The following is a 57219-nucleotide window of genomic DNA, read 5'->3' as shown; positions in this document are numbered from 1 at the left end:
CTCCAGAAGCGGACAGGGAATCGCCGCCGAACGCGGACCCGGGCGACTGCGGTATCCGCAGCGCCACCGTCTCCTCGTCGATGGGAGCCTCATACGGCGTGCCGCCGTACAGGTGATCCTCACGCTCGGGGCGCACTGCGGTCACGCCGTGGCCCTGCCCACCACCGGGGCGAGCCCCGCCGACCTCGCCACGGCACCCTGGTCGCCGCACTCCACCAGCCAGTTGGCCAGCATCAGGTGCCCGTGCTCGGTGAGCACCGACTCCGGGTGGAACTGCACTCCTTCGACCGGCAGTTCACGGTGGCGCAGACCCATGACGATGCCGTCCTGGGTGCGGGCCGTGACCTCCAGCTCGGCCGGGACCGTCGCCGGCTCGGCCGCGAGCGAGTGGTAGCGGGTCGCCGTGAAGGGCGAGGGCAGACCGGCGAAGACGCCCTTGCCGCCGTGCTCCACCAGCGAGGTCTTGCCGTGCAGCAGTTCCGGCGCCCGGTCCACCACACCGCCGTACGCCACCTGCATCGACTGCATGCCCAGGCAGACGCCGAAGACGGGCACCCCGGTGCCCGCGCAGTGGCGGACCATGTCCACGCAGACACCGGCCTCCTCCGGGGTGCCGGGGCCCGGCGACAGCAGGACGCCGTCGAAGCCGTCCTGGGCGTGCGCCGTCGACACCTCGTCGTTGCGCAGGACCTCGCACTCGGCACCCAGCTGGTACAGGTACTGGACCAGGTTGAAGACGAAGCTGTCGTAGTTGTCGACGACGAGAATGCGCGCGCTCACTGGTTGTCCACCGTCACATCGTTGAAGGGAAGCAGCGGTTCGGCCCACGGGAAGACGTATTGGAAGAGGGCGTACACCACGGCCAGAACCAGCACGATCGAGATCAGCGCCTTCACCAACGCGTTTCCCGGCAGATGCCGCCAGATCCAGCCGTACATGCCGTCCCTTCCGTCGCACCACGGCACCAGACTCACGCCGTACGTCACCAGACTAGCGGCGCAGGGCCTTCGGTTCGTCTGCCTCCACAGGCTGTGTGGAGGCCGGATGCGCCCGGACGATCAGCCGGCGACCGTGCTCCCCACCGGGGCCGGCACGTGGTCGGCGTCGCATGGCGTCCGGGACGCGTCTACCCCGACTTACGTGGCGCGGGGCCGATCACCTCGACGTCCGGGGGCACTGTTTCAGGGAAACGGTCGCCGTCCCCTCGAACACCGGCATGTTCCACGTGAAACCACGCCGCGGGGTGTGCTACTCCACCGGCTTCGCGTAGTGCAGATCCACTGTGCCCGAGTAGCCGGGCAGCGTCACGGTGCCGTCCTCGGTGACCTTCCAGCCGAGCCCGTAGACGTTGACGTACACCATGTAGTTCTGGATCGCCAGGGAGTCGGCGAGCGCCTGCTGGAGCTTCTCGGGGTCCCCGACCGCCTGGATCTTGTACGGCGGGGAGTAGACGCGGCCCTGGAGGATCAGGGTGTTGCCCACACAGCGCACCGCGCTGGTGGAGATCAGCCGCTGGTCCATGACCTTGATGCCCTCGGCGCCGCCCTGCCACAGGGCGTTCACCACGGCCTGGAGGTCCTGCTGGTGGATGACCAGGTAGTCGGGCTGGGGCTCCGGATAGCCGGGGAGCTTGGCGGTGGCGTTCGGCGGGGCGTCGTTGAGCGTGACCGTGACCGCCCGGCCCTTGACCTTCTGAGTGCCCGCAGCGTCCTCGAGCCGGGCCAGTTTCTCGTCCTCGGCCAGGGTGCTTCCGTCGTCGGCCTCGGCCAGTGACTCGACCTCGTCGCGCAGGGCCGCGTTGGACTCGTCCAGCTCGCCGTTCTTGTGACTGCGCTCCTGGATGAGGTCGGACAGCTTCAGCAGCGAGGCGTCCGTGCGGATGTTGGTGCCCTTGGCGGTGTCGAAGCTGGTGAAGAAGATGAGACCCGCGAGGGCGAAGACACCGGCGGTGAGCACACGGACCGGCCGGAAGCGCGGACGGCGGCCGGGAGCGGAACCCGTTGAACCCGTCCCGGGGAAGTCGGCAGAATTGCTCAACGTACCCTTATCTCCTTCGGCGCCGTAGAAGCACTACGCTAACGGACGCCCGGGGGAGCGGTCAGTGTCCCCTTGTACGCCGCCCCGAACCCGACCCAGTACCCTGCGCGGCCACGCAGCGCATCGACAGGAGAGACCCTCGTGCCGAAGTCACGTATCCGCAAGAAGGCCGACTACACGCCGCCGCCCGCGAAGCAGGCGACCGCCATCAAGCTCAACAGCCGTGCCTGGGTCGCGCCGGTGATGCTGGCCATGTTCCTCATCGGACTCGCCTGGATCGTCGTGTTCTACGTGACCGACGGATCACTGCCCATCGACGCCCTGGGCAACTGGAACATCGTGGTCGGCTTCGGCTTCATCGCCGCCGGCTTCGGTGTCTCCACCCAGTGGAAGTAGCCGGCGGAGCACCTCCGCCCAGGGGTGTCCACCGAGTTATCCACAGCCCTTTTCCACAGTGGGGAAAAAGAATGACCATCTGTGGATAACTCTTCTGGCGTTGACGCCGGTATGACGAACGGCCAGTAATCGAAAACTTGTTCGCCCCCTGCCTGACCTGCGGAAAAGCTGGTCGCTGGCAGGGGGCGCCGTTGTTCCCGCACCGTGTGCACAAGATCGGGCACACGCTGTGGACAACGCGACTTCCGGATTGCGCTCAGGTGAGCTGGGCGGTCCTCAGGAGCGTGACGACCACGATCACGGCCAGCACGAGGGCGCAGGTGCCGTACTGCACGAGGGAACGGCGATCGCGCGGGGCGTGGACCATGGCAATCCCGATGACCACGCCCGCCACCAGGCCGCCGATGTGGGCCTGCCAAGCGATGTTGCTCCACCCGAAGGTGAAGATCAGGTTGATCACCAACAGGGCGATGATCGGCCGCATGTCGTGCCGCATGCGGCGCATCAGCACCGCGGTGGCGCCGAAAAGCCCGAAGACGGCGCCGGAGGCACCGAGCGAACCGCCGCTCGGTGAGGCCAGCAGATAGGTCAGGGCGCTGCCCGCGAGTCCGGAGAGCAGGTAGAGGGCCAGGTAGCGGACACGCCCCAAGGCCTCTTCCAACGGGCCACCGAGCCACCACAGGCTCAGCATGTTGAAGGCGATGTGCCAGATGGCCTCGTGCGTGAACATCGAGGTGAAGAGCCGGTACCACTCGCCCTCGGAGACCCCCTGGGTGGCGCCGAACGGCGCCGGGGGCCACTGGCCGACGAGCACCAGGTCGCCCAGCAACGACGAGCGCACATGGACGGCGAGGAAGACCGCCAGGTTGATCCCGATCAGGATCTTCGTGAGCAGCCGCGGATCGGCCACGACGGTCCCGCCCACGAGGGTGCGGGGCCGGTTCGCATCCGGCGCGTGTCCCGTGCCGGAGCCGTTCCGCACGCACTCCGGACACTGGAAGCCGACGGAGGCGCTCACCATGCACTCGGGGCAGATCGGGCGCTCACAACGCGTGCAGCGCACGCCGGTCTCACGACCCGCATGCCGATAGCAGACCGGCAGACCACTCTGCGCGTCGTCCGGCCGACTGCCTGGCGCCTGATCCATGGGCTCCCCCGATCTCGTCGTGAACAAGGCTGTGCCCCGACCGTCCCTACGGACGAGCGGGGCAAATGGTTCCCACGGGGCACCGGACGCCGACCGGCCCGGTGCCGCACCACGCTGTGCCGTGCCGTGCGCTCAAGCGCGGATCAGGGCTACCGCTTCTCGACGACGACCGACTCGATGACGACGTCCTTCAGCGGGCGGTCGGTGCGCGGGTTGGTCTGGGTGCCCGCGATCGCGTCGATGACCTTCTGGCTCGCCGGGTCGGTGACCTCGCCGAAGATGCTGTGCTTGCGGGTCAGCCAGGCCGTCGGGGAGACGGTGATGAAGAACTGCGAGCCGTTGGTGCCCGGGCCGGCGTTGGCCATCGCCAGCAGATACGGCCGGTCGAAGCGCAGGTCCGGGTGGAACTCGTCCTCGAACTGGTAGCCGGGCCCACCGGTGCCGTTGCCCAGCGGGTCACCGCCCTGGATCATGAATCCGCTGATCACCCGGTGGAAGACCGTGCCGTCGTAGAGCTTGGCCGAGGACTTCTCGCCGGTGGCGGGGTGGACCCACTCCCGGCCCCCGGTGGCGAGGTCGACGAAGTTCTTGACCGTCTTGGGCGCGTGGTCCGGGAAGAGCCGGACCTCGATGTCGCCGTGGTTGGTCTTCAGGGTGGCGTAGAGCTGCTCGGCCACGGTCTGCCTTCCGTTGTCTTCGTGTGACCCACCGATCCTCGCACGCCCGGGGCGGACCGTCGCCCGGCCGCGTCCCGTGCGCAGGAAGCGTCCACTTCATGTGGGGAAAAGTGCCTGTCCCGCCCGGGACGGGGGCAAGCCGGGCCGATCCGTGGCATTGTCGACGACAAGTTCCCGTTGCCCGGTATTCACCCGCTCTTGGATCCGATCAAGACAACTCGGGCGTCCGGCACCCGTATGCCCGTCCGCGCATGCCCCAGAAGCTGTCGGCAGGCATGATCCGTAAAAGGGTGGAAAGTCGAAATACCGTACGCCACCGAGGAGGAGGAACCCGTGACCCGCATCGACAGCGTGCGCGCCGCGACCGGTTCGGCGAAGGACAGCGTGCTGCACGCCGCGGAAGTGGTGGCGCCCTACGCCGACACGGCCAAGGAAAGGGCCGCGCTCTACGCGCACGAGGCCCGCGTACGGCTCGCGCCCAAAGTGTCGCAGGCCGCCGAACAGGCCCGCGTCCAGTACGACGCCCTTGTGGCGCCCCGCTTGGAACAGGCGTTGGCGCATGTCCCGCCGAAGGTCGACCAGGCCGCTCATGAAGCGGCCCTCCGTACGCGCCTGGCCGCCCGGCAGGCCGCCGAGTACTCCCGGCCGAAGATCGAACAGGCGGTGGCCGCGGCCGGGCCCGTGAAGAGCGAGGCCGCCGCCCGCAGCGTCGCCGCGATGGCCGCCCTGCGCGGTCAGGTGACGCCGAGGGAGATCGAGAAGCTGGTGCGCAAGCATCGCCGCCGCGCCAGGGCGGGCAAGCTCGCCAAGGCACTGGCGGTGGCCGGCGTCGTGGCCGGGGGCGCCTTCGCCGCCTGGAAGTGGTGGGACAAGCAGGCCAACCCCGACTGGCTGGTCGAGCCCCCCGCCGCCACCGAGGTACCCGCCGCGAGCGGTCTGACATCGGTCGACGGCAGCGGTGACACCTCGGCTCTCGACCCCGAGGTGCAGGCGAAGGAGGACGAGGAGACATCGAACCGCGAGGACCGCGGCTGAGCCTCTCCGCCCACGTTTCACGTGAAACAGCCCCGAGGATCCCGGGGGCCGTCGCTCCGGGGATCCGCGGGATCGCACGAAGAAGAGCCCCTCCGTCCGGTGGTCACCGGACGGAGGGGCTCTTTCGATGTGGAGCCTAGGGGAGTCGAACCCCTGACATCTGCCATGCAAAGACAGCGCTCTACCAACTGAGCTAAGGCCCCTCATGGGGAAGCGTCCGGCCGGAGGAGACGATCCCGGCGGGCGCCGACGACCAGAGTACCGGGTCACCCCCCGTATCTCGCAAAAAGATTGGGGGTCCCCGCGGATGACCACTCTCCGTAAGATGCTCGGCGTGGTTCGCGACAGCGAACCGCGGTTTCTTGGGGAAGCGATGGGGAGACGCACATGGACGCCGCACAGCAGGAAGCAACCGCGAGAGCGCGGGAACTGCAGCGGAACTGGTACGGGGAGCCGCTGGGGGCGCTCTTCCGTAAGCTCATAGACGACCTCGGTCTCAACCAGGCTCGTCTCGCGGGGGTGCTGGGGCTGTCGGCGCCGATGCTGTCCCAGCTGATGAGCGGGCAGCGGGCGAAGATCGGCAACCCGGCGGTCGTACAGCGGGTGCAGCTGTTGCAGGAACTGGCGGCCCAGGTCGCGGACGGCAGCGTCAGCGCCGCCGAGGCGACCGAGCGCATGGACGAGATCAAGCGGTCGCAAGGGGGATCGGTGCTCAGCAACACCACGCAGACGACGAGCGGTTCGGGGGCGCCCACGGTCAAGCGGGTCGTCCGCGAGATCCAGTCGCTGCTGCGCTCGGTGGCCGCCGCCGGTGACATCATCGACGCGGCCGACACCCTCGCCCCGACCCACCCGGAACTGGCGGAGTTCCTCAAGGTCTACGGCGCCGGCCGCACCTCGGACGCCGTGGCGCACTACCAGTCCCACCAGAACTGAGCACCGGGCCCGGTGACCGAAGGGGGTTCGGCGACCGGGCCGACGGCACAGTGCGGGACCGCGAGGGGCGCGGAAGTGCCGCTCTTCGACGGGGGATGACGCGAGCCGGATAGTGACGGGCCACGGGGGTCGTATCACTCATCACCGGGTAGCGAGGGGACAGCAGGGGGAATCCCGACGGGGAGGAGCGACGCACCACCATGGGTGAGGTCTTCGCCGCACGGTACGAACTCGCCGATCCGATCGGCCGCGGAGGAGTAGGCGCCGTCTGGCGCGCCTGGGACCATCGTCGCCGCCGTTACGTCGCCGCCAAGGTGCTCCAGCAGAGCGACGCCCACGCACTGCTCCGCTTCGTCCGCGAGCAGGCACTGCGCATCGACCATCCCCACGTCCTCGCCCCCGCCAGCTGGGCCGCGGACGACGACAAGGTCCTGTTCACCATGGACCTGGTCACCGGCGGTTCCCTGGTACACCTCGTGGGCGACTACGGCCCACTGCCTCCCCTGTTCGTCTGCACCCTCCTCGACCAGCTGCTGTCCGGACTCTCCGCGGTCCATGCGGAGGGCGTCGTCCACCGTGACATCAAGCCCGCCAACATCCTGCTGGAGGCCACCGGGACGGCCCGCCCACGGCTGCGGCTGTCCGACTTCGGCATCGCGATGCGGCTGGGCGAACCACGCCTGACCGAGACCAACCTCGTGGTGGGAACACCCGGCTACCTCGCCCCCGAACAGATGATGGGTGCCGAACCCGACTTCCCCGCCGATCTCTTCGCCGTCGGCCTCGTCGCCCTGTACCTCCTGGAGGGCGCCAAGCCGGACGCCAAGGCCCTCCTCCAGTACTTCGCGGAGCACGGAACTCCGGGCGCGCCCAGAGGTGTCCCCGATCCGCTGTGGCAGGTCGTGGCGACACTGCTGCAACCGGACCCCGAAGCCCGCTTCCGCACCGCGACGGGGGCGCGCAAGGCACTGGCCGCGGCCGCCGAGCTGCTTCCCGAGCCCGGCCCGGACGACGAGCAGATCGAGATCTTCGACCAACTCGGGCCGCTGCCGGAGGGCTTCGGACCACAGGGCCCCTCGAAACCGGCGCCGGGCGTCGCGGGGACCTCGCCCTTCGGGCGGATGCCGCCGCAGCGGGACACCGCGGGGCCCACTCCCGGCGGACCGGGCCGGGATCCCCTGCCGGCGTGGCCAGGCACGGGTCCCGTGACGCCCGGAACCCCGGCCCCGCCCGTAGCGCCACCCACCGCCCCGCCCCCCGGCCCTCCCGTCGTTCAGCCTCCGGTGCCGCCGCGATGGCCGCCCCTGCCTCAGGCCGGAACGGGGCCGGCTGCGGGCGCCGGACCGCACGGGACCGGCGCCGTACCGCCCGGCTCGCCCCTGTCCGACGGCCCGGGGGCGGGGGGCTTCCCGGCGCCGGACGCTCCACCGCATCTCTCCGACACCGACGATCCACGTCGGCGGCGTGACACCTCGTCCACCGGCCCCGTCCACTCCTTGTCGGACACCGGCAGCTTCCACCTGCCGCCTCCCCCGCACCCGGGCACGGCCTCCGGACAGGCCCCCCTCCGTGGCACCCCGAGCGAGTCCACCTTCGTCCTGCCTTCCCGCCCCTCGCCCGCCCGGCGTGTCGACACCTCCACCGCGTCCTACACCGCTCAGGACCCACAGGCTCCGCCCCCTGCGGACCCTGCTCCGGGACCACCGGTTCCCGTCCGCCGCCGTGGTCACCGCCGAGCGAAAGCGGCCCGGCGGCCCGGGCCGCCCGCCAAGGTCGCGCTGCCCCTCCTGCTGCTGGCCCTGGCCTGCTACGCCGTCGGGTTCTGGGCGTTGGCCCGGATCTGAGCGGCGGTGCGGCGCCTGACTGTCACCGTCCACACGCCGAGCACCAGCAACAGCGCGCTGCCGGTACCGATGCCGCCCACGGCGACCGCCGCCATCGCGCCGTCACCCCCGGCACCGCCACCGCCGTCGGCCGTACCGCCGGCCGAGGCGCCCCGCCCGCTCCGCGCGCCGGTCTCGAAGACACCGCTCGGCACCGACCGGCCCTCGTAGCCCGGCCCGGCCTGTGCGGTCCCGCCGATCCGGACGCGCAGCTTCACGTCGTAGGGCCCCTCACCGAAGCGTTCGGCGACGTGCGCAGAGAGGTACATGGCGAGGTAGTGGAAACCCGCGAACCGCAGGCTCTGGGCCGGGTCCGTGGGGGCGTACCGGTTGACGTAGCGAACCGGTGGCAGCGGGGGCAGAGAGGTCGACTTCTGGGTGCCCCCGTAGCCGACGCTGGTGCCGGCGATCTCGGCGCGCACCGGGTTGTAGACCGTCAGGTCGAGGGCGGGGACCACGAATCCGGAGTCCGTGTCCGCGCTGCCCAGATCGACGGTGGCGTACAGCTGCTGTCCCCAGTCGACGGGCACCTTGTAGTAGAGGGTCTGTCCGGGGACGATCCGGTCCCGCCAGACGCCCTGCCCCACGGCGGTCGCGCCGGAGAAGCCGCCGCCGCCCGGACGGTCGACGGGTTCCGCGCCGAGGGGCGCGGGCGTGGCGGAGTCCCACGCCCCGGGCACGTTCGTCGCACCGTCACCGGCCGCCGGCGGCTCGGACACGGGTGCCAGTTCCAGTTCCCAGGGCTGTTCGGTCGCGGTGCCGGTCTCGGTGCGCTCGACCACGAGGAAGTAGGTGCCGGCCTCCTGGCACAGGCCCTTGCCCGCCAGGATCTCGCGCGCCCCCCAGGCGGTGATCGGATGCGGGTCCGTGGAGGCACCCACGGTCACGGTGTCGTAGGAGCAGCTGCTGCCGTCGGCGTTCTGCACGGCGACCTTGACGCCGTCGCCACTGGTGAGCGTGGTGCCGGGGCGCGGGACGGCCGTGACGGAGACGTACGCGTTCGAGGCGTCGTCGAGTTCCAGCCGGTAGTAGGCCTTCTCGCGGCCCTCGAGGGCACTGCGGTACGTGACGCCCGGCTCCAGGCGCGCGGCGTCGGCGGTGCCGTCGGCGGCGGTGACAGCGCGGGCGCTCCGGTCGAACGCGTAGGCGGGTGCGTCGGCCTCACCCGCGGCCCGGGCCGCGGTCCCCGGCAGCCCGGCCGAGGCCACGCAGAACACCGCCGCCACGGCCACGACCCGCCCGACGGCCGACCGCGCCACGACCTCGCGCAGTGCGGTCCTCCACCCCGTACGCCGGCCCATCACACGCCCCCTCGACCTCGCCGGCAGCGGTCCTGTCCGGACCCGGCCGTGGGCCATCCTGCCCTGCCGTCCCGGGCGCCGCCCCCGCATCCCGCACGAACGTCCGAAACGGCAGCCCCGCCGCCCCTAACCGAGGTCGGCCTCCCCCACAACACAAAACCCCGACCGCACGGAGCGGTCGGGGCCTGATCAGTATTCGGTGTCGATACTCACGAACCCGTGGGCACGGAGTCAGTCGCCTCCGTCCACAGATCCTGCTCGGCGCGATCCGCCTGGATCTGGCGGTACACGAGGAGCCCGCCGATGGCGGCCAGTGCGACCAGGAGAAGCTTCTTCACCGCGCGACCTCGTCTTTCCTTGACGTAGGGGACCTCTGGCGCCCGACTATACACACCGACCGATACCGATCGGTGACCTGCGTCGACCCTCCAACTCCCGCCCTCGACAGCCCTGTAGGCAGGGCCATGGCAGAGGATCACGCCCTCGGACCAGAGGGTGATCACGCCCGCACGGACGGTCACTTCGCCCGCCTTCGATGAGTTATCGACCCTCTTGCACCCATCCGGGTGGTGTTCATCGGAACAACGCCACGCCACGGGCGTCGGTCCACCACTTCGCGCCCCGCATACACATCATGAGGAAAGTACGCAAATCGCCCGACCCGAAAGTGAGGGGCCATGACCGACAACCGGATCACGAAGCTCTGGACCGCCTTCATCACCGCTTTCCTCGCGCTCTGCACGGCGCTCGGACTCATCACTACCACCGCCACGACGGCGGTAGCGCAGAGCGAGCCGACGCGCAACAGCGGCGAAAGCAACAGCGCCGTACACGCGAACGTGCCGGCGGTGTCCCCCTGGGCGTCCTGGCTACTGGCCCGGTCCCTGCCCCCCACGATGAAGCAGCGCATCCACGCCGAGGCCCACGGGAAGTCCCCCCACTGCCGCCAGCGCCCGCTCCCCGAGACGGAACCGGACGACCTCACGGCCCCGTGCGACACCGAGACCGACCTCGCCGCCGAGCCCGTCGCCCCCCTCCAGCGCTGACACCCCGGCACCACGTGCCGCACCCGGCCACGATCACGACGTAACGGCGAACTTGCGTACAGCCGCACGATGCAGGCCCGGCAGCTCCCCAGGAGCAACCGGGCCTTCGCCATGCCCACGCATGGCATCTCCCGCTCCCGCGCCCCCGTGCGGGGTCATGAGTGACGAGTCATGAGCACGAGTTCCACGGCTCAGGGCCCGGGGTTCAGAGGTCTGGGCACAAGGCCCAGGGCCCAGACCGAGCCTCACAGCCCGGCAGCACCCCGCATACCCGGCACCCGACACCCGGCACCCAGTCAGACCGTCAAGCCTCAGCGATCGGTCACCCGGTCTCACCCCTGCACCCACACCCGGCCCGCCCACCCCCCAGACGGCTCGCCGCCCCGACCCCACGCAAACACGCCGAAGGCCCCCAACCTGACCGGTTGGGGGCCTTCGTACTGGTGGGGCTAACAGGATTTGAACCTGTGGCCTCATCCTTATCAGGGATGCGCTCTAACCAACTGAGCTATAGCCCCGCCGCGCTTTGCGGTGTGTGTCCCGCGCGCTGACTCCTGAAGATTAGCGCACGACGCGGGCAGTCCCAAAATCGGTTGTCGCCGGAGGGGCGGCGGAGGTTTGGAACGGCCGGCGCGGCCAAGTCACTCGTCTTCGGCGAGGGTCAGCTCGACGCCGCCCACGAAGCCCGCGGAGAGGTTGTAGATGAACGCGCCGAGCGTCGCGAGAGCCGTCGCGAGGACGACGTCGATGACCGCGATGATCGCCGTGAACAGCAGCACGTTGGGCAGGGAGAGGAAGGACTGGAGGTCGAAGCCGTTCGACTCGTTGGAGCCGGTCGCCTCGGAGATCGTGCCGCCGACCGTCGAGAAGACGCCCATCGCGTCCATGACCATCCACAGCACGGCGGCCGCGATGATCGTGCAGATGCCCAGCGCGATCGAGAGCAGGAAGCTGACCTTCATCACCGACCACGGGTCGGCCTTCGCCACGCGCAGCCGGGCCTTGCGCACCCGGGGCGTGGTCCGGGCGCCGGTGCGCGGCCGGCGGACCGCGCCGGCCGGGGCCGGGGTCGAGTAGGCCTGCGGCGGGTGGTAGGGCCCGCCGGGCTGCTGCCCCTGGCGTTCGCCGGGCAGCGGGGAGGCCTGCTGGGCCTCACCGGCCTGGCCCGCTCCAGCGGCGTACTGCTGGGTCTGCGAGCCTCGGGTGTCCGTCACAGTTCCCCCCTGGGATCCATGCGTGTCGGGCGAGTGCGAGTCCTTCGCGGGCGACTTGATCGCCTGGAGGTTGGTCGTGTGCGGATCCGTCACCTGCGCATCGGCCGTACGCGCGTCCTTCTTCACCGCGGCGGAGCCACGGCCGCCGTCCGTTTCCGTACCGGCAGGGGTGCCGGTCGAAGGGCCGGCAGAGGTGCCGGCCGATGTTCCGACCGAACCGGCGCCCGTGGCTCCGCTCACGATGACTCACTCCTCGTGCTACTCGGTCGAGGGCGCCTCACCCTCGTCCGTGCCGCTGGTCGCGGCGTCCTCGGCGATGTCGTCCACGGCGATGTCGCCGTCGACCTCCTCCGCCTCGCGCCCCGCCTCGGCGTTACGTGCGATGCCGACCACGGCATCGCGCTTGCCCAGGTTGATCAGTTGGACGCCCATGGTGTCACGGCCCGTCTCCCTGACCTCGTTGACTCGCGTACGAATCACACCGCCGGACAGTGAGATGGCGAGGATCTCGTCGGTCTCCTCGACGATCAGCGCGCCCACGAGGGAGCCGCGGTCCTCGACGATCTTGGCGGCCTTGATGCCGAGGCCGCCGCGACCCTGGACGCGGTACTCGTCGACGTTGGTGCGCTTCGCGTACCCACCGTCTGTGGCAGTGAACACGAACGTACCGGGTCGAACAACATTCATCGAGAGCAGCTCGTCGCTCGCACGGAAACTCATGCCCTTGACACCCGAGGTGGCGCGGCCCATCGGGCGCAGAGTGTCGTCCGACGCGGTGAACCTGATCGATTGGGCCTTCTTGCTGATCAACAGCAGATCATCGTCGGCCGAGACGAGTTCGGCTCCGATCAGTTCGTCGTCGGATCCGTCCTCCCGCTCCCGCAGGTTGATCGCGATGACACCGCCCGAACGCGGCGAATCGTAATCCTTCAGAGGCGTCTTCTTGACCAGACCGCCCTTGGTGGCCAGGACCAGGTACGGCGCCGCCTCGTAGTCGCGGATCGCGAGGATCTCGGCGATCGCCTCGTCCGGCTGGAAGGCCAGCAGGTTCGCCACGTGCTGTCCACGCGCGTCACGCCCGGCGTCGGGCAGCTCGTAGGCCTTCGCCCGGTAGACGCGGCCCTTGTTGGTGAAGAACAGCAGCCAGTGGTGCGTGGTGGAGACGAAGAAGTGGTCGACGATGTCGTCCTCCTTCAGCTTCGCGCCCCGCACGCCCTTGCCGCCGCGCTTCTGCGCCCGGTAGTCGTCGGTCTTGGTCCGCTTGACGTAACCGCCGCGCGTGACGGTGACGACGATGTCCTCCTCGGCGATGAGGTCCTCGATGGACATGTCACCGTCATAGGGGATCAGCTGGGTCTTGCGGTCGTCGCCGTACTTCTCGACGATCGCGGCCAGCTCGGCGCTGACGATGCCGCGCTGGCGGACCGGCGAGGAGAGGATCTCGTTGTACTCCGTGATCTTCGCCTGCAGCTCGTCGTGCTCCTGGACGATCTTCTGGCGCTCCAGGGCGGCCAGGCGGCGCAGCTGCATCTCGAGGATGGCGTTCGCCTGGATGTCGTCGATCTCCAGGAGGTCCCTCAGGCCCGTGCGCGCGATGTCGACGGTGTCGCTGCGCCGGATCAGCGCGATGACCTCGTCGATGGCGTCCAGGGCCTTCAGCAGGCCGCGCAGGATGTGCGCCCGCTCCTCCGCCTTGCGCAGCCGGAACTTCGTACGGCGGACGATGACCTCGATCTGGTGCGTCACCCAGTGGCGGATGAACGCGTCCAGGGAGAGGGTGCGCGGAACACCGTCGACCAGGGCCAGCATGTTGGCGCCGAAGTTGGTCTGCAGGTCCGTGTGCTTGTAGAGGTTGTTCAGGACGACCTTGGCGACCGCGTCCCGCTTGAGGACGATCACCAGGCGCTGGCCGGTGCGCGAGGACGTCTCGTCACGGACGTCCGCGATGCCGCCGATCTTGCCGTCCTTCACCAGGTCGGCGATCTTCTGCGCGAGGTTGTCCGGGTTGACCTGGTAGGGCAGCTCCGTGACCACCAGGCACTGGCGGTTCTGGATCTCCTCGACCTCGACGACCGCGCGCATGGTGATGGAGCCGCGGCCCGTGCGGTACGCCTCCTCGATGCCCTTGCGGCCGACCACCAGGGCACCGGTCGGGAAGTCGGGGCCCTTGATGCGCTCGATCAGCGCGTCCAGGAGCTCCTCGTGCGAGGCCTCCGGGTTCTCCAGGTACCACTGGGCGCCGGCCGCGACCTCGCGCAGGTTGTGCGCGGGGATGTTGGTCGCCATGCCGACCGCGATACCGGCCGAACCGTTGATCAGCAGGTTCGGGAAGCGGGCCGGCAGGACGGTCGGCTCCTGGGAGCGGCCGTCGTAGTTGTCCGTGAAGTCGACGGTCTCCTCGTCGATGTCGCGGACCATCTCCATCGACAGCGGCGCCATCTTGCACTCGGTGTAGCGCATGGCCGCCGCCGGGTCGTTGCCGGGCGAGCCGAAGTTGCCGTTGGAGTCCACGAGCGGCATGCGCATCGACCACGGCTGCGCGAGACGGACCAGCGCGTCGTAGATCGAGGAGTCACCGTGCGGGTGGTAGTTGCCCATGACGTCGCCGACGACGCGGGCGCACTTGTAGAAGCCGCGCTCGGGGCGGTAGCCGCCGTCGTACATGGCGTACAGGACGCGGCGGTGGACGGGCTTGAGGCCGTCCCGCACGTCCGGCAGCGCACGCGAGACGATGACGGACATCGCGTAGTCGAGGTAGGAGCGCTGCATCTCCGTCTCGAGCCCGACGGGCTCGATGCGCATGGCGATGTCGCCGCCCTCTTCAGGGGTGACGGGAGTGTTCTCGTCGGTCATTGCTGGTGTTGATCCTTCCTGGTCCGGTCAGCTGAGACCGACTCAGATGTCGAGGAAGCGGACGTCCTTGGCGTTGCGCTGGATGAAGGCGCGGCGCGCCTCGACGTCCTCGCCCATGAGGACCGAGAACAGGTCGTCGGCCTGGGCGGCGTCGTCGAGGGTGACCTGGCCGAGGACGCGGTGCTCCTGGTCCATCGTCGTGACGCGCAGTTCCTCGGCGTTCATCTCGCCGAGCCCCTTGAAGCGCTGGATGGAGTCCTCGCGCACCCGCTTGCCGCGCTGGCGGCCCATCTCGATCAGCGCGTCCCGCTCGCGGTCGGAGTACGCGTACTCCACGTCGTCCCGACCCCACTTGATCTTGTAGAGCGGGGGACGGGAGAGGTACACGTGCCCGGCCTCGACCAACGGCCGCATGAAGCGGAACAGGAAGGTCAGCAGCAGGGTGCTGATGTGCTGGCCGTCGACGTCGGCGTCCGCCATCAGGATGATCTTGTGGTAGCGCAACTTCTCGATGTCGAAGTCCTCGTGCACACCCGTGCCGAAGGCCGAGATCAGCGCCTGGATCTCCTGGTTCTGCAGGATCTTGTCGATCCTGGCCTTCTCGACGTTGAGGATCTTGCCGCGGATCGGGAGGATCGCCTGGTACTGCGGGTTCCGGCCGGACTTGGCCGAGCCGCCGGCGGAGTCACCCTCGACGATGAAGATCTCGCACTTGGTGGGGTCGTTCGACTGGCAGTCGGAGAGCTTGCCCGGCAGCGACGCCGACTCCAGCAGGCCCTTGCGGCGCGTGAGGTCGCGGGCCTTGCGGGCCGCCACGCGCGCGGTGGCCGCCTGGATGCCCTTGCGGATGATGTCCGCCGCCTCGACCGGGTTGCGGTCCAGCCAGTCGTTGAGGTGCTCGTAGACCGCCTTCTGGACGAAGGTCTTCGCCTCCGTGTTGCCCAGCTTGGTCTTCGTCTGGCCCTCGAACTGGGGCTCGCTGAGCTTCACCGAGATGATCGCGGTCAGACCCTCGCGGATGTCGTCGCCCGTGAGGTTGTCGTCCTTCTCGCGCAGCAGCTTCTTGTCGCGCGCGTACTTGTTGATCAGCGAGGTCAGCGCCGCACGGAAGCCCTCCTCGTGCGTACCGCCCTCGTGGGTGTGGATGATGTTGGCGAAGGAGTACACGCCCTCGCTGTAGCCGCTGTTCCACTGCAACGCGACCTCGAGGGACAGGTTCTTGTCCTTGTCCTCGGCCTCGAGGTCGATGATGGTGGGGTGGACCGCCTCCCCCTTGCGGGAGTTGAGGTACTTCACGAAGTCGACGATGCCGCCCTCGTAGTGGTACGTGACGGACTTGACCTCGTCCTTCACGTCCGCGCCCGCCTCGTCCGCACCGGTCACGGCCTTCGCCGACTCGCGCTCGTCAGTGAGTTTGATCGTCAAACCCTTGTTGAGGAACGCCATCTCCTGGAAGCGCCGCGACAGCGTCTCGAAGGAGTACTCGGTGGTCTCGAAGATGTCGCCGTCGGCCCAGAAGGTGACCGAGGTACCGGTCTCCTCCGTGGCCTCGTGCTGGGCCAGCGGGGCCGTCGGGACGCCCATCTTGTAGTCCTGCGTCCAGCGGTGGCCGTCGGTCCGCACCTCGACGGAGACCTTGGACGACAGGGCGTTCACGACGGAGACACCGACACCGTGCAGACCGCCGGAGACCGCGTAGCCTCCGCCGCCGAACTTGCCTCCCGCGTGCAGCACGGTCAGCACGACCTCGACGGCGGGCTTGCCCTCGGAGGGGACGATGCCCACCGGGATGCCGCGGCCGTTGTCGACGACGCGCACGCCGCCGTCGGCCAGGATCGTCACGTCGATGGTGTCCGCGTGCCCGGCCAGCGCCTCGTCGACGGAGTTGTCGACGACCTCCTGCACCAGGTGGTGCAGACCGCGCTCACCGGTCGAGCCGATGTACATGCCGGGTCGCTTGCGGACCGCGTCCAGGCCCTCGAGGACGGTGATGGCGCTGGCGTCGTAGGAGGCCGTGACCTCGCTGGTCGAGGTCACGGCCTCGCTGGTGACGCCGGCGTCGGTGGACGGGATGTTCTCGTTGGGGTTGCCGGAATCGGCCACGAAGCGCCCTTTCTGGCACAGCACGAGCCGGGCTCGTCGGCGGGTTGCCGGAGCGGCTGCGGCATGTTGCGTTGGTAAGCCTTGATCAGCGTTGCTCAGCGTCTCCCGGGCGGTCCCCACGTTCGGGGCGGGATTGGCTTCCAGTCTACCGGTAGCGCCGACAGTGATGGGGGTTTGCCGGTACCTGAGTCCGCATGTGCCGCCCTCAACCGGTCTCCACCGGGTCCCCATATACGGAGCGGGCCCCCAAGAGGCTCACGGAGGCACTCAGCGCTTCCGGGTGTCAACCCTTGGCTACCGGCGAGTCAGTTCCGGTTCCGCCACCTCGTCCGCACCTCGCACGGCCTCTCCGGGAACGGCTTCCGACCCGGCCGGGACCGTCCGGGAACGGGTCCGGACCACCCGCGAGCAGCACGGAGCCGCGCGCCCGCGCACGAAGACGGCCGGGACGGTACGACAGCACCGCCCCGGCCGGAGTACGTGACAGATGTCACCCGTAGGTGTCGCCGGGCCCCTTGCTGCCCGGGGCCCGCAGGGGGCCGTAACGACGGACCGGACCCGCCGGACCCTGCACCCTGATCTGCCGCACCCGGCCGTGGCCGAGGTCCTCGTTGAGCCGGGCGACCAGCGTCGGGGCGAGCAGCCGCAGGTTCGTCGCCCAGGCCGTGGAGTCGCAGCGCACGAACAGCACCCGCTCGTCCTCGTCGTACCTCTCCGGCTCGCAGTGCTTGGCGACGTCGTCGCCGACGATCCGCGGCCAGCGCCCCATCACCCCGCCCACCGCGGCCGGCGCCTCCCAGCCGCGCTCGGTGAGAAGCCGGTTGATCGCCGCACCGAGCGCCATGGGGTCCCGGCCGTCCGCCCGCGCGCCGGAGCGCAGGCCGCCGCCGCGCCGCGCCTGCTTCTTCTGCTGCACCGCGTCCCCACGCGCGCGGGCCTGCTCGCGCGCCGCCCTCAGCGCCACGCGCGCCAGATCGATCCCGGAGGGCTCGGGCGCCTTCTTCGGCTCCTGCGGCGTCATACGCGCTCCACCGTCCCCTGCGCCACGGCGTACCGCGCGCCCGCGAGCACGTGCGGGACGTCGTCGTCGACGGCGGCCGTGACCAGCACCTGCTCGCCCTGCGCCACCAGCTCCGCCAGCCGTTCCCGCCGCCGGCTGTCCAGCTCGGCGAAGACGTCGTCGAGGATCAGCACCGGCTCGTTGCCCTCGGCCCGGAGCAGGTCGTAGGAGGCCAGCCGCAGGGCCAGCGCATACGACCAGGACTCACCGTGGGAGGCATAGCCCTTGGCGGGCAGCTGACCGAGTTTGAGCAGCACGTCGTCCCGGTGCGGACCCGCCAGGGTCACGCCCCGTTCGATCTCCTGCTTGCGGACCTCGGCGAGCGCGCCCATCAGCTGCTCGTAGAGGTCCTCGCGCGCGTGCGCCTCGCCCGGCGCCGACGCCTTGTACTCCAGCGCGACCGGGCCGCCGCCGGGGGCGAGCTGCTCGTACGCCTTGTCGGCGAGCGGCTGGAGGGCAGCCACCAGATCGAGACGGGCGGCCAGCAACTCGGCGCCCACGCGCGCGAGGTGCTGGTCCCACACGTCGAGCGTGGACAGGTCCATCGTCCGGCCGCCGTGCCGACGGGCCAGCGCGGCGGACTTCAGCAGGGTGTTGCGCTGCCTGAGCACCCGCTCGTAGTCGGAGCGCACCCCGGCCATCCGCGGGGAGCGCGCGGTGATCAGCTCGTCGAGGAACCGGCGCCGCTCACCGGGATCGCCCTTCACCAGGGCCAGGTCCTCGGGCGCGAACAGCACGGTCCGTACGATCCCCAGCACGTCACGCGGTCTGACCTGCGAGGACCGGTTGATGCGGGCACGGTTTGCCTTGCCGGGGTTCAGCTCCAGCTCGACGAGCTGCTGCCGCTCGCCCTGCCGGACCTGCGCCCGGACGACGGCGCGGTCGGCGCCCATGCGCACCAGGGGCGCGTCGGAGGCGACCCGGTGACTGCCCAAGGTGGCGAGATAGCCCACGGCCTCGACGAGGTTCGTCTTGCCCTGCCCGTTGGGGCCGACGAAAGCGGTGACGCCCGGGTCGAGCGGGACTTCGACCCGGGCGTACGAGCGGAAGTCGGCCAGCGACAGATGCGTGACGTGCATGGTCGTTTCGCCGACCTCCCCGGCGTGGTGGACCGTCGGAACGGTCCTGCGACGGACCGCCGAAACGGTCGTGTGGACTACTTCTTCTCTACCGCGTGGCCGCCGAACTGGTTGCGCAGGGCGGCGATCATCTTCATCTGCGGCGAGTCCTCCTGGCGGGAGGCGAACCGCGCGAACAGCGAGGCCGTGATGGCCGGGAGCGGCACCGCGTTGTCGATGGCGGCCTCCACGGTCCAGCGGCCCTCGCCGGAGTCCTGGGCGTAGCCGCGCAGCTTGTCCAGGTGCTCGTCCTCGTCGAGGGCGTTCACCGCCAGGTCGAGCAGCCAGGAGCGGATGACGGTGCCCTCCTGCCAGGAGCGGAACACCTCGCGGACGTCGGTGACCGAGTCGACCTTCTCCAGCAGCTCCCAGCCCTCGGCGTAGGCCTGCATCATGGCGTACTCGATGCCGTTGTGGACCATCTTCGCGAAGTGGCCGGCGCCGACCTTGCCCGCGTGCACCGCACCGAGGTCGCCCTCGGGCTTGAGCGCGTCGAAGACCGGCTGCACCTTGGCGACGTTCTCCGGATCGCCGCCGTACATCAGCGCGTAGCCGTTCTCCAGGCCCCAGACACCGCCCGAGACGCCGCAGTCGACGAAGCCGATGCCCTTGGCGGCCAGTTCCGCGGCGTGCTTCTCGTCGTCGGTCCAGCGGGAGTTGCCGCCGTCCACGACGACGTCCCCCGGCTCCAGCAGTTCGCCCAGCTCGTCGACGGTCGACTGGGTGGCGGCACCGGCCGGGACCATCACCCAGACCACCCGCGGGCCCTTGAGCCTGTCCACGAGCTCGGAGAGGCTGTGGACATCGGCGAGGTCCGGGTTGCGGTCGTATCCGACGACGGTGTGGCCTGCGCGGCGGATCCGCTCACGCATGTTGCCGCCCATCTTGCCGAGGCCGACGAGACCGAGCTCCATCAGTTGTTCCTTAGGTCGCTGTGTGGCGTGTGGGGCACCTTCGTACCCCTGTCCGAGCCTAGTCCCGGACCGTCACGCACACCTGTGGGCATACGCGCTCAGACGTACCGCCCAGCCACGCGCTCACCTGCGGCTTCGTCCACAGGCCGGGAGTCGTTCCTCCACGGCCTGTGGACAGATCCGGGCGGCTCAGCCGCTGAGGCGAACCGGCATGATCAGGTACTTGTAGGCCTCGTCCGCCTCGGCGTCGACCGCCGGCCTGCCGCTGAGCAGCGCGGGCTTGGTGGACGTCGTGAAGGACAGCTGGGCCACCGGGGAGTCGATGGCGCTGAGGCCGTCCAGCAGGAAGGTCGGGTTGAAGGCGATCGAGATGTCGTCGCCGTCCAGCTGGGCGTCGACCCTCTCCACAGCCTGTGCGTCGTCGCTGGAACCGGCCTCCAGGATGAGCACGCCCTGCTCGAAGCTGAGTCGCACCGGCGTGTTGCGCTCGGCGACCAGGGCCACGCGCTTGACGGCCTCGACGAAGGGGGCCGTCTCGATCACGGCGACGGAGTTGAACTCCGTCGGGAACAGAGTGCGGTACTTCGGGAGGTCGCCCTCCAGGAGCCGGGTGGTCGTACGCCGGCCGGCGCCCTCGAAGCCGATCAGGCCCTCGCCCGCGCCCGAGCCGGACAGCGCGATGGTGACGCTGTCGCCGCTCGTGAGCGCCTTGGCGGTGTCCAGGAGCGTCTTGGCGGGCACCAGGGCGACCGCGGACGCGTCCGGGTTCTCCGGCTTCCACAGGAACTCGCGGACCGCGAAGCGGTAGCGGTCGGTGGAGGCCAGCGTCACGGTGTCGCCCTCGATCTCGATGCGCACACCGGTGAGGACGGGCAGGGTGTCGTCGCGGCCGGCCGCGATGGCGACCTGGGCGGCGGCGGAGGCGAAGACCTCGCCGGGGACCGTGCCCGTCGCGTTCGGCATCTGGGGCAGCGACGGGTACTCCTCCACAGGCAGTGTGTGGAGCGTGAACCGCGAGGAACCGCAGACCACCGTGGCCCGTACACCGTCTGTGGAAATCTCCACGGGGCGGTTGGGGAGCGCCCGGCAGATGTCCGCGAGCAGCCGGCCGGAGACGAGGACGGTGCCCTCCTCCTCCACCTCGGTCTCCACCGACACGCGTGCGGAGACCTCGTAGTCGAAGCTGGAAAGGCTGAGGGCTCCGTCCTCGGCCTTCAGCAGGAGGCCGGCGAGGACAGGCGCCGGCGGACGGGCCGGGAGGCTGCGCGCCGCCCAGGCCACTGCCTCCGCGAGTACGTCGCGTTCCACCCGGATCTTCACTCTTGCCGCCTCCTGCTGTTGCCGGCGCTTCTCGCCCTGCCTGGCCTTCGTCGTCTGTCTCGGTGTCGTCGGCCCCGGTGAGGGGAAGGACCACCGGGGACCAGTCTGACGCACCGCACTGACAGTAGGTGCCCGTCGGGGTCAAGTCGTGACGAGGGGCAGCCGGGCCCCGGACGACGAGTTGTGCACAGGACCCCCTTCGAACCGGATTTCTCGCTCTCTCTGGTTGGGAGTAGTAGTAGGGGCTGTGGATACCGTGGATAACCCTGTTTCCGCAGCTCAGAGGCGATATTTTGTCCACTGGTCCTGGGGACGGAGGCGGTGGACAACCGGGGTCATCTGTGGAGAACAGAAAGTTCTGCACACCCCATGCACAGGGCGAGGCGACTTCTCCCCAGGACCGTCCCCAGCTTTACCCGGCTTTCCCACAGCCCAATCCGGCATCCCCGTGTGACGCCTTTCACTCGGACCGGTGAGGAGGGGCGTCGGATTGCCGAACAGTGGACAGCCATGTGGAGAAACCACTGATCGCTGGGGACAACCGGCCAGATCCTGTGGGTTGCCCGTGGACAACTCCGTGCACAGCCTGTGGATCGACTCACCGTCCACAGCCTGTGGAAAACTTCTGTCCACCAATCCACAGCCAGGTGACCTGCCTCGATTCTCTTTCACCCGGGCCGCCTGTGGACAGAATCTGGACAACTTGGCAGTCCCCAGGGTGTGGACGCGAGAAAGTCGCCGAATCTGTGGAGAGTGGCCGTAACCCGGCGAGTAATCGAACAGCGGATGGCCGGGCGCCGACCCGCAGCACGAAGAAGGGCGTCCCGGGAACGGCTCCCGGAACGCCCTCGACAGGTCCGTGCGGCCCCGTCAGCCCGCCTTGATGCGGTTGGTCAGCTCGGTCACCTGGTTGTAGATGGAGCGCCGCTCGGCCATCAGGTTGCGGATCTTGCGGTCCGCGTGCATGACCGTCGTGTGGTCGCGGCCGCCGAACAGGGCGCCGATCTTCGGCAGCGAGAGGTCCGTCAGCTCGCGGCACAGGTACATGGCGATCTGCCGGGCCGTCACCAGCGCGCGGCCGCGGGAGGTGCCGCACAGGTCCTCGACCGTGAGCCCGAAGTAGTCGGCGGTCGCGCCCATGATGGCCGTCGAGGTGATCTCGGGTGCCGAGTCGTCACCACCGGGCATCAGGTCCTTCAGGACGATCTCGGTCAGGCCCAGGTCCACCGGCTGCCGGTTGAGCGACGCGAACGCCGTCACCCGGATCAGCGCGCCCTCCAGCTCACGGATGTTGCGCGAGATGCGGGACGCGATGAACTCCAGCACCTCCGGCGGGGCGTTGAGCTGCTCCTGCACCGCCTTCTTGCGCAGGATCGCGATCCGCGTCTCCAGCTCGGGAGGCTGGACATCGGTGATCAGGCCCCACTCGAAGCGGTTCCGCAGCCGGTCCTCCAGCGTCACCAGCTGCTTGGGCGGCCGATCGGAGGACAGCACGATCTGCTTGTTGGCGTTGTGGAGCGTGTTGAAGGTGTGGAAGAACTCCTCCTGCGTCGACTCCTTGTCCGCCAGGAACTGGATGTCGTCGACGAGCAGGATGTCCATCTCGCGGTACCGCTTGCGGAAGCTGTCGCCCTTGCCGTCGCGGATGGAGTTGATGAACTCGTTGGTGAACTCCTCCGAGCTCACGTACCGCACCCGCGTGCCCGGGTAGAGGCTGCGCGCGTAGTGCCCGATGGCGTGCAGCAGGTGCGTCTTGCCGAGGCCCGACTCCCCGTAGATGAAAAGGGGGTTGTACGCCTTCGCGGGCGCCTCGGCGACGGCCACCGCGGCGGCGTGCGCGAAACGGTTCGAGGCGCCGATGACGAACGTGTCGAAGAGGTACTTCGGGTTCAGCCGGGCGGTCGGCTCGCCGGGCCCGCTCGCCGGCGCGGGTTTCGCGCCCAGCGCACCGGGGGCGCCGGACTGACCGTGACCGGCCGGGCCGCGGTGCGGATGACCGCCACCGGCCGAGGACTCCGGCATCTCCCGCCGGGTGGGGTCGCGCTGGTCGTACTCGGGGCGCGCCTGCTGGTACTCGGACCGCTTCTGGTCGTAGGGCGAGCGGTCGTAGGACGGCCGCTCCATGGCCTGCGGCCGGTAGTCCTGCGAGGGCGGCCCGTAGGAGTCCTGGTCCTGCGAACCGTACGCGTCCTGGGACGGGGGGCCGTACGCGTCCTGCCCGGAGGAGCCGCCGTAGGAGTTCTGGGACGGCGACGCGTAAGGGTCGCGCTCGGGGAAACCGAGGCGCTGCTGCTGCCAGCCGTACTCGTCCTGCCCCGGCCGGGGCCAGGCGCCGGGCTCGGGCCGCTGGTACTCCGAGGGGTAGGCGGGCCGCGCGGTGGGCAGCTGGTCCTGGCGGGCGCCCTGGTCGCCCCCGCCCTGGGACTGATCGGCGCGGTGCCGGCCGTAGCCCTGGTACGGGTTGTCGCGCGGGCCGTCGTACGGGCCCGGCTGGTCCTCGGGTTCGTCGTAGCGCGACGGCGCCGGCGGGGCGGAGGGTTCGCCCGCGGAGTCGTCGACGGTGATCGCGATCCGGATCGGCCGGCCGCACTCACGGCTCAGTGTCTCGCTGACGATCGGGGCGAGGCGACCCTCCAGCACGCCCTTGGCGAATTCGTTCGGCACGGCGAGCAGGGCGGTGTCCGCGACCAGGGCGAGCGGCTGGCAGCGCCTGATCCAGTGCTCGTCCTTCACCTCGACACCCTGGCCGCGGCCCTCACCGAGGAGCTGCTCCAGTACGCGTGGCCACACTGCGGCAAGATCGGCAGGTACGTCAGCCACAGGGCACGCTCTCTCGTGGGTCCCACGTTCGTGTGATGGTGGGACGGTTGGGGATTCGCATCGGGTGGGATCAGGGACAAAGGAACGAATCGGAGTTCAGCCACGGTAGTCAGGCCGACGGCTGCGGTTCAAGTTGTTGTCCCCAGCCTGTGGACAGTGTCCCCCGACGGAGGTCGGTTTGACCGGATGGCGTAGCCGCGCGTACCGTGACCAGGTCGAGTTGTCGATGGCTGCTGCCGCCTGCCTCCGATGGGCACAGATCACGTCAGGTGATCGGGAAGCGGTGCACTCGGGCGTTGACCGCGAGCTACCTCGTGGGCGCACGGTGACAGCCAGGACGGCACCCCGCCACCACCGATTGATTTCTGGAGCCCCCGAGTGAGCAAGCGCACCTTCCAGCCGAACAACCGTCGTCGCGCCAAGACCCACGGCTTCCGCCTGCGGATGCGCACCCGTGCCGGCCGCGCGATTCTCGCGAACCGCCGCAGCAAGGGTCGCGCCAACCTGTCCGCCTGAGCCTGATCAGGTCATGACGTCGTGCTGCCTACCGAGCATCGGCTGAGGCGGCGCGAGGACTTCGCGACCGCGGTACGACGGGGTCGTCGGGCAGGACGCCCGACTCTCGTCGTCCATCTTCGAAGCGGTGCAACGGACCCGCACGCGCCTGGGGAGAGCGCTCCCCCGACGCGTGCGGGTTTCGTCGTGAGCAAGGCCGTGGGCGGAGCGGTCGTGCGCAACACAGTGAAGCGCAGACTGCGCCATCTGATGCGTGACCGAGTCACCCTCCTGCCCCCCGGTAGCCTGGTAGTCGTACGGGCGCTGCCCGGCGCGGCTGACGCCGACCACGCACAGCTGGCCCAAGACCTCGATGCCGCCCTTCAACGGCTACTAGGAGGGGGCGCGCGATGAAGTACCCGCTGCTGGCCTTGATCAAGCTCTACCAGTGGACGATCAGTCCGCTGCTCGGGCCGGTGTGCAAGTACTACCCGTCGTGCTCCCACTACGGCTATACGGCCATCGACCGACACGGTGCGATCAAGGGAACGGCCCTCACCGCCTGGCGCATCCTGCGATGCAATCCGTGGTCACTCGGCGGCGTGGACCATGTCCCGCCGCGTAAGCGTCCGCGGTGGCACGAGATGCTGCGCAACACATGGCGCGCACGCAAGGGCGGGCCCTCCGCCGCCGAAACGGCCACCGGAGAGAATCCTTCTTCGAGCCCGGCCGCAGAGACCCCGTCCCATGCCCAAGGAGCATGATTAGTGGACACGATTGCCAGCCTCTTCAGTTTCATCACCACACCCGTCTCCTGGGTCATCGTCCAGTTCCACAAGGTGTACGGCGCCCTCTTCGGCGCCGACACCGGGTGGGCCTGGGGCCTGTCCATCGTGTCCCTGGTGATCCTCATCCGGATCTGCCTGATCCCGCTCTTCGTGAAGCAGATCAAGGCGACGCGGGCGATGCAGACTCTGCAGCCCGAGATGAAGAAGATCCAGGAGCGCTACAAGAACGACAAGCAGCGCCAGTCCGAAGAGATGATGAAGCTGTACAAGGAGACGGGTACCAACCCGCTCTCCTCGTGCCTTCCCATCCTGGCGCAGTCCCCGTTCTTCTTCGCCCTCTACCACGTGCTCAACGGCATCGCCAACGGTGACACCATCGGTGTGATCAACGAGAGCCTGCTGCAGAGCGCGCAGAAGGCGCACATCTTCGGCGCCCCGCTGGCCGCGAAGTTCACCGACAGCGCCGCGGACGTCTCCGCGCTCGACGCCTCGCTGGCCACCGTCCGCATCGTCACCGCGGTCATGATCGTTATGATGTCGGCCTCGCAGTTCTTCACGCAGCGCCAGCTGATGACGAAGAACGTCGACACCACGGTGAAGACGCCTTTCATGCAGCAGCAGAAGATGCTGATGTACGTCTTCCCCGTCATGTTCGCCGTCTTCGGCATCAACTTCCCGGTCGGTGTCCTCGTCTACTGGCTGACCACCAACGTGTGGACCATGGGCCAGCAGATGTACGTCATCCGCAACAACCCGACCCCCGGCTCCAAGGCTCAGGGCGCCTACCTGGAGCGCCTGTACAAGCAGGTCACGCACCACGGCAAGACGCGCAGCCGCGGCCAGAAGGCCATCGTCAAGGCGATCGTGGCCAAGGGCCGCGACCTCAACGACTACGAGCGCAAGTTCATCAACGGTCTGAACAAGGCGGGCTTCGCGGCCCAGCCCGACGGCACCGTCGCGAGGGGCGAGGTCCAGACCGCCACCCTCACCGAGGACGGCGAGGTCGCGACGGCCACGGCCCGGCGTCAGCAGCCCAAGCGACAGACCAAGGCCCAGCGCCAGTCCGGAACCACCAAACCGGCCGGCGAGCCCACCTCGCTGACGAAGTCCGACGAGCCGCAGGACGCCAAGCCCGCCGGCGCCCCCAAGCCGAAGACCGGTTCCGGTGGCCGCAGCAGGGCCCAGTCCGGGCAGCGCAAGGGTGGCCCGCAGCGCCCCAAGTCCCCGTCCAAGAAGTAAGAAGGAGTCCATCCCGTGACGGAAGGCACCACCTCCGCCGCCGCCGAAGGTGCAGACACCCTGACCCGCCTGGAGCAGGAGGGTGAGATCGCGGCGGACTACCTCGAGGGTCTGCTGGACATCGCCGACCTCGACGGCGACATCGACATGGATGTCGAGGCCGACCGCGCTTCGGTGTCGATCATCAGTGACACGAGCGGCCGAGACCTGTACAAGCTCGTCGGCCGGGACGGCGAGGTGCTGGAGGCACTGCAGGAGCTGACGCGCCTTGCCGTGCACCGGGAGACCGGCGACCGCAGCCGACTGATGCTGGACATCGCCGGCTACCGGGCCAAGAAGCGCACCGAGCTCTCCGAGCTGGGCGCCAAGGCCGCGGCCGACGCGAAGAACAGCGGTGAGCCGGTCAAGCTGAACCCGATGACGCCCTTCGAGCGCAAGGTCGTCCACGACGCGGTCAAGGCAGCCGGTCTGCGCAGCGAGTCCGAGGGCGAGGAGCCGCAGCGCTTCGTCGTCGTGCTGCCCAACTGATTCAGTACGCACGTATCACCGGCCCCGTCTGTCGCGCAGGCGGGGCCGGTCTTTGTCAGCCTGGTAGTTCTGGTGGTCGGCGCGAAACGCGTCGATGCGGTACGGAAGGACGGTCCCCGTGACGGAGGCAGCGGAGCTCCCCCCTGCGCCCGAGCAAGCACGCGAGGTATTCGGTGATCGCTTCGCGGATGCGGTCCGGTACGCCGAGCTCCTGGCAGAGGCAGGTGTGCAGCGTGGGCTCATCGGCCCACGAGAAGTGCCCCGGCTGTGGGAGAGGCACATCCTGAACTGCGCGGTGCTCTCCGAGGCCGTGCCCGAGGACGTGACGATCTGCGACGTCGGATCCGGTGCCGGCCTGCCCGGCATCCCCCTGGCCCTGGTTCGGGAGGATCTGAAGATCACCCTGTTGGAGCCGCTCCTGCGACGCACCAACTTCCTGACCGAGGTCGTCGAGCTCCTCGGCCTGGACCATGTGACCGTCGTGCGCGGCCGCGCCGAAGAAGTCATGGGCAAGCTGCCGCCTGTCCACGTTGTGACCGCCCGCGCTGTCGCTCCCTTGGATCGCCTGGCCGCCTGGGGTATCCCGCTGCTGCGCCCCTACGGTGAGATGCTCGCGCTGAAGGGCGACACTGCCGAGGAGGAGCTGAAGAGCGCCGCCACCGCGCTGAGCAAGCTCGGCGCGGTGAGCACGTCGATCCTTCACGTCGGCGAGGGAGTGGTCGATCCGCTCTCCACGGTCGTGCGGGTCGAAGTCGGTGAGAGCCCCGGTGGGGTGAGGTTCGCCGCGAAGCGTGCCAAGGCGGCCCGGACAGGTCGCACGCGCCGACGTCGCTGATTCAGCCCGAAGAACAGTCGTACTCCACACAAGCTGCCCAACCTGCGTATGACGGAGTGTCGCGGCAGTTCGGTCGCGGGCGCTGTGCATCGTGTTTCACGTGAAACCTCGCTCATTGCTGCACGGCATCATCAGCCGCGGACGCGTTGCGGCCGAACCTCGCGATCGGAAGCCTCTCGGCTCACTCGCCAGTGGGGTGGAGTTGTCCACAGAGGTGGATTTCTCCACAGAAGACCAGGCCTCACTGGTTCACGACCCCGAAGGCATGGGAGGCTCTGTGCATTGCGAGCCTGAAGTCGAGGAGAGTGAATCCTTGCGGTCCGACGCCAACATCGCGGGACCGATGACCGATCCGGTCCCCGGTCCCCGTACCGAGTCGATGGGGGAGGATGTTTCACGTGAAACACCGCCCCCCATGGACGACACCCCGATCGGTCATGCTGCCCAACTGGCGGTAGAGGCTCTCGGACGCGCCGGCGAAGGCCTGCCGCGGCCCGAGCAGACCCGCATCATCGTGGTGGCCAATCAGAAGGGCGGTGTGGGCAAGACGACGACGACCGTCAACCTTGCCGCATCGCTGGCTCTCCACGGTGGCCGTGTTCTGGTGATCGACCTCGACCCACAGGGCAATGCCTCCACCGCTCTCGGGATCGACCATCACGCCGAAGTCCCGTCCATCTACGACGTACTGGTCGAGAGCCGCCCCCTGGCGGAAGTGGTCCAGCCGGTCCCCGATGTCGAAGGCCTCTTCTGCGCTCCCGCCACGATCGATCTCGCCGGTGCGGAGATTGAACTCGTGTCGCTGGTGGCGCGCGAAAGCCGGCTCGAGCGAGCCATCCAGGCATACGAGCAGCCGCTGGACTATGTCCTCATCGACTGCCCTCCCTCGCTCGGCCTCCTGACGGTCAACGCGCTGGTCGCCGGCCAGGAGGTCCTCATCCCGATCCAGTGCGAGTACTACGCACTGGAGGGACTGGGTCAGCTGCTGCGCAACGTCGACCTGGTGCGAGGCCATCTCAACCCCACCCTCCATGTGTCGACCATCCTGCTCACCATGTACGACGGCCGGACGCGCCTCGCGTCACAGGTCGCCGAGGAGGTGCGCACCCACTTCGGCGACGAGGTGCTGCGGACGAGCATTCCCCGCTCGGTCCGTATCTCCGAAGCGCCGAGCTATGGCCAGACGGTACTGACCTACGATCCTGGATCGAGCGGTGCCCTGTCCTACCTTGAAGCAGCCCGAGAGATCGCGCTGAGGGGCGTCGGCGTCAGCTACGACGGCACGCACGCCCATATCGGCGCGCAGAACAACCCGACCATGGAGGGGATGCAGTGAGTGATCGACGGAGGGGGCTGGGCCGTGGTCTCGGCGCACTGATCCCTGCTGCCCCGACGGAAAGGACACCGGCGCAGACCGCGGTGGGAGGTGGAACCTCCACGTCCTCCGCCGGTGTTCCGGCCCTGACGACCGACCGTGGGGTGGCTGCGGCGAAGGTAGCCACGCTGCCGCCTGTTTCACGTGAAACCGAGGAGTCCTCGGCGAACGGTGCAGTGGACGTTCCGGCGCCGCCCCTGGGCGCCCACTTCGCGGAGCTTCCGCTCGACTTCATCACCCCGAACCCACGCCAGCCGCGCGAGGTCTTCGACGATGACGCGCTTCAGGAGCTGATCACCTCCATCAGGGAGGTCGGTCTCCTCCAGCCGGTCGTCGTACGACAGACCGGTCCCGCGCGCTATGAGCTGATCATGGGCGAGCGGCGCTGGCGGGCCTGTCGTGAGGCGGGCCTGGAGGCGATCCCGGCGATCGTCCGAGCCACGGACGACGAGAAGCTCCTTCTGGACGCACTGCTGGAGAACCTCCACCGGGCTCAGCTGAACCCGCTGGAGGAGGCTGCCGCGTACGACCAGTTGCTGAAGGACTTCAACTGCACCCATGACCAGCTGGCGGACCGAATCGGACGCTCACGTCCTCAGGTCTCCAACACGCTGCGGTTGCTGAAGCTCTCACCGGCAGTCCAGCGCCGGGTCGCGGCCGGTGTGCTCTCGGCCGGCCACGCGCGGGCGCTGCTCTCCGTCGACGACTCGGAGGAGCAGGATCGGCTGGCCCACCGCATCGTGGCGGAGGGACTGTCCGTACGGGCGGTCGAAGAGATCGTGACCCTCATGGGGTCGCGCCCCCAGACCCCGCAGCGATCCAAGGGGCCTCGTGCCGGAGGCCGGGTGTCGCCGGCGCTGTCCGACCTCGCCACCCGGCTCTCGGACCGTTTCGAGACACGGGTCAAGGTCGATCTGGGGCAGAAGAAGGGCAAGATCACCGTCGAGTTCGCCTCCATGGAAGACCTCGAGCGGATTCTCGACAGTCTGGCCCCCGGCGAAGGGCCCGTCCTTCAGAAGGGTCTCGTGGAGGGCGAGTCCGAGGAAACGGACGACTGAACCTTTCCCCGGCAGGGCCGCCCTCGACTGCCAAGAGCGAGCCGCCTCCGTTGCGTACCGGAGCACGGCTCGCTCTTTGCTTTCACGCGGTGTCGAGAGAATCGCCTCGTGGATACGATGCGAGGAGCTATGGCGCCACCACCTGATGACACCTGTGAGTGGCGGGCAGGGCCATGCGAAGGATGAACCGGGCCGACTGATGAGCACGGCCGTGGGTACCGGTGTGGTCGATGGGCTCGTCGGCGGTCGGCTCAGGTAACGGAGCGCTCTGACAGCCGCTCGCGGTGCCGCGGGCGAAGGAAGCGAGGATCAGCCTTCATGGGGCGTCGGCTCGTACCGCTCACGCTGGACAACCTTCAGGACCTCCCCCAGCGCTGCCGCTCGTGTGTCTTCTGGGAATTGGACCCCGTCAGTGGCGAGGCAGCGCTGAGGACGGGGACGACAGCGGTGGAGAAAGAGGCCTGGATCTCCGCCGTACTGCTCGACTGGGGCTCCTGTGGCCGGGTCGTTTACGTCGATGACGTCCCGGTGGGCTATGTGCTCTACGCTCCGCCCGCGTACGTTCCCCGCTCGACGGCGTTCCCCACGAGCCCTGTCTCCCCGGACGCGGTGCAACTGATGACCGCGTTCATCGTGCCGGGCTATCAGGGCCAGGGGCTCGGCCGGGTGATGGTGCAGACGGTTGCCAAAGATCTGCTGCGCCGCGGCTTCAAAGCGATCGAGGCGTTCGGTGACGCCCGCTGGAAGGACCCCGCCTGTCTTCTCCCGGCCGACCATCTGCTGGCGGTGGGCTTCAAGACGGTTCGGCCCCACCCTGCACATCCACGGCTGAGGCTGGAACTGCGCACCACCCTCTCCTGGAAGGAAGACGTGGAGATGGCGCTCGACCGGCTTCTGGGGGCCGTGCAGAAGGAGCCGGTGCTGAGACCGTTGTGATCGGCTCAGACTGGCTTCTGAGACGGCTGCGGAGGACGGGTCCTAGGGGATCGACTCTTCGGACAAGCAAACGGGCCGGCCCTTTCGGGTCGGCCCATTCATGTTTCACGTGAAACATTCGTCGCGTGCGCGACGCTCAGAACGTCACTCGGTGATGAAGTCCTCGAGGTCGCGGACGAGCGCGGCCTTGGGCTTGGCGCCGACGATGGTCTTGGCGACCTCACCGTTCTGGTACACGTTCAGAGTCGGGATGGACATCACGCCGTACTTGGCAGCCGTACCCGGGTTCTCGTCGATGTTGAGCTTGACGACCTCGATCTTGTCGCCGTACTCGGCCGCGATCGCTTCGAGGGACGGGGCGATCTGGCGGCACGGGCCGCACCAGGCAGCCCAGAAGTCCACCAGGACGGGCTTGTCGCTCTTGAGGACGTCCTGCTCGAAGGAGTCGTCGGTTACGTGCTTGAGGTCGGCCACGGCGGGCTCCTTTAAGTGATGTGTGCGGTGGGGCGGGAGGTCAGACGGCGGTCTTCTCGGGCTCGGCCTGCTCCTCGTCCGCGAGGGCGGCGAGGTAGCGCTCGGCGTCGAGGGCGGCGGAGCAGCCGGTGCCGGCTGCGGTGATCGCCTGACGGTAGGTGTGGTCGACGACGTCGCCCGCGCCGAAGACACCCGTCACGTTCGTCCGGGTGGACGGGGCGGCGACCTTCAGGTAGCCCTCCTCGTCCAGGTCGAGCTGGCCCTTGAAGAGTTCGGTGCGCGGGTCGTGGCCGATCGCGATGAACAGGCCCGTCACCGGCAGGTCGGAGAGTTCACCGGTCTTGAGGTTGCGCAGCTTCAGACCGGCCAGCTTCGGGTCGCCCTGGATCTCGGCGACCTCGCTGTCCCAGACGAACGTGATCTTCGGGTCGGCGAAGGCACGCTCCTGCATCGCCTTGGAGGCGCGCAGGGTGTCACGGCGGTGGACGATCGTCACGGACTTGGCGAAGCGCGAGAGGAAGGTGGCTTCCTCCATGGCGGTGTCACCGCCGCCGATCACGGCGATGTCCTGGTCCTTGAAGAAGAAGCCGTCACACGTGGCACACCACGAGACGCCGCGGCCGGAGAGGGCGTCCTCGTTGGGCAGGCCGAGCTTGCGGTGCTGGGAGCCGGTGGTGACGATGACAGCCTTGGCCCGGTGGACGGTGCCGGCCGTGTCGGTCACGGTCTTGATCTCACCGGTGAGGTCGACGGAGACGACGTCGTCGGGGATCAGTTCGGCACCGAAGCGCTCGGCCTGGGCGCGCATGTTGTCCATGAGCTCGGGGCCCATGATGCCGTCCTGGAAGCCGGGGAAGTTCTCCACCTCGGTGGTGTTCATCAGGGCGCCGCCCGCGGTGACGGCCCCCTCGAACACCAGCGGCTTCAGCGAAGCGCGGGCGGTGTAGAGCGCCGCCGTGTAGCCGGCGGGCCCGGAGCCGATGATGATCACGTTTCGGACGTCGCTCACGGCTTGATTCCTCGTCTCTGGTCTGTGTCGATCGACCGGGGGAGCTTCTGGGAACTCTCACCCCACCCAACGGATCCTAAGGGGCGCGCATTCCCGGTGTGTCCGGGCACACCAAGGGGCCGACACCGTACGGGATACCGCGCACGGCGGAGACGATGTCGGGAGGCGTCAACGGCGAGTGTAGGAGTCCTTCAGGAGGATCTTCGCCGTGTCGGACGACGGTCGGCTGACGCAGGTCGCATCCATGAGGTACGCGGTGACCCGCGTGCTGTCGGAGCTGTCGGGGAGGACGACGAGGAGAGCTTCTTTCCCCTGGAACGTGCCTTTCTCGACGACCAGGGCCGCGTCTTTTCGGTCCATGCCCTTCTGGACACAGTCGGGCACCGTGGGCTGGTGGAGGACCCGGGGACTGTTGGTCTCCGGCTCGCCCTGCATACCCAGCGTCTGTGGACTGGATGCGGGGGAGGCGGCGAGGAGATCGACGACCTGCTGCTCCAGACCGTTCTCCGAAAAGGTGTCCGCCACGGTGGCCTGCCGACCGGGTGCCGAGGTGCCCGGTCCCTCGTCGCCGGTCAGCGACGACACCAGGACCGACCCGATGCCCAGCGTGGTGACGGCGAAGACGGTCCCCAGGACGGCGATCCTGCGCCGCCCGCCCCGACGGCGACTCTTCCGACCGGGGCCGCCGGCAGGAGGACGAGCCCGCCCTGCGGGCCGCGACTGCACCGTCGATGTTTCACGTGAAACATGTGCAGCGGTGCCGCTCGACCCGGGAACGGCAGCCCTCACCGGAGGTTCCGGAGTGGTGGCGCTGACCAGTGCTTCCGCGGCGAGTGCGGTATCAATGCGCTGGGCGACATCGTCCGGCATCCGCGCCGCTCCGGGCAGCCTCCCCAAGAGGCCTCTGATCTCCTCCAGCGAGGCGTGGACGTCCGCACAGGACACGCAGGCGTCGAGATGCCGACGCACCTCCGCGCTGCGGGAGGGGGTGAGCAGCCCTTCGGTGAGCTCGGAGATCTCCGCTACGTCCGGGTGTCCGGCCGTGTCCGTCGTCGATGTCACGTTCGCCCACCTCCGCCCTTCACAGCAGCTGAATCGCCGGTTTCGGCGCCGTCCGGATCCTCGTTCCGGGGACCCGCTGCCGGTGGGACGGATGTCCCCTCCGCCCGGTTCCGTCCCCGACTGTTTTCCCTCACCTCGCCGGAACTCGCCGGTCGCAGATGGGTGAGCAGCGGCAGCAGTCTTGCCCTGCCGCGGGCGCAGCGGCTTTTCACCGTCCCCGTGGGAATGTCGAGAAGGCGGGCGGCCTCAGCGACGGGGTAGCCCTGCATGTCGACCAGGACGAGCGCCGCACGCTGGTCGGGCGGCAGGGTGCCGAGGGCGTCGAGCAGCTGACGGTGCAGGTCGTTGCGTTCGGCGGGTGCCGACGCCGACTCGTGCGGCTCCAGCAGCTGCTCCAGACGCTCGGTGTCATCGACCGGGGAGGTCTTGCGGGAGGCTGCCTTGCGGGCTCGGTCCAGACAGGCGTTCACGGTGATCCGGTGCAGCCAGGTGGTGACGGCGGACTGGCCGCGGAAGGTGTGGGCAGCCCGGTAGGCGGACACGAGGGCGTCCTGAACCGCGTCAGCAGCCTCCTCGCGGTCTCCCAGCGTTCGCAGGGCCACGGCCCACAGTCGGTCGCGGTGACGCAGCACAAGCTCACCGAAGGCCTCGGAATCACCTTCCACGTGACGGGCGAGGAGATCCTGATCGCTGATTCCATCGTAGTCGGCGCCTGCTGTCATCGGACCCCCTCCCCTTCGGACGAGATCTCAGCCCGTGAACTTCACGTCCGTGACGGCCTGTTTGTAGCCGGAACCACTGAAGCCGTCGGTGGGGGCATACGGTACGGCGGTGATCCAGAGCAGCACGTACTGGGTCTTCACCGCCTTCGACGCCTTCACCGTCAGCGAGGTACCGCTGGCGTCGGCGGTGCCGATCTCCTTCATGCCGCTGATGCCCGTGGACGGGGTGAGCGAGTCCGCTGCGTAGAGCTTCACGGTCGTGTGGTCGCCGGCGTACCGGAGTCCTATCGACGCCGCGGAGACCTCCTGGGCCGATCCGAGGTCGTAGACGATGCCCACGCCGGGCTTGTACGGAGCGAGGTTCGGGCCCTCCGTGTAGCGCTTGGTCCGCCAGTAGGTGGAGCTGTCGCCGTCATAGGTGTTGGCGACGTCTTCCGGTGCCTGGGCGGAGCCGCTGGCGACGTACTCCTGCGAGCCCTGGATCTTGAGCTGCTGGACCGGCTTGGGCGCGGCACTGTTGTTGTCGTCGGCGTCCGTGGTCTGCGTCTGGTTCGTGTCGTCGGTGTCGACCCGGTCCATCAGGGCGTCCGCGAGCTGCCAGCTGCCGAGGCCGAGGGCCGCGATGAGCAGTGCGGAGACCGCCCACTTGAGCGCCTTGCCGGTGCGGCTCTGCAATGGGGGAGGCGGGGCCTGTACCGGCTGGGTGGCGCCCGGATGCGTCGAGGGGCGTCCGTAGCTGCCCTGCTGGTACGTCGTGTGCTGGTACTCGGGAGGTGTGGTGAAGGCGGGCTCCGGCGGGCGGATGCGGGGCATCTCGCCGATGGCCTTGACCAGCTCCTCAGGGGTGGTGCAGGCGGACTCGTGCCGGGAGGCGGTCGCCCCGTCGTTGACGAGGGCACGCATGGTCAGCTCCGACAGGCCGCGGTGGACGCCGGCACGCACCTGGTCGGGAGGGATCAGTCCGATGTCCTTGGGCAGCCCGGACAGTCCATAGGCGTCGTTCTCGTACGGCCAGCGCTGGGTGAGCGCCGCGTACAGCAGGGCGCCGATCGCCTCGGTGTCGGTGCGCTGGGGGGTGTCGGAGCTGATGCCGCGCAGCGCCGCGTTCACGGCGAGTCCGCGGATGCGCCACTGGCCCGTGGAGGTGCGCAACACGGCGTTGGGGTTCAACCGCAGGTGCGCGAGTCCTTCGCGGTGGGCGGCCGCCATGGCAGAGGCGATCTGACTCACCATCTGGTAGGCGTCGTGTGGCTCCAGGGGTCCGGAGGCGAGAAGGGTGGTCAGTTCGGTGGCATCGGGCAGCCACTCATGGACCACGTAGACGAGGTCGTTCTCCTCGACGGCGTCCAGGACCTGGACGAAGCGAGGATCGCCGAGCAGGGCGGAGGACCGGGCCGCCGCCAGGACGGAACGGGCCCGCGGATGATCGGAGGGCAGTACATGGACGCCGACGGCACGACGGAGTTTCTCGTCGACCGCACGCCAACTGCTGAAGCCGTCCAGACGGGTGACACAGTCCTCGAGCCGATAGCGTCTGGCGAGCTTGTGGCCGCTGTGCAGCTCCGGCGCCGAGGCCTTTCCGGGACCCCCGGTCCCACCACTCCCCTGTGCCTCGTCGCTGTCCGTGTCCCGCTCCCGGTTCTTGGCCACACCGTCGGCCGTGGACTGGTCCGCCTGTGCGGTCAGCGGCTCGTCACCGCTGTTGTCTGCCACGTCGACGGCAGCCGTACTCGGTTCCGCCACCGTCGTCCCTGCCTCCCCATCCATGCGCGCCGTCCGACTCCGTGCGCGCCGTCCGACGCCGAAACCAATTGTGCCCACAGTCCGGCGCTATGCACGACACACGGCGGCGGACGATGGTTGTGCGCCTACCCCTGCCTCAACGCCCCAGGCGTCCGCGCACCATGCCGACGAGCGAGTTGAGCTCCTCGATCCGCATGCGGCGGGCGGCCACGAAGAAGACACCGAGCAGGACGGCCCCACCCGCCAGCAGCGCGGCGAAGGAGCCCGGGACACCCTGTCCGAGAGTCTGGGCGATGCCGTAGCAGGCGGCGCCGCTGAGCAGGGCGGCCGGTACGGCGGCGATGCACAGCCGCGCGTACGTCCGCAGCACGCGGGCACCGTCCAGGTCCCCGCCGAGCCGCTTGCGCAGACGGTTCCAGGCGACGCCGACACCGATGGCGTAAGCCAGGCCGTAGGAGGCGGCCATGCCGACCACGGCCCAGCGGGCGGGCAGCAGGAAGTAGCAGGCGGCGGAGGCGGCTGCGTTGACTGCGGCCACGATCACCGTGTTGTAGAAGGGGGTCCGGGTGTCCTCGTACGCGTAGAAGGCGCGCAGGACGACGTACTGCACGGAGTAGGGGATCAGGCCGAGGCCGAAGGCCATCAGCATGAAGCCCATGTTCGTGGCCTCGGCGACACCCGAGGAGCCGAAGATCAGCGTGCACATCGGGACACCGAGTGCGATGAACCCGAAGGCGATGGGCACGATCGCGACGGCTGTGGTGCGCAGGCCCTGGGAGATGTCGTCGCGGACGGCACCCGCGTCCTGCTCGGCCGCGGAGCGCGAGATACGGGGCAGCAGGGCGGCCATCAGTGACACGGTGATGATGGCCTGCGGCAGGCCCCAGATCAGCTGCGCGTTGGCGTAGGCGGCGAAACCGGTGCCCTTGACGCCCGAGTCGATGCCGGCCGCGGTGGACAGCTGGGTGACCACCAGCGCGCCCGCCTGGTTGGCCAGGACGAACAGGATCGTCCACTTGGCGAGCATGGCGGCCTTGCCGAGGCCGTGGCCCTTCCAGTCGAAGCGCAGCCGCATCCGGAAGCCGGTCTCGCGCAGATACGGGATCATCGCGAGGGCCTGGACGACCAGGCCGAGCAGGATGCCGATGCCGAGGAGACGCTGGCCCTCCGGCGGGATGTTCGTGACGCTCATCTCGGAGTCCGCCGAGGTGCCGTACACCCACAGGAACGCGCCGAGCGTCACGATGATGACGACGTTGTTCAGGACCGGGGTCCACATCATCGCGCCGAACTTCCCCCGGGCGTTGAGGATCTGCCCCATCACCACGTGGACGCCCATGAAGAAGATCGAGGGCAGGAAGTAGCGCGTGAAGGTGACGGCGACCTCGTTGGCCGCGGGGTTGTTCGCGACGGGGTTCGCCAGCATGCGGACCAGGAGCGGCGCGGCGAACATCGCGAGGCCGGTGAGCGCCGCCAGGGCCACCATCACGAGGGTCAGGAGACGGTTGGCGTACGCCTCGCCGCCGTCGTCGTCCTCCTTCATGGCACGGACGAGCTGCGGCACGAAGACGGAGTTGAGGCCACCGCCGACGGTCAGGATGTAGATCATCGTCGGCAGCTGGTAGGCGACCTGGAACGAGTCACCGAGGAAGCCGAGACCCAGGGCGGAGACGATCATCGCCGACCGGATGAACCCGGTCAGGCGCGAGACCATCGTGCCCGCCGCCATCACGGCGCTCGACTTCAGCAGCCCCGTGGCCCGCCCGCCCTTCTTCGCGGACGGTGCGGGGGCCGCCGCCGGGGTGGCGGTGAGGTTCATGGTCTGCTCGACGCCGGACGCCGGCCCCTCAGGTCCTGGAACACGGACGGCCGCGGGCGCCCGGTACTGCGCGGCGGGACCCGGGCCGCCCGGAGCGTGCGCCGGCCCCGGTACCGCGGGCGAGTCCGTCTGGGAGCGGGTGCCGCCCTGCTGCTGGTCGCGGAAGAGGTGGGCGAAGGCGTCGGGTTCGTGACGCTCCTCACCGGAGTGCGTGACGAGATCGTCCACACCCACGAACTGGGTCGTGCGCGGGTCGTCGCCGTACGGCAGGTACTGCGTCGGGCCCTCCGGCTCGGGCGCCGGGGTCTGGGCCCAGACCCGGGGGTCGGGCGCGTACGGCGACTGCTGCGGCTGCCCGTAGAGCGGCTGCTGGGGGGAGTGGGCGCCGGGCGGTGGCGGGGGGTGCGCGGCACGGTCGTAGAGCGCCTCGGCGACCGGATCCTGCGCGGTGAGGTCCTGGGACCGGTAGGGGTCCTGGTCGTAGGCGTCCTGGAGGTACATGTCCGCGGGGTGCTGCGGCGGCACCTGGCCCTGCTCGGGCGGCGGGCCCTCGGGGTGGCCCGAGCTGCCCGCGGCCCGGCCGCGGTCACCGTCGTACGGCGCGTTCATGGTTACCCCACCTCATCGTTCCGGGCCGTCCGGCCACGACATCCTCAACGGTCCACTCTCTCACCCGTCCCGGAAGGGCCGGTGTTTTCCGCTGCGGTGTCCGGTGTCCCGTCACTCGGCTGCACCGGGCCGCCCGTCCCGGACCGGGCACCCGACTCGTCGTCGGGACGGCTCTCTGAGTCCTGCGCGGTCTCGGCGGCGTCGGCCGCCGGGTCCGTTCCGTCGGCGGCGTGGTCCTCGGCCCCCCGGGCCGCGGCGCGCTTGCGCTGGGTGTACATGCGGAAGCCGGCCAGCACCAGCAGCAGGACACCGCCGCCGATGACGAGCATCACGGTGGCCGTGATCTCGGTGACCTTCACGTCGAAGGTGACCGGTGCGCCGTACGCCCTGCCGTCCTCGGTGTACAGCTGGGCGACGACCGCCGCCTGGCCGTTGGCGTTCGCGGAGGTGGTGAACTTCACCGTCGTGCTGTGCCCGCCGGAGACCGCGATGGGCCGCTCGTCGTAGGCCTTGCCGTCGATCTCGAGACGGGTCGGATTGGTCGAGGTGAGCCGCAGCACCAGGTGGTCGACACCCTGGACGAGGTTGTTCTGCACGGTCACCGGGATGGTGGCGCTGCGCCCGGAGAGCTTCAGCTCCGACTTCTCGATCAGCTTGACCTGGCCTGCGAGCGTGGCGAGGTAGGCCTGGACGCCCTGGCGGAAGCTGCTCGCCGCGGCGGTCCGGCCCCGCCAGGACATGGACATCTCACGGTTGACGGCCCGCCCGAAGGGGGTCACCACCCGGGACTCGTCGGTCAGGATCACCTTGAAGTTGTCGAGCCGGTCCTGCGTGGTCGCGATGTCCACGAAGGCCGACCGCGGCAGCTCACGCTTGGCGAGCGAGGCGGGGTACGCCGACCGGGACGGCACCTTCGTCGTGGCGCCCGGGTCGGGCTTGGCGGTGGCGGCCGCCGTGAGCTGCTGCGCCTGCGACCAGGTCCCGCCCTGCAGGGCGGTGACCGCTTCCGCCATCGCCTGGGCCTGGGCCGCGGTCGGCATGCGCTGAGGGGCCACGACGATGCTGCGCTGTTTGTCCGACTGGAGGTTCAGCGCCAGGCTCTGCGCCAGGAACTCCTGCACGGCGAGCGTGGACGCGGAGGCCGTCGACAGGTCGCTCTGGAACGCCTGCGACAGCCTGGTGTCCGCCACCACCGCGGTGGTGCCACCGCCGATGGGGCGGGCCGCGGAAGGCGTGTACGACAGGCCGCCGTTCTCCGTCAGGCTGTCGCTGCGCGCGATCACCTTGTCGGCGCCCGCGGAGGTGGCGACCTTGACGATCGACGGGTCCACGGCACCTTCGACCGGCCAGGCGAAGTCGGTGCTGGGGGTCACGTGGAGGATGGTCTCCACCGTGCCGGCGGCGACGTCCGTGGCTGCCTTGAGCTGGCTCAGCGAGCCGGTGACGCTGGTGCCGCTGTGCGCGAGCGAGGCCAGGTCGGGGTCGGCGTAGGGCAGGGCGACGACTTGCTTGCCCCGCACGGCCTCCTGCAGCGCGGCGAGCCACTTACTGGCGACGGCCTGGTGCTTGCCGGCGGTGGTGGTGTCGCCGGCGAGGATGTCGTACCGCTCGGTCATGGCGTCGACGGAGGCCAGCAGGTCCGGGTCGATCACCCAGGTGACATCGAGGGTCCTGCCCAGGCTCAGGAGCTGGTCGAGGCGGCCGCCGGGCGAGATCTCCGCGGCGAGGTCGTCGTTGAGGAAGACCGGCGTCTGCTGTTCGTCGGACCCGGTCTCGGCCGTCATGTGGACGCTGGAGACCAGCGGCCACAGCACCGTCGTACGGGTCCTGGTGTCGGCCTGGTCGGGCTGCCACGGCAGAAACGTCCGCTGGATGCCGAGTACCTGCTCCCACGGCTTCGCGGACGTCTCACCCGAGAGGGAGACGCCCAGGGGATACACACCGTCCGCCCCGAGATCGAGCTCGTCCACCGGTACGGAGATGCTGAACTGCTGGGCGACCCCAGGAGCGAGCTTGGCGAACTTGGCGATGTACTTGTCGCCGACCTCGGATCCGGTAGCGCTCGACAGGTCGTCGGGCCGCTTGGCGGTGCTGTCGATCGCCGAGCGGGTCGTCAGAGCGGACCCCAGGCGCAGGTCGACGTGCGCGTCCGTGACGGTCTGCTTGCCCTTGTTGGTCACCGTGCCGGACACGGTCAGCGTGTCGCCCTCGGTGGGGGCACTGGGGGTGAGCGAGTCGACGGCGACGGCGACCGTGCCGGTGTCCGAGGCCGCCTTGGCGGAGGTCTGTTCGGCGGCCGACGCCGAGGACGCGGGCAGCTGGAGCAGACCGGCCAGCAGAGGCGCCCCCGCGAGCAGTGCTCCGGTGCGCCGCAGCCACCGGCGGGCAGGTGAGGGAGCCATCCCCGGGAAGTCTGCCGCCTCGGCCACGCGCTCGTCCGTCCCTCGTCGTCGTCAGTGGTCGTCGGTATGTGCGTCCACGCATGGTAACGATGCCTGCCGAGGGTAAGTGCCACGGTCTGCTGTGCAAGATCAGGTGCGACCCACAGTGAATCCTCTATGTACAGGCACAGGAGGGAGTGGTCGTGTATGTCACGAAAGCTGGTGATTGTGCGACTGTTGAGGGAGGTGGCTGTCCCCTTTTATAGGGGCGCCCGTGCTGTGCCGGGCCACGTACCCTCTTCTGTTGTGCCGAACGCCAACGAAGACAACCTCAGTGTCCTGAGCCAGGTGCAACATCGCGCGGTGAGTGAATTGCTGCGGGTGGCTCCTGTCGCCGACGACCTCGCCCGCCGTTTCCAGGAGGCCGGGTTCTCACTCGCCCTGGTCGGCGGTTCGGTCCGGGACGCGTTGCTCGGCCGACTCGGCAACGATCTCGACTTCACGACGGACGCTCGTCCCGAGGACGTGCTGAAGATCGTCCGACCCTGGGCGGACGCCGTATGGGAGGTCGGGATCGCGTTCGGCACGGTGGGAGCGCAGAAGGAAGCCCGCGTCGGAGGTGTTGATCGGAGCTTCCAGATCGAGGTGACCACCTACCGTTCGGAAGCCTACGACCGGACGTCCCGCAAGCCCGAGGTGTCGTACGGCGACTCCATCGAACAGGACCTGGTACGGCGCGACTTCACGGTGAACGCGATGGCCGTGGCACTCCCGGAGAAGGAGTTCATCGACCCGCACGGCGGCCTCCATGATCTCGCCGCGCGAGTGCTGCGCACCCCGGGGACGCCGGAGGAGTCCTTCTCGGACGACCCGCTGCGGATGATGCGTGCCGCCCGCTTCGCCGCCCAGCTCGACTTCGAGGTGGCCCCGGAGGTCATCACGGCGATGACCGAGATGGCCGGCCGGCTCGAGATCGTCTCGGCCGAGCGTGTGCGGGACGAGCTGAACAAGCTCATCCTTTCCTCGTGTCCCCGTAAGGGCCTGACGTTGCTGGTCGACACCGGGCTCGCCGAGTACGTGCTGCCGGAGTTGCCCGCCCTGCGGCTGGAGAGTGACGAGCACCACCGGCACAAGGACGTCTATGAGCACACACTGATCGTCCTGGAGCAGGCGATCGCGCTGGAGGACGACGGCCCCGACCTCACCCTCCGTCTGGCCGCACTGTTGCACGACATCGGCAAGCCGCGAACCCGTCGGTTCGAGAAGGACGGCAGGGTCTCCTTCCACCACCACGAGGTGGTCGGCGCGAAGATGACCAAGAAGCGCATGACCGCGCTGAAGTACTCCAATGAACTGGTGAAGGACGTCTCACGCCTGGTCGAACTCCATCTTCGCTTCCATGGCTACGGCACCGGTGAATGGACGGACTCCGCTGTCCGCCGGTACGTACGGGACGCCGGGCCGCTGCTCGAGCGCCTTCACAAGCTGACCCGCTCCGACTGCACGACGCGCAACAAGCGCAGGGCGACCGCGCTCTCCCGTGCGTACGACGGGTTGGAGGAGCGCATCGACGAGTTGAAGGAACAGGAGGAGTTGGACGCGATCCGTCCGGACCTCGACGGCAACCAGATCATGAAGATCCTGGGTGTCGGTCCCGGCCCTGCCGTGGGCAAGGCCTACAAGCATCTGCTCGAACTCCGGCTGGAGAACGGCCCGATGGAGTACGACGCGGCGGTGGCGGCTCTTCAGGAGTGGTGGGCCAAGGAAGCCTGAGGCGTGCGCAGCAGGGGCATGTTTCACGTGAAACATGCCCCGTCCGGATATGCCGAGGGGCGGTGTTTCACGTGAAACACCGCCCCTTCCGTGTCTGCCTTACTTCGTGTAGTCCTTCAGGCAGAGCAGGAAGTTGCTGCCGTCGCCGGTCTCGGTGTACGAGTACTGGAAGTCCTTGGCCTTTTCCGAGCACTTGGTCTCCGCGCTGATCGCGGAGAAGTCGCCCTCGATCTTCGCCAGCACCACATACTGGGCCTTCGAGGAATTGCACTCGACGACCTCGAGGTCGGGGTCGTTGTTGTCGGTGCTGCCGCGGTGCATGCAGTCGCCGACCGCCGCGGTGTTGGCGTCGTCCTGGCTCGATATGAAGGCAGCGATGCCCGCGCCGATGACGGCCAGGACGATCACGACGTTCTTGATCAGCTTGAAGCTGACCTTGCGGCTGGGCGGCGCCGGGGGGACCGCGCCGTAGGGGGCGGTGGGCTGCTGCGGGAAGCCCGGCTGCGGCGGGTACGGCGCCTGGCCCTGCGGCTGGCCGTAGGGCTGCTGGCCCTGCTGCGCGAACGGATTCTGGCCCTGGGGCGGCGGAGTCGTCACTGGGGGTCCCCCTAGAGAACATAGGTGTGCGACGCGCGTAAGGCGCGAGATAAGACGCACGTAAATTACCGGCCACCACTGACAACGCTGTAGCCCAGGAGGGGTCTGTGGCATTGATGTGACACTTACTGGCGTTCAAATCGAGCCATAGCAGCAGAAACAGCCCCGTAGATAACGGCGACCGTGACCACCAGGGCCGTGGAGCGCCCGTCCGGCGGCAGCATCACGGCGGCCACTCCGGCGGCGCCGACGAAGGCGACGTTGAACAGCACGTCGTAGAGGGAGAAGACGCGGCCGCGGAAGCCGTCCTCCACGGAGAACTGGACGATGGTGTCGGTGGCGATCTTCGCGCCCTGGGTGACGAGTCCCAGGACGAAGGCCGCGACGAACGCGGTGGCTTCGGCGAACGGAAGCATCAGCGCGGGTTCCAGCACGGCGGCCACGGCCGAGCAGACGACGATCCAGCGGCCCGGGCCCAGACGCCTGGTGGCGGACGGGGTGACCACGGCCGCCATGAAGAAGCCCACGCCCGCGATGCCCACCGCCAGCCCGAGCAGGGCCAACCCCTCCTCCGGGTCGGAGGACCAGGCGTACCGGCAGAGCATCAGCGTCATGACGGTCAGGGCGCCGTAGCAGAACCGCATCAGCGTGATCGCGCCGAGTGCCCAGGAGGCCTGCCGTCGACCCGGCTCGGCGAGGTGACGCAGGCCGGCCGCCAGACCGCGGGCCGTTCCACGGAGGGTGGTCGTGAGACGGGGCGGGATCCCGTTCCGCTCGGGGCCCAGCAGATCCACCGCCAGGCGCAGGGACACCAGGGCGGCGCACAGGTACAGCGCCGATCCCAGCAGGACGACGGCGGCGTCGGAGTCGGCGGCCAGCAACCGGACCATGAAGGCGAGCCCTCCCCCGGCGGTTGCGGCGAGCGTGCCCGCCGTCGGTGAGAGGGAGTTGGCGATGACCAGGCGCTCGGCGTCGACCACGCGCGGCAGCGCCGCCGACAGACCGGCGAGGACGAAGCGGTTGACCGCGGTGACGCAGAGAGCGGAGGCGTAGAAGAGCCAGTCGGGAGCACCGCTGACGATCAGGGCGGCCGTGACCGAGGCCAGCAGGGCCCGCAGGAGGTTGCCGTAGAGGAACACCTGGCGGCGACGCCAGCGGTCCAGCAGGACGCCGGCGAAGGGGCCGACCAGGGAGTACGGGAGGAGCAGCACCGCCATCGCGGAGGCGATCGCGGTGGCCGAGGTCTGTTTCTCCGGGGAGAAGACGACGTAGGCCGCGAGCGCGACCTGGTAGACGCCGTCGGCGCACTGGGAGAGGAGCCGTACGGCGAGCAGGCGCCGGAAGTCGCCGAAGCGCAGCAGGACGCGTAGATCGCGGACGACGGCCATGGGGGACAGCCTCACATACGGCGAAGCCCCCGGATCACACGACCCGGGGGCCCTCGTCAGCCCTGGCAGGAGCGAATTTCAGCGCTGCCGGACGCAGCGCGGTGTGCCGTACCGAGCCGGCGCGCGACCCTAGGTCGCGTCTGCGCGCCGTGCTCGGTCGAATCAGCGCTCGACTTCGCCGCGGATGAACTTCTCGACGTTCTCGTAGGCCTCGTCGTCGAAGTACTGGACCGGCGGGGACTTCATGAAGTAGCTGGACGCCGACAGGATCGGGCCGCCGATGCCGCGGTCCTTGGCGATCTTCGCGGCACGCAGGGCGTCGATGATGACACCCGCGGAGTTCGGGGAGTCCCAGACCTCGAGCTTGTACTCCAGGTTCAGCGGGACGTCACCGAAGGCGCGGCCCTCGAGACGGACGTACGCCCACTTGCGGTCGTCGAGCCAGGCCACGTAGTCCGAGGGACCGATGTGGACGTTCTTCTCGCCCATGTCGCGGTCGGGGATCTGCGAGGTGACGGCCTGCGTCTTCGAGATCTTCTTGGACTCGAGGCGGTCGCGCTCCAGCATGTTCTTGAAGTCCATGTTGCCGCCGACGTTGAGCTGCATGGTGCGCTCGAGCCGGACACCGCGGTCCTCGAACAGCTTCGCCATCACACGGTGCGTGATGGTGGCGCCGACCTGGGACTTGATGTCGTCACCGACGATCGGCACGCCGGCCTCGGTGAACTTGTCCGCCCACTCCTTGGTGCCGGCGATGAAGACCGGGAGGGCGTTGACGAAGGCGACCTTGGCGTCGATGGCGCACTGGGCGTAGAACTTCGCCGCGTCCTCGGAACCGACGGGCAGGTAGCAGACGAGGACATCGACCTGCTTGTCCTTCAGGACCTGGACGACGTCCACCGGCTCCTCGGCGGACTCCTCGATGGTCTGGCGGTAGTACTTGCCGAGACCGTCGAGGGTGTGGCCGCGCTGGACCGTGATGCCCTTGTTCGGCACGTCGCAGATCTTGATGGTGTTGTTCTCGCTGGCACCGATGGCGTCCGAGAGGTCGAGGCCGACCTTCTTCGCGTCGACGTCGAAGGCGGCGACGAACTCGACGTCACCGACGTGGTAGTCCCCGAACTGCACGTGCATCAGGCCCGGGACCTTGGACGCCGGGTCGGCGTCCTTGTAGTACTCGACGCCCTGCACCAGCGACGCCGCGCAGTTGCCCACGCCGACGATGGCTACGCGAACCGAACCCATTCCGGTTGCTCCCTGTGTGTACGAGTGAGGCCCTGAGTGGGCGCTCACGTGGCGGTTTCGCCGGGCGTATCCGTCCCGGGGGTGTCCCCGGGACGGGGCAGGCCGCCCGTCGATCCAGATGTGGTGTTCTGCTGAGCGGATCCTCCGGGACCGGACCCCTTCAGGTCCCGTCCGGCCCGCTCGCTCTCGATGAGCTCGTTCAGCCAGCGCACTTCGCGCTCCACGGACTCCATTCCGTGGCGCTGGAGCTCAAGCGTGTAGTCGTCGAGGCGCTCCCTTGTACGCGCCAGGGAGGCGCGCATCTTCTCGAGGCGCTCCTCCAGGCGGCTGCGACGGCCCTCCAGGACGCGCATGCGCACATCGCGGGAGGTCTGGCCGAAGAAGGCGAAGCGAGCGGCGAAGGTCTCGTCCTCGTACGCGTCCGGGCCCGTCTGGGAGAGAAGTTCCTCGAAGTGCTCCTTACCTTCTGCCGTCAGCCGGTAGACGATCTTGGCGCGGCGTCCGGTGAGCGGAGCGGCCAGGGCGTCCTCCGGGCTGTTTCCCGCTTCTTCGATCAACCAGCCGTTGGCGACGAGCGTCTTGAGGCAGGGGTAGAGGGTTCCGTAGCTGAAGGCACGGAACACACCCAGTGACGTATTGAGTCGTTTGCGCAGCTCGTAGCCGTGCATCGGGGACTCGCGGAGCAGTCCGAGGACGGCGAACTCGAGGATTCCGGAACGTCGGCTCATCGTCGCCTCCTCTCTCTCGCGACCCGTGGTGACGGGCCCGCTGACGGTCTTATGCCGTGCTGATGTATCGACTCGATACATCAGCACGATAGAACGGCCCCGCGGCTGGGACAAGAGGGGCGATGGTGAACGGGATCACATCACGGTTTCATTGCGGGCAAGTTGCCTGGTTTGAGATGAACTTCGGAGCTGGACGGGTTTTGAGGGTGCGTAGTCTGTGCGCCATGAAAACCACCGGGACTCGCGAGACGCCGGGGGGCGTCGAGTTCCCCGGTGCAGTACGGGTGAATGCGCCAGCGACCCCATCCGTACTTCGGGGGGACAGGAAACCAGCCGCCGTTTCCAGGCGCGCACGGATGCGCCTGCCCGAGGAGTAGTCGTTCGATGAGCGAGCACCGTCGCAAACCGCCGCAGCCGCAGGAAGGCGGACGTGCCGCGGCCCGACGCGGCCAGTCCGGCTCGTCCTCCGGCCGCCGTGCGGCACCGCGAGGCGCCACCGGGTCTCCTTCCGACTCGTACGGGTCGGGCTTCCACGGGCCGGGAGGCGAGGACCCCTCGTCCGGGGGCCGCGCCGACGCCCGGCGCGCGGCACAGAGGAGCGCGGGTGGCCGGCGCAGAGCCGCCGAGCCGGCAGGAGGCCGCCGAGGCGGACCGTCCGGCCCTCCGGGCCGGGGTCGTCCGGCACCCGCCAAGAAACGCCTGGTCGACTATCCGCGCGCCGGCAAGTACGGCTGGCAGCGCTGGGTGCCGTCCTGGAAACTCGTCACCGGCCTGTTCGTCGGCTTCATGGGCAGCCTGGTCGCGGTGGCGGGCGTCGGGTACGCCATGGTCGCCGTCCCGAAGGTCGACGAGACCGCCACCGCGCAGAACAACGTCTACTACTGGAGCGACGGCAGCCAGATGGTCGCCACCGGTGGTGAGACGAACCGCCAGATCATCGATCTCTCGCAGATCCCCGAGGCGATGCGCTGGGCGGTGATCTCGCAGGAGAACAAGACGTTCTACGACGACAGCGGCATCGACCCCAAGGGCATCGCGCGCGCGGTGTTCAACATGGCGCGGGGTGGACAGACGCAGGGCGGCTCGACCATCACCCAGCAGTACGTCAAGAACGCCATGCTGAACGACCAGTCCCAGACGATCTCCCGCAAGTTCAAGGAGATCTTCGTGTCGATAAAGGTCGGTGCGGAGGAGGACAAGGACGACATCATCGAGGGCTACCTGAACTCGGCGTACTACGGGCGCAACGCCTACGGGATCCAGGCCGCCGCCCGCGCGTACTTCGACAAGGACGCCATCAAGCTCAACGAGGGCGAGTGCGCCTTCCTCGCGGCCACGCTGAAGGGTGCCACCTACTACGACCCCGCCGGCGCCACCTCCATCGACGCGTCCGCGACGCCGGAGGCCAACCGCAAGCGGGCTCTGACCCAGATGCAGGACACCCTCGACAAGATGGTCGAGTACAAGCACCTGGATGCCGCCAAGCGGGCCACGTTCACCACCCTGCCCAAGCTGGAGAACCCGCGGTCCAACACCCAGTTGAGCGGTCAGACCGGCTACCTCGTCGATCTCGCCAACGGCTACGTGATCACCCACAGCAAGGAAACGGGGATCACGCAGGACAAGCTCCAGCAGGGCGGCTACTCGATCTACACGACCTTCGACAAGAACAAGGTCAAGCAACTGGAGAAGGCTGTCTCCGCGGTCCAGAAGGCCAACATCAAGCCGAAGGAACGCCCCGATACGGACACCCACGTCCAGTTCGGCGGAGCGTCCGTCAACCCGGCCACCGGCGCCATCGAGGCGATCTACGGCGGTGAGGACGCGACCAAGCACTTCACCAACAACGCCGACCAGACCGGTGCCCAGGTGGGCTCCACGTTCAAGCCGTTCGTCCTCGCGGCCGCGATGAGCTGGGGCGTCCGCGACAAGGACCTCGGCTCGTCACAGGCCCAGGACGAGCGCACCATCGTCTCCCCCAAGAGTCTGTTCAGCGGCAAGAACAAGCTCAAGATCAAGAAATACGACGGGACGATCTGGAAGAACGAGAAGGGTGAGGAGTGGCTGCAGACCAACGACGGCCAGGCGTCCTACGGCAGCCCGCCCAACTTCAAGATCGACCTGCGGGAGGCGATGCGCGAGTCGGTGAACTCTGCCTTCGTCCAGCTGGGCATGGACGTCGGCCTGGACAAGGTGAAGGAGGCTGCCATGAGCGCCGGTATCAAGGAGAGCAGCCTCACGGGCGCCGACTTCCCGTCGTTCTCGATCGGCATCTCCGACCCGAGCGCGATCCGGATGGCCGGTTCCTACGCCACCTTCGCGGCCAGCGGCAAGCAGCGTGACCCCTACTCGGTCCAGAAGGTCACGAGCCGGGACGGCGTGATCTACACGCACAAGACCGAGACGAAGGAGGGGTTCACCTCCAAGGTCGCGAACAACGTCACGGACGTCCTGAAGACCGTGGTCGAGAAGGGAACGGGTAGCGCCGCGCAGTTGCCCGGCCGTGACGTGGCCGGCAAGACCGGTACCACCGACGGCAACAAGTCGGCCTGGTTCGTCGGCTACACGCCGCAGCTGTCGACCGCGATCACCATGTTCCGGTACGACGACGACGAGACCAAGAAGAACCGCACGTTTCTGGAGATGTTCGGAACCGGTGGCCAGAAGAAGATCCACGGTGCTTCGTTCCCGGCGGAGATCTGGCACGACTACATGGCCGAGGCCATGAAGAACCTGCCGAAGAAGAGCTTCCCGGAACCCGAGCCCATCGGCGAGGTCCTCAACGAGGACCCGATCCCGTCGCCCAGCCCGTCGGTCACGGAGAGCGAGGAGGCGAGCCCCTCGCCGTCTCCGACCCCCACGGAGTCGGAACAGCCTGAGCCCTCGCCCTCCCCGAGCGACACCTGCAACAACTTCTTCGGTTGCGACAACAACTCGGGCGGCGCGAACGGCGGGGGCACCACCGACGGCGGTACCGGAACGACGAGCCCCTCACCCTCACCCAGCGACACCGGTGACGTCACCAGAGGCAACGGCAACGGCGGCTTCCTCGGAGGATCGAGCGGCTAGTCGGGCAATCGCCTCACACATGCGTTTCACGTGAAACATGGGGACGTTTCACGTGTAACGAGGGTCGCCCCACCGGACCAGGTGGGGCGGCCCTCGGCGTTTTGCTAGGTCCGTACGGCAGGATGTGGGCCATGCCCAGTGCAGAATCGACGCCAGCGCGCGTGCGCGAGCCTGATCCGGTGCAGCCGACCAGGAACGACGAGGTGGCCGCGGCCGGCAGTGAGCTGATCGGCGGCCCCTTGGGGCAGCGAGCCCTGACCGGGACGTCCTGGCTGTCGCCTGTACGCGTGGTCGCGCTCGTGGCCATCGGGATGTTCGCCCTCGGCCTGATCCAAAAGGCGCCCTGCTACAACGGCGGCTGGTTCTTCGGCGCTGTTTCCCAGTACACGCACGCGTGCTACTCGGACATCCCGCACCTGTACCAGGGGCGCGGATTCGCCGACGGACTCGTGCCGTACTTCGACAAGCTCCCCGGCGACATGCAGTACCTCGAATACCCGGTCCTCACCGGAGTGTTCATGGAAGTGGCCGCCTGGCTGACGCCGGGCAGCGGCAGCGCCCAGCACCAGGGCCAGTGGTACTGGATGGTCAACGCGGGAATGCTGATGGTGTGCGCGGCCGTCATCGCCGTCTGTGTGGCCCGGACGCATGCCCGGCGGCCCTGGGACGGCCTGCTGGTGGCCCTGGCGCCCGCGTTCGCGCTGACCGCCACCATCAACTGGGATCTTCTGGCAGTCGCTCTGACGGCCGCGGCCATGCTGATGTGGTCACGCGGACGGGCGCTGGCTTTCGGGGTCCTGCTGGGGCTCGCCACCGCCGCCAAGCTCTATCCCGTCTTCCTCCTGGGCCCGCTGTTCGTCCTGTGCTGGCGAGCGGGGAAGTGGCGGGACTTCGGTACCGCCCTCGGCGGTGCGGTCGTCGCCTGGCTGGTGGTGAACCTGCCAGTGATGCTCTTCGCCTTCGAAGGCTGGTCGAAGTTCTACACGTTCAGCCAGGAGCGGGGAGTCGACTTCGGGTCGTTCTGGTTGATCCTGGCTCAGAACTCCAGCGATCCGCTCACCACCGACAGCGTCAACACGCTCGCCACGCTTCTGGTCGTGGCGTGCGGACTGGGGATCGGGGCGCTGACGCTGACAGCTCCGCGGCGCCCCCGCTTCGCCCAGCTGGCCTTCCTGATCGTGGCGGCCTTCATCCTCACCAACAAGGTCTACTCGCCGCAGTACGTCCTGTGGCTCGTGCCGCTGGCTGTTCTGGCCCGGCCCAAATGGCGGGACTTCCTGATCTGGCAGGCCTGCGAGGTAACGTACTTCCTCGGCATCTGGCTGTACCTCGCCTACACCACCAGCGGAGAGGCCCACAAGGGACTGCCGGTCGACGGCTATCACTGGGCCATCGGCGTCCACCTGCTGGGGACGCTCTATCTGTGCGTGATGGTGGTGCGGGACATCCTGATGCCCGAGCGGGACGTGGTCCGCCGGGCCGGGGACGACGATCCTTCGGGTGGGGTGCTCGACGGTGCGGAGGATGTCTTCGTCCTGGGTGCGGTGGCTCATCCCGCCCGGCACGCCGCCCACTTCGAGGGGCCGCAGGTGGAGTGGGGCAAGCGAGACACCGTCGACGGTTCGCCCTGAGCGAACACGCCGGAGCCCGGCGACCACGTGAAAGGCCGTACACGGAAACCCGTGTACGGCCTTTCGTCGTCGTGCTGCTCAGCGGTCCACGATGCGGTCGAACTGCGTGGTGGTGTGCCGCAGATGGGCCACCAACTCGTCGCCGACCGTCGGCTCCGGCGCGTCCGAGGGGACGAACAGGATGGACACCTGCATGTGCGGCGGCTCGGCGAACCAGCGCTGCTTGCCGCCCCACACGAACGGCGAGAGGTTCCGGTTCACCGTGGCCAGGCCGGCGCGTGCGACGCCCTTGGCGCGCGGCATGACGCCGTGCAGGGCCTTGGGGGCCTCCAGGCCCACCCCGTGGGACGTACCGCCCGCCACGACCACCAGGAAGCCGTCGGAGGCCGCCTTCTGCTGCCGGTAGCCGAACCGGTCGCCCTTGGCGACGCGTGTGACGTCCAGGACGGCGCCGCGGTACTCGGTGGCCTCGTGGTCCCCCAGCCACAGCCGCGTGCCGATGCGGGCACGGAAGCGGGTCTGCGGGAACTGCTGCTGCAGGCGGCTGAGTTCATCGGCCTTGAGGTGGCTCACGAACATCGTGTGCAGCGGCAGCCGGGCCGCGCGCAGCCGGTCCATCCAGCCGATGACCTCCTCGACGGCGTCCGAGCCGTCGGTACGGTCCAGCGGCAGGTGGATGGCGAAGCCCTCCAGACGGACGTTCTCTATGGCGGCGTGCAGCTGCGGCAGGTCCTGCTCGCTGATGCCGTGCCGCTTCATCGAGGACATCACCTCGATCACCACGCGCGCGCCCACGAGGCCGTAGACACCGTCGATCGACGACACCGACCGCACGACCCGGTCCGGCAGCGGGACGGGCTCCTCGCCGCGCCGGTACGGCGTCAGCACCAGCAGGTCACCGCCGAAGAAGTCCTTGATGCGCGCGGCTTCGTAGGTCGTACCGACGGCGAGGATGTCCGAGCCCAGCCGGGTGGCCTCCTCCGCCAGCCGCTCGTGCCCGAAGCCGTAGCCGTTGCCCTTGCAGACCGGGACGAGTCCCGGGAACTGCTCCTGCACGTGCTTGTGGTGCGCCCGCCAGCGCGCGGTGTCGACGTAGAGCGTGAGCGCCATGGCCGGACCTGGAACCTTTCTCGTGGCTGCGGTGTGTCAGAGGTGGGGAGCTGTCGAGACGTAGGACGCCATCGAAGCAGCTGACGGGTGATCAGCGGCGCGACATGTAGATGTCGAGCGCCTTGTGGAGCAGCTTGTTCAGCGGGAAGTCCCACTCACCCAGGTACTCGGCGGCCTGCCCGCCCGTGCCGACCTTGAACTGGATCAGGCCGAACAGGTGGTCCGACTCGTCGAGCGAGTCGGAGATGCCGCGCAGGTCGTACACGGACGCACCGAGTGCGTAGGCGTCGCGCAGCATCCGCCACTGCATCGCGTTCGAGGGCCGGAACTCACGGCCGATGTTGTCGGAGGCGCCGTAGGAGTACCAGACGTGCCCGCCGACGATCAGCATGGTCGCCGCCGAGAGGTTCACGCCGTTGTGGCGGGCGAAGTACAGCCGCATGCGGTTGGGGTCCTCGGTGTTGAGGGCCGTCCACATGCGCTGGAAGTACGACAGAGGGCGTGGCCGGAAGTGGTCGCGCACCGCCGTGATCTCGTAGAGCCGCTGCCACTCCTCGAGGTCGTGGTAGCCGCCCTGGACGACCTCGACGCCGGCCTTCTCGGCCTTCTTGATGTTGCGGCGCCAGAGCTGGTTGAAGTTCCTGTGGACCTCTTCGAGAGAACGGTTCGCCAGCGGCACCTGGTAGACGTAGCGCGGCTGGACGTCGCCGAAGCCGGCGCCGCCGTCCTCACCCTGCTGCCAGCCCATGCGCCGCAGCTTGTCCGCCACCTCGAAGGCCCGCGGTTCGATGAAGTCGGCCTCGACGTCCCGCAGCCGCTTCACGTCCGGGTTCTGAATGCCCGCCTTGATGGAGGAGGCCTCCCAGCGCCGGATGATCACCGGCGGACCCATCTTCACGGAGAAGGCGCCCTGATGCTTGAGGTGCGCGAGCATCGGCTCCAGCCACTCGGTCAGATTCGGCGCGTACCAGTTGATGACCGGCCCTTCGGGCAGGTAGGCGAGGTAACGCTTGATCTTGGGGAGCTGGCGGTAGAGGACGAGGCCGGCACCGACGAGTTCACCGGTCCTGCCGTCGAACCAGCCGAGGCTCTCCGACCGCCACTCGGCCTTGACGTCTGCCCAGGCCGGAACCTGCATGTGGCTCGCCGCAGGCAGGCTCTGGATGTACGCCAGATGCTGCTCGCGGCTGATCGTCCTCAGGGTCAGGCTCATTCGGGGCGCTCCTCGGGCTGGTGTGTCCCCATGGGTACAGGGGCTCCGGCTCTCGCGCCGAAGCCTACTGCGCCGTGCGAGCGCCCCGACTGGGCGTACGGCACCTTTGCCCCGGCCAGTGGACGGCCGGGGCGTTCCGCCGGTGCTCTGCGGCTCCGGAAGCCGACACCGGCGGGAGGTGCCGGGCCGGCGTCGGTCAGGTCACCAGAGGCCGCCGAAGAGGCCGCCGTGGGCCATGCCGAGGAAGAAGCCGACGCCGGAGGCACCGAGCCCCAGGATCAGGCCGAAGCGCTCACGGGTGGTCTCGGAGATCCACTGTCCGTACGCGCCGGTGAAGATCCCCACCAGGCCGGCCCACGAGCTGAGCAGGTGGAGGCTGTGGAACATCGCCGTGACGAAGGCCACCGTGCCCAGGACCAGGGTGACGGCCATGAGCGTGTCCTGGAGCGGATGGGGCCTGCCGTCGGTGGCGAGGAGAGAACCGGCGGTGTTGGGTCGCAATGCCTGTGCCATGAGGCACCTCCTGCGGAAAGCGGCGCATCGTAGCGCCATACACACCCGACGTGTACAGACTGACGGCCTCCGGGGCCGGATTTCAACCGGAAGCCGGTGTGCAGGTAGTCTGTACCGTCTGCACCGGTGTCTGCCCAGGCACAGCCAGGGAGTCCGCCCAGCTCAGAGCGGGAACGTCGCTACGCGACCCCGATTGTCAGTGGCGGCCGATACCGTTGCGTACGCATCACAACCCTCCTGCCACGGAACGACCGTGGCCGTTGAGTCCAAAGGAGGTGGGTTCCACATGCGTCACTACGAAGTGATGGTCATCCTCGACCCCGATCTCGAGGAGCGCGCTGTCTCCCCGCTGATCGAGAACTTCCTCTCCGTCGTCCGTGAGGGCAACGGAAAGGTGGAGAAGGTCGACACCTGGGGCCGTCGTCGTCTCTCGTACGAGATCAAGAAGAAGCCCGAGGGCATCTACTCGGTCATCGACCTGCAGGCCGAGCCTGCGGTCGTCAAGGAGCTCGACCGCCAGATGAACCTGAACGAGTCGGTCCTCCGGACCAAGGTCCTCCGCCCCGAGACCCACTGAGCTTCCCCGCTCAACTGGTCTCGGGATTCGAGTAGCAGCACCAGCAGCCAGCAGCAGCAAACCCGCCGAGAGGTTCCCCCATGGCAGGCGAGACCGTCATCACGGTCATCGGCAATCTTGTCGATGACCCCGAGCTGCGCTTCACCCCCTCCGGTGCGGCGGTCGCGAAGTTCCGTGTCGCGTCCACTCCCCGCACCTTCGACCGTCAGACCAACGAGTGGAAGGACGGCGAGAGCCTGTTCCTGACCTGCTCGGTCTGGCGTCAGGCGGCGGAGAACGTCGCCGAGTCGCTCCAGCGAGGCATGCGCGTCCTCGTGCAGGGCCGGCTGAAGCAGCGGTCCTACGAGGACCGCGAGGGCGTCAAGCGCACGGTCTACGAACTGGACGTCGAGGAAGTCGGCCCCAGCCTGCGCAATGCCACGGCCAAGGTCACCAAGACCACCGGCCGCGGCGGCCAGGGTGGCGGCGGTGGCTTCGGCGGCGGTGGTGGCGGTGGCGCCCAGGGCGGCGGCTGGGGCGGTGGCCCCGGCGGCGGTCAGCAGGGCGGCGGCGCTCCCGCCGACGACCCGTGGGCGACCAGCGCTCCCGCCGGTGGCAACCAGGGCGGCGGCGGTGGCGGCGGCTGGGGTGGAAACTCCGGCGGCGGTGCCGGCGGCGGCTACTCGGACGAGCCCCCCTTCTAGGCCTTCTGGCCCGGTTCTCCGGGCCGGTTCAGGCCGAAGGCGGGTCGTATCCCCACTTCTTGATCACACAGGAGAATCACCATGGCGAAGCCGCCTGTGCGCAAGCCGAAGAAGAAGGTCTGCGCTTTCTGCAAGGACAAGGTCACGTACGTGGACTACAAGGACACGAACATGCTGCGGAAGTTCATTTCCGACCGCGGCAAGATCCGTGCCCGCCGCGTGACCGGCAACTGCACGCAGCACCAGCGTGACGTCGCCACGGCCGTGAAGAACAGCCGTGAGATGGCGCTGCTGCCCTACACCGCCCAGGCGCGATAAGGGAAGGGTGACCGAAAAATGAAGATCATCCTCACCCACGAGGTCTCCGGCCTCGGTGCCGCGGGCGACGTCGTCGACGTCAAGGACGGCTACGCTCGCAACTACCTGATCCCGCGGAACTTTGCGATCCGCTGGACCAAGGGCGGCGAGAAGGACGTCGAGCAGATCCGTCGTGCTCGCAAGATCCACGAGATCCAGACCATCGAGCAGGCCAACGCTGTGAAGGCCCAGCTTGAGGGCGTCAAGGTCCGCCTGGCCGTTCGCTCCGGCGACGCCGGTCGTCTCTTCGGCTCCGTCACCCCGGCCGACATCGCCTCGGCGATCAAGGCTTCCGGTGGCCCCGAGGTCGACAAGCGCCGCATCGAGCTCGGTTCGCCGATCAAGACCCTGGGCGCCCACGAGACGTCCGTGCGTCTGCACCCCGAGGTTGCCGCCAAGGTCAGCCTCGAGGTCGTCGCGGCCTGATCGCTGCGCTCGGCTTGTAGAGCTGAGAAGGGGCCGCACCCTCCAGGGTGCGGCCCCTTCCGCATGCTCGGCCGATCCGCAGGTAGCGGAACGGTGGTGTTTCACGTGAAACGCCGGTTTCGTGTGCCGCGATCAGCGGGTCGCGCCAGTGACCAGCCAGCGCCCCGAGCGGGTGCGCAGCCAGAGGGTCAGCATCCGGACCGCCATCATCAAGGTCATGGCTCCCCACAGTGCGGTGAGGCCGCCACCGAGGGTGGGAACCAGCAGCGCGACCGGAGCGAAGACCGCCAAGGTGAGAACCATCGCCCAGGCCAGATAGGGGCCGTCACCCGCGCCCATCAGTACGCCGTCCAGGACGAAGACGACGGCACAGACCGGCTGGGACAGGGCCACCACCAGCAGAGCGGGCAGCGCGGCGTCCTTGACCCCCGGGTCCCCGGTGAACAGGGGCAGGAACAACGGCCGGGCCAGGACCACGAGCAGAGCCAGTACGACACCCACGGCGAGGCCCCACTCCACCATGCGGCGGCAGACGGCCCGGGCACCGCGGGGGTCGTTGGCACCGAGGTAGCGTCCGATGATCGCCTGTCCGGCGATGGCGATGGCATCGAGGGCGAAGGCCAGCAGGCTCCACAGTGACAGGACGATCTGATGGGCGGCGATGTCCGCGTCACCGAGGCGGGCGGCGACAGCGGTCGCGATCATCAGCACGGCTCGCAGGGACAGGGTGCGTATCAGCAGGGGCACGCCCGCCTGGGCCGACGCCCGGATGCCGGCGGCGTCGGGGCGCAGCGAGGCGCCATGACGGCGGGCCCCCCGGATCACCACGACGAGGTAGACCGCCGCCATGCCGCACTGGGCGGTGACGGTGCCCCAGGCGGATCCGGCGATGCCGAGATCCGCGCCGTAGACGAGACCGACGTTCAGAAGGGCGTTGGCCACGAAGCCGGCGACGGCGACGTAGAGAGGCGTCCTC

Annotated in this window: 52 protein-coding genes and 2 tRNA genes (2 of these 54 only partly in view); 21 read left to right on the top strand and 33 right to left on the bottom strand. The window is 68.8% G+C overall.

The genetic code is table 11. From position 1 onward, the window contains the following. From ACH4N1_RS05460 to ACH4N1_RS05445, 4 genes are all read right to left on the bottom strand, one after another. Positions 1–145, bottom strand: partial view of a class E sortase gene (locus tag ACH4N1_RS05460; RefSeq protein WP_398094663.1) — the 5' portion only. Its footprint begins 884 nt before the window's first position; only the first 145 of its 1029 coding nucleotides appear in the window; it begins with the start codon at positions 143–145; the stop codon falls past the left edge of the window. Further along, positions 142–780: an aminodeoxychorismate/anthranilate synthase component II gene (locus tag ACH4N1_RS05455; protein ID WP_398094661.1), complete on the bottom strand. Its 639-nt coding sequence runs from the start codon at positions 778–780 to the stop codon at positions 142–144. Before ACH4N1_RS05455 ends, ACH4N1_RS05460 begins: the two co-directional genes overlap by 4 nt. Then, on the bottom strand, positions 777–974 hold the full coding sequence (locus ACH4N1_RS05450; RefSeq protein ID WP_366058307.1) for a hypothetical protein: 198 nt from the start codon (positions 972–974) through the stop codon (positions 777–779). The genes ACH4N1_RS05455 and ACH4N1_RS05450 overlap by 4 nt, the downstream gene beginning before the upstream one ends. 274 nt (positions 975–1248) lie before the next feature. Then, positions 1249–2037: a DUF881 domain-containing protein gene (locus ACH4N1_RS05445; protein WP_398094660.1), complete on the bottom strand. Its 789-nt coding sequence runs from the start codon at positions 2035–2037 to the stop codon at positions 1249–1251. Positions 2038–2178: 141 nt separating this feature from the next. Between ACH4N1_RS05445 and crgA the strand changes: the two genes are divergently transcribed. Then, a complete protein-coding gene (gene crgA / locus ACH4N1_RS05440; protein WP_086767093.1) occupies positions 2179–2433 on the top strand; it encodes a cell division protein CrgA in 255 nt (84 codons plus the stop codon). Positions 2434–2689: 256 nt separating this feature from the next. On the opposite strand, the gene ACH4N1_RS05435 is transcribed toward crgA, so the two are convergent. Next, a complete protein-coding gene (locus ACH4N1_RS05435) occupies positions 2690–3580 on the bottom strand; it encodes a rhomboid family intramembrane serine protease (protein WP_398094659.1) in 891 nt (296 codons plus the stop codon). Positions 3581–3729: 149 nt separating this feature from the next. After that, complete coding sequence (locus tag ACH4N1_RS05430) at positions 3730–4257, bottom strand: peptidylprolyl isomerase (protein ID WP_366058304.1); 528 nt, start codon at positions 4255–4257, stop codon at positions 3730–3732. 333 nt (positions 4258–4590) lie between these two features. Between ACH4N1_RS05430 and ACH4N1_RS05425 the strand changes: the two genes are divergently transcribed. Next, on the top strand, positions 4591–5292 hold the full coding sequence (locus tag ACH4N1_RS05425; protein ID WP_398094657.1) for a DUF5324 family protein: 702 nt from the start codon (positions 4591–4593) through the stop codon (positions 5290–5292). Positions 5293–5422: 130 nt separating this feature from the next. On the opposite strand, the gene ACH4N1_RS05420 is transcribed toward ACH4N1_RS05425, so the two are convergent. Further along, a tRNA-Ala gene (locus ACH4N1_RS05420) sits at positions 5423–5495 on the bottom strand. 184 nt (positions 5496–5679) lie between these two features. Between ACH4N1_RS05420 and ACH4N1_RS05415 the strand changes: the two genes are divergently transcribed. Continuing rightward, positions 5680–6228, top strand: a complete 549-nt coding sequence (locus ACH4N1_RS05415) for a DNA-binding protein (protein WP_363087691.1) — start codon at positions 5680–5682, stop codon at positions 6226–6228. Between the two features lie 200 nt (positions 6229–6428). Continuing rightward, a complete protein-coding gene (locus tag ACH4N1_RS05410) occupies positions 6429–8072 on the top strand; it encodes a serine/threonine-protein kinase (RefSeq protein ID WP_398094656.1) in 1644 nt (547 codons plus the stop codon). On the opposite strand, the gene ACH4N1_RS05405 is transcribed toward ACH4N1_RS05410, so the two are convergent. Continuing rightward, positions 8036–9412, bottom strand: coding sequence for a hypothetical protein (locus tag ACH4N1_RS05405; protein ID WP_398094655.1), 1377 nt, complete (start codon positions 9410–9412; stop codon positions 8036–8038). The genes ACH4N1_RS05410 and ACH4N1_RS05405 overlap by 37 nt on opposite strands. Positions 9413–9621: 209 nt before the next feature. Beyond that, complete coding sequence (locus tag ACH4N1_RS05400) at positions 9622–9750, bottom strand: DLW-39 family protein (protein WP_003999697.1); 129 nt, start codon at positions 9748–9750, stop codon at positions 9622–9624. 339 nt (positions 9751–10089) lie between these two features. Here ACH4N1_RS05400 and ACH4N1_RS05395 point away from each other — a divergent pair, with 339 nt between their 5' ends. After that, entirely contained in the window at positions 10090–10458 is a 369-nt protein-coding gene (locus ACH4N1_RS05395; protein ID WP_398094654.1) for a DUF6344 domain-containing protein, read from the top strand. Between the two features lie 441 nt (positions 10459–10899). Here ACH4N1_RS05395 and ACH4N1_RS05390 read toward each other — a convergent pair. The 9 genes from ACH4N1_RS05390 to dnaA all read right to left on the bottom strand — a co-directional run bounded on the left by ACH4N1_RS05390 (position 10900) and on the right by dnaA (position 23860). Then, positions 10900–10976, bottom strand: a tRNA-Ile gene (locus tag ACH4N1_RS05390). 123 nt (positions 10977–11099) lie between these two features. Continuing rightward, positions 11100–11912: a DUF3566 domain-containing protein gene (locus tag ACH4N1_RS05385; protein ID WP_398094652.1), complete on the bottom strand. Its 813-nt coding sequence runs from the start codon at positions 11910–11912 to the stop codon at positions 11100–11102. 18 nt (positions 11913–11930) lie between these two features. Then, positions 11931–14525 (bottom strand): DNA gyrase subunit A, encoded by a 2595-nt coding sequence (gyrA, locus tag ACH4N1_RS05380; protein WP_382784068.1) that lies wholly within the window; start codon positions 14523–14525, stop codon positions 11931–11933. 42 nt (positions 14526–14567) lie between these two features. Beyond that, entirely contained in the window at positions 14568–16652 is a 2085-nt protein-coding gene (gene gyrB / locus ACH4N1_RS05375) for a DNA topoisomerase (ATP-hydrolyzing) subunit B (protein ID WP_366058288.1), read from the bottom strand. A 466-nt stretch (positions 16653–17118) separates the two neighbouring features. Beyond that, on the bottom strand, positions 17119–17649 hold the full coding sequence (locus ACH4N1_RS05370; RefSeq protein WP_398094651.1) for a DUF721 domain-containing protein: 531 nt from the start codon (positions 17647–17649) through the stop codon (positions 17119–17121). Then, a complete protein-coding gene (recF, locus tag ACH4N1_RS05365; RefSeq protein WP_398094650.1) occupies positions 17646–18767 on the bottom strand; it encodes a DNA replication/repair protein RecF in 1122 nt (373 codons plus the stop codon). Before recF ends, ACH4N1_RS05370 begins: the two co-directional genes overlap by 4 nt. 77 nt (positions 18768–18844) lie before the next feature. Further along, positions 18845–19720: a phosphogluconate dehydrogenase (NAD(+)-dependent, decarboxylating) gene (gene gnd / locus ACH4N1_RS05360; RefSeq protein ID WP_398094648.1), complete on the bottom strand. Its 876-nt coding sequence runs from the start codon at positions 19718–19720 to the stop codon at positions 18845–18847. Between the two features lie 189 nt (positions 19721–19909). Further along, positions 19910–21040 carry a DNA polymerase III subunit beta gene (dnaN, locus tag ACH4N1_RS05355; RefSeq protein WP_363092295.1) on the bottom strand — a complete coding sequence of 377 codons (1131 nt, stop codon included), beginning with the start codon at positions 21038–21040 and terminating at the stop codon, positions 19910–19912. Positions 21041–21910: 870 nt separating this feature from the next. Further along, a complete protein-coding gene (gene dnaA / locus ACH4N1_RS05350; protein WP_398094647.1) occupies positions 21911–23860 on the bottom strand; it encodes a chromosomal replication initiator protein DnaA in 1950 nt (649 codons plus the stop codon). A 378-nt stretch (positions 23861–24238) separates the two neighbouring features. On the opposite strand from dnaA, the gene rpmH reads away from it, so the two are divergent. From rpmH to ACH4N1_RS05305, 9 genes are all read left to right on the top strand, one after another. Continuing rightward, positions 24239–24376 (top strand): 50S ribosomal protein L34, encoded by a 138-nt coding sequence (rpmH, locus tag ACH4N1_RS05345; protein ID WP_018846094.1) that lies wholly within the window; start codon positions 24239–24241, stop codon positions 24374–24376. 21 nt (positions 24377–24397) lie between these two features. Then, positions 24398–24769 (top strand): ribonuclease P protein component, encoded by a 372-nt coding sequence (gene rnpA, locus ACH4N1_RS05340; RefSeq protein ID WP_398094645.1) that lies wholly within the window; start codon positions 24398–24400, stop codon positions 24767–24769. Further along, complete coding sequence (gene yidD / locus ACH4N1_RS05335) at positions 24766–25119, top strand: membrane protein insertion efficiency factor YidD (protein ID WP_366058282.1); 354 nt, start codon at positions 24766–24768, stop codon at positions 25117–25119. The genes rnpA and yidD overlap by 4 nt, the downstream gene beginning before the upstream one ends. A gap of 3 nt (positions 25120–25122) precedes the next feature. Continuing rightward, positions 25123–26382 carry a membrane protein insertase YidC gene (gene yidC / locus ACH4N1_RS05330; protein WP_398094644.1) on the top strand — a complete coding sequence of 420 codons (1260 nt, stop codon included), beginning with the start codon at positions 25123–25125 and terminating at the stop codon, positions 26380–26382. Positions 26383–26397: 15 nt separating this feature from the next. Next, positions 26398–26910: a R3H domain-containing nucleic acid-binding protein gene (locus tag ACH4N1_RS05325; RefSeq protein WP_366058280.1), complete on the top strand. Its 513-nt coding sequence runs from the start codon at positions 26398–26400 to the stop codon at positions 26908–26910. 118 nt (positions 26911–27028) lie between these two features. Further along, positions 27029–27745: a 16S rRNA (guanine(527)-N(7))-methyltransferase RsmG gene (rsmG, locus tag ACH4N1_RS05320; protein WP_366058279.1), complete on the top strand. Its 717-nt coding sequence runs from the start codon at positions 27029–27031 to the stop codon at positions 27743–27745. Between the two features lie 265 nt (positions 27746–28010). Continuing rightward, positions 28011–29081 (top strand): ParA family protein, encoded by a 1071-nt coding sequence (locus ACH4N1_RS05315; RefSeq protein ID WP_398095245.1) that lies wholly within the window; start codon positions 28011–28013, stop codon positions 29079–29081. Beyond that, the gene (locus tag ACH4N1_RS05310) at positions 29078–30178 is read left to right on the top strand and encodes a ParB/RepB/Spo0J family partition protein (protein ID WP_398094643.1); all 1101 of its coding nucleotides are present in this window, start codon (positions 29078–29080) and stop codon (positions 30176–30178) included. The genes ACH4N1_RS05315 and ACH4N1_RS05310 overlap by 4 nt, the downstream gene beginning before the upstream one ends. Before the next feature lie 318 nt (positions 30179–30496). Further along, positions 30497–31114, top strand: a complete 618-nt coding sequence (locus tag ACH4N1_RS05305) for a GNAT family N-acetyltransferase (protein WP_398094642.1) — start codon at positions 30497–30499, stop codon at positions 31112–31114. Between the two features lie 144 nt (positions 31115–31258). Here the strand turns inward: ACH4N1_RS05305 and trxA are convergent, their stop codons facing one another. The 7 genes from trxA to ACH4N1_RS05270 all read right to left on the bottom strand — a co-directional run bounded on the left by trxA (position 31259) and on the right by ACH4N1_RS05270 (position 40981). Continuing rightward, positions 31259–31588, bottom strand: coding sequence for a thioredoxin (gene trxA, locus ACH4N1_RS05300; RefSeq protein WP_398094640.1), 330 nt, complete (start codon positions 31586–31588; stop codon positions 31259–31261). Between the two features lie 40 nt (positions 31589–31628). Further along, on the bottom strand, positions 31629–32597 hold the full coding sequence (trxB, locus tag ACH4N1_RS05295) for a thioredoxin-disulfide reductase (protein WP_363092305.1): 969 nt from the start codon (positions 32595–32597) through the stop codon (positions 31629–31631). Positions 32598–32765: 168 nt separating this feature from the next. Beyond that, complete coding sequence (locus ACH4N1_RS05290; RefSeq protein ID WP_398094638.1) at positions 32766–33659, bottom strand: hypothetical protein; 894 nt, start codon at positions 33657–33659, stop codon at positions 32766–32768. Continuing rightward, positions 33656–34381, bottom strand: a complete 726-nt coding sequence (sigM, locus tag ACH4N1_RS05285) for an RNA polymerase sigma factor SigM (protein ID WP_398094637.1) — start codon at positions 34379–34381, stop codon at positions 33656–33658. Before sigM ends, ACH4N1_RS05290 begins: the two co-directional genes overlap by 4 nt. Before the next feature lie 27 nt (positions 34382–34408). After that, positions 34409–36124 (bottom strand): serine/threonine protein kinase, encoded by a 1716-nt coding sequence (locus ACH4N1_RS05280; RefSeq protein WP_398094635.1) that lies wholly within the window; start codon positions 36122–36124, stop codon positions 34409–34411. Positions 36125–36260: 136 nt separating this feature from the next. Next, entirely contained in the window at positions 36261–38552 is a 2292-nt protein-coding gene (murJ, locus tag ACH4N1_RS05275; RefSeq protein ID WP_398094634.1) for a murein biosynthesis integral membrane protein MurJ, read from the bottom strand. Between the two features lie 44 nt (positions 38553–38596). Continuing rightward, positions 38597–40981 (bottom strand): DUF6049 family protein, encoded by a 2385-nt coding sequence (locus ACH4N1_RS05270; RefSeq protein WP_398094633.1) that lies wholly within the window; start codon positions 40979–40981, stop codon positions 38597–38599. A 258-nt stretch (positions 40982–41239) separates the two neighbouring features. On the opposite strand from ACH4N1_RS05270, the gene ACH4N1_RS05265 reads away from it, so the two are divergent. Further along, entirely contained in the window at positions 41240–42706 is a 1467-nt protein-coding gene (locus ACH4N1_RS05265; RefSeq protein ID WP_398094631.1) for a CCA tRNA nucleotidyltransferase, read from the top strand. 99 nt (positions 42707–42805) lie between these two features. Here the strand turns inward: ACH4N1_RS05265 and ACH4N1_RS05260 are convergent, their stop codons facing one another. From ACH4N1_RS05260 to ACH4N1_RS05245, 4 genes are all read right to left on the bottom strand, one after another. Further along, positions 42806–43303 carry a hypothetical protein gene (locus ACH4N1_RS05260; protein ID WP_398094629.1) on the bottom strand — a complete coding sequence of 166 codons (498 nt, stop codon included), beginning with the start codon at positions 43301–43303 and terminating at the stop codon, positions 42806–42808. 125 nt (positions 43304–43428) lie between these two features. Continuing rightward, entirely contained in the window at positions 43429–44691 is a 1263-nt protein-coding gene (locus ACH4N1_RS05255; RefSeq protein ID WP_398094627.1) for an MFS transporter, read from the bottom strand. 162 nt (positions 44692–44853) lie between these two features. Then, positions 44854–45936, bottom strand: a complete 1083-nt coding sequence (locus ACH4N1_RS05250; RefSeq protein ID WP_363092315.1) for an inositol-3-phosphate synthase — start codon at positions 45934–45936, stop codon at positions 44854–44856. 44 nt (positions 45937–45980) lie between these two features. Continuing rightward, positions 45981–46664, bottom strand: coding sequence for a helix-turn-helix transcriptional regulator (locus ACH4N1_RS05245; protein ID WP_382792408.1), 684 nt, complete (start codon positions 46662–46664; stop codon positions 45981–45983). Between the two features lie 384 nt (positions 46665–47048). Here ACH4N1_RS05245 and ACH4N1_RS05240 point away from each other — a divergent pair, with 384 nt between their 5' ends. Both ACH4N1_RS05240 and ACH4N1_RS05235 read left to right on the top strand, forming a co-directional pair. After that, positions 47049–49733, top strand: a complete 2685-nt coding sequence (locus ACH4N1_RS05240; RefSeq protein WP_398094625.1) for a transglycosylase domain-containing protein — start codon at positions 47049–47051, stop codon at positions 49731–49733. Between the two features lie 131 nt (positions 49734–49864). Beyond that, the gene (locus tag ACH4N1_RS05235) at positions 49865–51364 is read left to right on the top strand and encodes a glycosyltransferase family 87 protein (RefSeq protein WP_398094623.1); all 1500 of its coding nucleotides are present in this window, start codon (positions 49865–49867) and stop codon (positions 51362–51364) included. A gap of 78 nt (positions 51365–51442) precedes the next feature. Here ACH4N1_RS05235 and ACH4N1_RS05230 read toward each other — a convergent pair whose 3' ends face one another. The 3 genes from ACH4N1_RS05230 to ACH4N1_RS05220 all read right to left on the bottom strand — a co-directional run bounded on the left by ACH4N1_RS05230 (position 51443) and on the right by ACH4N1_RS05220 (position 54200). Further along, a complete protein-coding gene (locus ACH4N1_RS05230) occupies positions 51443–52474 on the bottom strand; it encodes an alanine racemase (RefSeq protein ID WP_398094621.1) in 1032 nt (343 codons plus the stop codon). Between the two features lie 91 nt (positions 52475–52565). Further along, positions 52566–53687: a peptidoglycan bridge formation glycyltransferase FemX gene (gene femX / locus ACH4N1_RS05225; RefSeq protein ID WP_363092320.1), complete on the bottom strand. Its 1122-nt coding sequence runs from the start codon at positions 53685–53687 to the stop codon at positions 52566–52568. Between the two features lie 201 nt (positions 53688–53888). Continuing rightward, a complete protein-coding gene (locus ACH4N1_RS05220) occupies positions 53889–54200 on the bottom strand; it encodes a hypothetical protein (protein WP_366058261.1) in 312 nt (103 codons plus the stop codon). 286 nt (positions 54201–54486) lie between these two features. On the opposite strand from ACH4N1_RS05220, the gene rpsF reads away from it, so the two are divergent. The 4 genes from rpsF to rplI all read left to right on the top strand — a co-directional run bounded on the left by rpsF (position 54487) and on the right by rplI (position 56243). Further along, positions 54487–54777: a 30S ribosomal protein S6 gene (rpsF, locus tag ACH4N1_RS05215; protein ID WP_006604399.1), complete on the top strand. Its 291-nt coding sequence runs from the start codon at positions 54487–54489 to the stop codon at positions 54775–54777. A gap of 80 nt (positions 54778–54857) precedes the next feature. Continuing rightward, positions 54858–55460: a single-stranded DNA-binding protein gene (locus tag ACH4N1_RS05210; RefSeq protein WP_363092323.1), complete on the top strand. Its 603-nt coding sequence runs from the start codon at positions 54858–54860 to the stop codon at positions 55458–55460. Positions 55461–55541: 81 nt separating this feature from the next. Then, a complete protein-coding gene (gene rpsR / locus ACH4N1_RS05205) occupies positions 55542–55778 on the top strand; it encodes a 30S ribosomal protein S18 (protein ID WP_020130672.1) in 237 nt (78 codons plus the stop codon). 18 nt (positions 55779–55796) lie between these two features. Further along, the gene (gene rplI, locus ACH4N1_RS05200; RefSeq protein WP_363092325.1) at positions 55797–56243 is read left to right on the top strand and encodes a 50S ribosomal protein L9; all 447 of its coding nucleotides are present in this window, start codon (positions 55797–55799) and stop codon (positions 56241–56243) included. Between the two features lie 132 nt (positions 56244–56375). Here rplI and ACH4N1_RS05195 read toward each other — a convergent pair whose 3' ends face one another. Then, on the bottom strand, positions 56376–57219 hold the 3' portion of the coding sequence (locus ACH4N1_RS05195) for an MATE family efflux transporter (RefSeq protein ID WP_398094618.1). Its footprint extends 494 nt past the window's final position; only the last 844 of its 1338 coding nucleotides appear in the window; its start codon lies beyond the right edge, outside the window — the gene reads right to left on this strand; its stop codon occupies positions 56376–56378.

The sequence above is a fragment of the Streptomyces sp. NPDC017202 genome (genome assembly GCF_044331705.1).
In the GTDB taxonomy this organism is placed as follows: Bacteria; Actinomycetota; Actinomycetes; order Streptomycetales; family Streptomycetaceae; genus Streptomyces.
This window is presented reverse-complemented; position numbering and strand designations above follow the sequence as displayed.

What these genes read in the sequence shown, in the direction of transcription:
- ACH4N1_RS05230 (WP_398094621.1), bottom strand. Translation starts at nt 52,474, where the DNA reads ATGGCGCTCACGCTCTACGTCGACACCGCGCGCTGGCGGGCGCACCAC.
- ACH4N1_RS05245 (WP_382792408.1), bottom strand. Translation starts at nt 46,664, where the DNA reads ATGAGCCGACGTTCCGGAATCCTCGAGTTCGCCGTCCTCGGACTGCTC.
- ACH4N1_RS05315 (WP_398095245.1), top strand. Translation starts at nt 28,011, where the DNA reads ATGGGAGGCTCTGTGCATTGCGAGCCTGAAGTCGAGGAGAGTGAATCC.
- ACH4N1_RS05220 (WP_366058261.1), bottom strand. Translation starts at nt 54,200, where the DNA reads ATGGCACAGGCATTGCGACCCAACACCGCCGGTTCTCTCCTCGCCACC.
- ACH4N1_RS05240 (WP_398094625.1), top strand. Translation starts at nt 47,049, where the DNA reads ATGAGCGAGCACCGTCGCAAACCGCCGCAGCCGCAGGAAGGCGGACGT.
- sigM (WP_398094637.1), bottom strand. Translation starts at nt 34,381, where the DNA reads ATGACAGCAGGCGCCGACTACGATGGAATCAGCGATCAGGATCTCCTC.
- ACH4N1_RS05405 (WP_398094655.1), bottom strand. Translation starts at nt 9,412, where the DNA reads ATGGGCCGGCGTACGGGGTGGAGGACCGCACTGCGCGAGGTCGTGGCG.
- ACH4N1_RS05305 (WP_398094642.1), top strand. Translation starts at nt 30,497, where the DNA reads ATGGGGCGTCGGCTCGTACCGCTCACGCTGGACAACCTTCAGGACCTC.
- ACH4N1_RS05210 (WP_363092323.1), top strand. Translation starts at nt 54,858, where the DNA reads ATGGCAGGCGAGACCGTCATCACGGTCATCGGCAATCTTGTCGATGAC.
- femX (WP_363092320.1), bottom strand. Translation starts at nt 53,687, where the DNA reads ATGAGCCTGACCCTGAGGACGATCAGCCGCGAGCAGCATCTGGCGTAC.
- ACH4N1_RS05395 (WP_398094654.1), top strand. Translation starts at nt 10,090, where the DNA reads ATGACCGACAACCGGATCACGAAGCTCTGGACCGCCTTCATCACCGCT.
- ACH4N1_RS05250 (WP_363092315.1), bottom strand. Translation starts at nt 45,936, where the DNA reads ATGGGTTCGGTTCGCGTAGCCATCGTCGGCGTGGGCAACTGCGCGGCG.
- ACH4N1_RS05370 (WP_398094651.1), bottom strand. Translation starts at nt 17,649, where the DNA reads ATGACGCCGCAGGAGCCGAAGAAGGCGCCCGAGCCCTCCGGGATCGAT.
- ACH4N1_RS05435 (WP_398094659.1), bottom strand. Translation starts at nt 3,580, where the DNA reads ATGGATCAGGCGCCAGGCAGTCGGCCGGACGACGCGCAGAGTGGTCTG.
- ACH4N1_RS05255 (WP_398094627.1), bottom strand. Translation starts at nt 44,691, where the DNA reads ATGGCCGTCGTCCGCGATCTACGCGTCCTGCTGCGCTTCGGCGACTTC.
- murJ (WP_398094634.1), bottom strand. Translation starts at nt 38,552, where the DNA reads ATGAACGCGCCGTACGACGGTGACCGCGGCCGGGCCGCGGGCAGCTCG.
- gnd (WP_398094648.1), bottom strand. Translation starts at nt 19,720, where the DNA reads ATGGAGCTCGGTCTCGTCGGCCTCGGCAAGATGGGCGGCAACATGCGT.
- yidD (WP_366058282.1), top strand. Translation starts at nt 24,766, where the DNA reads ATGAAGTACCCGCTGCTGGCCTTGATCAAGCTCTACCAGTGGACGATC.
- ACH4N1_RS05415 (WP_363087691.1), top strand. Translation starts at nt 5,680, where the DNA reads ATGGACGCCGCACAGCAGGAAGCAACCGCGAGAGCGCGGGAACTGCAG.
- rplI (WP_363092325.1), top strand. Translation starts at nt 55,797, where the DNA reads ATGAAGATCATCCTCACCCACGAGGTCTCCGGCCTCGGTGCCGCGGGC.
- ACH4N1_RS05235 (WP_398094623.1), top strand. Translation starts at nt 49,865, where the DNA reads ATGCCCAGTGCAGAATCGACGCCAGCGCGCGTGCGCGAGCCTGATCCG.
- rpsF (WP_006604399.1), top strand. Translation starts at nt 54,487, where the DNA reads ATGCGTCACTACGAAGTGATGGTCATCCTCGACCCCGATCTCGAGGAG.
- rpsR (WP_020130672.1), top strand. Translation starts at nt 55,542, where the DNA reads ATGGCGAAGCCGCCTGTGCGCAAGCCGAAGAAGAAGGTCTGCGCTTTC.
- recF (WP_398094650.1), bottom strand. Translation starts at nt 18,767, where the DNA reads ATGCACGTCACGCATCTGTCGCTGGCCGACTTCCGCTCGTACGCCCGG.
- gyrA (WP_382784068.1), bottom strand. Translation starts at nt 14,525, where the DNA reads ATGACCGACGAGAACACTCCCGTCACCCCTGAAGAGGGCGGCGACATC.
- ACH4N1_RS05410 (WP_398094656.1), top strand. Translation starts at nt 6,429, where the DNA reads ATGGGTGAGGTCTTCGCCGCACGGTACGAACTCGCCGATCCGATCGGC.